The sequence below is a fragment of the Sphingomonas faeni genome, from assembly GCF_003053745.1.
Classification (GTDB): domain Bacteria; phylum Pseudomonadota; class Alphaproteobacteria; order Sphingomonadales; family Sphingomonadaceae; genus Sphingomonas; species Sphingomonas faeni.
The window spans coordinates 229,753-287,423 of sequence record NZ_QAYE01000002.1; the positions used below are offsets into that span (position 1 = coordinate 229,753).

The 57,671-nt window shown below is 65.9% G+C and carries 38 protein-coding genes; 14 read left to right on the forward strand and 24 right to left on the reverse strand.

All coding sequences use genetic code 11. From position 1 onward, the window contains the following. Window positions 1–147: 147 nt before the first annotated feature. The 11 genes from C8J25_RS05780 to C8J25_RS05835 all read right to left on the reverse strand — a co-directional run bounded on the left by C8J25_RS05780 (window position 148) and on the right by C8J25_RS05835 (window position 20,873). Window positions 148–1,653, reverse strand: coding sequence for a tryptophan halogenase family protein (locus C8J25_RS05780; RefSeq protein ID WP_107953082.1), 1,506 nt, complete (start codon window positions 1,651–1,653; stop codon window positions 148–150). A gap of 9 nt (window positions 1,654–1,662) precedes the next feature. Then, complete coding sequence (locus C8J25_RS05785) at window positions 1,663–2,700, reverse strand: cupin-like domain-containing protein (protein ID WP_425275454.1); 1,038 nt, start codon at window positions 2,698–2,700, stop codon at window positions 1,663–1,665. After that, window positions 2,700–3,419 carry a SapC family protein gene (locus tag C8J25_RS05790; protein WP_107953085.1) on the reverse strand — a complete coding sequence of 240 codons (720 nt, stop codon included), beginning with the start codon at window positions 3,417–3,419 and terminating at the stop codon, window positions 2,700–2,702. The genes C8J25_RS05785 and C8J25_RS05790 overlap by 1 nt, the downstream gene beginning before the upstream one ends. Before the next feature lie 131 nt (window positions 3,420–3,550). Next, window positions 3,551–6,736 (reverse strand): TonB-dependent receptor, encoded by a 3,186-nt coding sequence (locus tag C8J25_RS05795; protein WP_107953401.1) that lies wholly within the window; start codon window positions 6,734–6,736, stop codon window positions 3,551–3,553. Window positions 6,737–7,450: 714 nt separating this feature from the next. Beyond that, the gene (locus tag C8J25_RS05800; protein ID WP_107953087.1) at window positions 7,451–10,243 is read right to left on the reverse strand and encodes a TonB-dependent receptor; all 2,793 of its coding nucleotides are present in this window, start codon (window positions 10,241–10,243) and stop codon (window positions 7,451–7,453) included. Window positions 10,244–10,979: 736 nt separating this feature from the next. Next, on the reverse strand, window positions 10,980–14,345 hold the full coding sequence (locus C8J25_RS20900; RefSeq protein WP_208622522.1) for an autotransporter family protein: 3,366 nt from the start codon (window positions 14,343–14,345) through the stop codon (window positions 10,980–10,982). A gap of 390 nt (window positions 14,346–14,735) precedes the next feature. After that, entirely contained in the window at window positions 14,736–16,019 is a 1,284-nt protein-coding gene (locus tag C8J25_RS05810; RefSeq protein WP_107953091.1) for a DEAD/DEAH box helicase, read from the reverse strand. Window positions 16,020–16,172: 153 nt separating this feature from the next. Next, complete coding sequence (locus tag C8J25_RS05815; RefSeq protein ID WP_244186816.1) at window positions 16,173–17,123, reverse strand: alpha/beta hydrolase; 951 nt, start codon at window positions 17,121–17,123, stop codon at window positions 16,173–16,175. Window positions 17,124–17,515: 392 nt separating this feature from the next. Next, on the reverse strand, window positions 17,516–18,475 hold the full coding sequence (locus C8J25_RS05825) for a glycoside hydrolase family 43 protein (protein ID WP_107953095.1): 960 nt from the start codon (window positions 18,473–18,475) through the stop codon (window positions 17,516–17,518). A gap of 120 nt (window positions 18,476–18,595) precedes the next feature. Continuing rightward, window positions 18,596–19,789 (reverse strand): DUF2252 family protein, encoded by a 1,194-nt coding sequence (locus C8J25_RS05830; RefSeq protein ID WP_107953097.1) that lies wholly within the window; start codon window positions 19,787–19,789, stop codon window positions 18,596–18,598. 103 nt (window positions 19,790–19,892) lie between these two features. Further along, entirely contained in the window at window positions 19,893–20,873 is a 981-nt protein-coding gene (locus tag C8J25_RS05835; RefSeq protein ID WP_107953099.1) for an aldo/keto reductase, read from the reverse strand. 185 nt (window positions 20,874–21,058) lie between these two features. Here C8J25_RS05835 and C8J25_RS05840 point away from each other — a divergent pair, with 185 nt between their 5' ends. Together C8J25_RS05840 and C8J25_RS05845 are read left to right on the forward strand one after the other, a co-directional pair. After that, window positions 21,059–22,174, forward strand: coding sequence for a Gfo/Idh/MocA family protein (locus C8J25_RS05840; protein ID WP_107953101.1), 1,116 nt, complete (start codon window positions 21,059–21,061; stop codon window positions 22,172–22,174). Window positions 22,175–22,289: 115 nt separating this feature from the next. Further along, on the forward strand, window positions 22,290–23,027 hold the full coding sequence (locus C8J25_RS05845; protein WP_244186818.1) for a DUF72 domain-containing protein: 738 nt from the start codon (window positions 22,290–22,292) through the stop codon (window positions 23,025–23,027). Here the strand turns inward: C8J25_RS05845 and C8J25_RS05850 are convergent. The 3 genes from C8J25_RS05850 to C8J25_RS05860 form a co-directional block, all read right to left on the reverse strand. Beyond that, entirely contained in the window at window positions 23,024–23,281 is a 258-nt protein-coding gene (locus tag C8J25_RS05850) for a hypothetical protein (RefSeq protein WP_056059124.1), read from the reverse strand. The genes C8J25_RS05845 and C8J25_RS05850 overlap by 4 nt on opposite strands. A gap of 92 nt (window positions 23,282–23,373) precedes the next feature. Then, window positions 23,374–26,184, reverse strand: coding sequence for a DUF3857 domain-containing protein (locus C8J25_RS05855; protein WP_341871521.1), 2,811 nt, complete (start codon window positions 26,182–26,184; stop codon window positions 23,374–23,376). A 127-nt stretch (window positions 26,185–26,311) separates the two neighbouring features. Beyond that, window positions 26,312–28,087, reverse strand: a complete 1,776-nt coding sequence (locus C8J25_RS05860) for a putative bifunctional diguanylate cyclase/phosphodiesterase (RefSeq protein ID WP_107953107.1) — start codon at window positions 28,085–28,087, stop codon at window positions 26,312–26,314. 163 nt (window positions 28,088–28,250) lie between these two features. Here C8J25_RS05860 and C8J25_RS05865 point away from each other — a divergent pair, with 163 nt between their 5' ends. Further along, window positions 28,251–34,019 (forward strand): alpha-2-macroglobulin family protein, encoded by a 5,769-nt coding sequence (locus C8J25_RS05865; RefSeq protein WP_107953108.1) that lies wholly within the window; start codon window positions 28,251–28,253, stop codon window positions 34,017–34,019. Then, on the forward strand, window positions 34,016–36,121 hold the full coding sequence (pbpC, locus tag C8J25_RS05870; RefSeq protein ID WP_107953110.1) for a penicillin-binding protein 1C: 2,106 nt from the start codon (window positions 34,016–34,018) through the stop codon (window positions 36,119–36,121). The genes C8J25_RS05865 and pbpC overlap by 4 nt, the downstream gene beginning before the upstream one ends. Here the strand turns inward: pbpC and C8J25_RS05875 are convergent. From C8J25_RS05875 to C8J25_RS05895, 5 genes are all read right to left on the reverse strand, one after another. Continuing rightward, entirely contained in the window at window positions 36,108–36,431 is a 324-nt protein-coding gene (locus C8J25_RS05875) for a GCN5-related N-acetyltransferase (RefSeq protein ID WP_107953112.1), read from the reverse strand. The genes pbpC and C8J25_RS05875 overlap by 14 nt on opposite strands. Window positions 36,432–36,488: 57 nt before the next feature. Beyond that, on the reverse strand, window positions 36,489–38,471 hold the full coding sequence (locus tag C8J25_RS05880; RefSeq protein WP_107953406.1) for a glycoside hydrolase family 84 protein: 1,983 nt from the start codon (window positions 38,469–38,471) through the stop codon (window positions 36,489–36,491). Window positions 38,472–38,552: 81 nt separating this feature from the next. After that, a complete protein-coding gene (locus tag C8J25_RS05885) occupies window positions 38,553–39,581 on the reverse strand; it encodes an endonuclease/exonuclease/phosphatase family protein (protein WP_167397668.1) in 1,029 nt (342 codons plus the stop codon). A gap of 82 nt (window positions 39,582–39,663) precedes the next feature. After that, a complete protein-coding gene (locus C8J25_RS05890) occupies window positions 39,664–40,170 on the reverse strand; it encodes a DUF2141 domain-containing protein (RefSeq protein WP_107953116.1) in 507 nt (168 codons plus the stop codon). Further along, complete coding sequence (locus tag C8J25_RS05895) at window positions 40,167–41,090, reverse strand: hypothetical protein (RefSeq protein ID WP_107953118.1); 924 nt, start codon at window positions 41,088–41,090, stop codon at window positions 40,167–40,169. Before C8J25_RS05895 ends, C8J25_RS05890 begins: the two co-directional genes overlap by 4 nt. Window positions 41,091–41,316: 226 nt before the next feature. Here C8J25_RS05895 and C8J25_RS05900 point away from each other — a divergent pair, with 226 nt between their 5' ends. The 7 genes from C8J25_RS05900 (at window position 41,317) to C8J25_RS05930 (ending at window position 48,661) form a co-directional block, all read left to right on the forward strand. Further along, window positions 41,317–42,132: a DUF2334 domain-containing protein gene (locus tag C8J25_RS05900; RefSeq protein ID WP_244186820.1), complete on the forward strand. Its 816-nt coding sequence runs from the start codon at window positions 41,317–41,319 to the stop codon at window positions 42,130–42,132. Beyond that, complete coding sequence (locus C8J25_RS05905) at window positions 42,119–43,294, forward strand: glycosyltransferase (protein WP_107953122.1); 1,176 nt, start codon at window positions 42,119–42,121, stop codon at window positions 43,292–43,294. Before C8J25_RS05900 ends, C8J25_RS05905 begins: the two co-directional genes overlap by 14 nt. Further along, complete coding sequence (locus tag C8J25_RS05910; RefSeq protein WP_146173302.1) at window positions 43,291–43,557, forward strand: hypothetical protein; 267 nt, start codon at window positions 43,291–43,293, stop codon at window positions 43,555–43,557. The genes C8J25_RS05905 and C8J25_RS05910 overlap by 4 nt, the downstream gene beginning before the upstream one ends. A 153-nt stretch (window positions 43,558–43,710) precedes the next feature. After that, window positions 43,711–44,220 carry an RNA polymerase sigma factor gene (locus C8J25_RS05915; protein ID WP_107953127.1) on the forward strand — a complete coding sequence of 170 codons (510 nt, stop codon included), beginning with the start codon at window positions 43,711–43,713 and terminating at the stop codon, window positions 44,218–44,220. Window positions 44,221–44,360: 140 nt separating this feature from the next. Continuing rightward, the gene (locus tag C8J25_RS05920; protein ID WP_146173303.1) at window positions 44,361–45,359 is read left to right on the forward strand and encodes a FecR family protein; all 999 of its coding nucleotides are present in this window, start codon (window positions 44,361–44,363) and stop codon (window positions 45,357–45,359) included. Beyond that, the gene (locus C8J25_RS05925) at window positions 45,259–47,622 is read left to right on the forward strand and encodes a TonB-dependent receptor (RefSeq protein ID WP_146173304.1); all 2,364 of its coding nucleotides are present in this window, start codon (window positions 45,259–45,261) and stop codon (window positions 47,620–47,622) included. Before C8J25_RS05920 ends, C8J25_RS05925 begins: the two co-directional genes overlap by 101 nt. 115 nt (window positions 47,623–47,737) lie before the next feature. Then, window positions 47,738–48,661, forward strand: coding sequence for a crotonase/enoyl-CoA hydratase family protein (locus tag C8J25_RS05930; protein WP_107953134.1), 924 nt, complete (start codon window positions 47,738–47,740; stop codon window positions 48,659–48,661). Window positions 48,662–48,669: 8 nt separating this feature from the next. Here C8J25_RS05930 and C8J25_RS05935 read toward each other — a convergent pair whose 3' ends face one another. The 3 genes from C8J25_RS05935 to C8J25_RS05945 form a co-directional block, all read right to left on the reverse strand. Continuing rightward, window positions 48,670–50,634: a putative bifunctional diguanylate cyclase/phosphodiesterase gene (locus C8J25_RS05935; RefSeq protein ID WP_167397669.1), complete on the reverse strand. Its 1,965-nt coding sequence runs from the start codon at window positions 50,632–50,634 to the stop codon at window positions 48,670–48,672. A gap of 165 nt (window positions 50,635–50,799) precedes the next feature. Further along, window positions 50,800–51,630, reverse strand: a complete 831-nt coding sequence (locus C8J25_RS05940; RefSeq protein WP_107953139.1) for an aldo/keto reductase — start codon at window positions 51,628–51,630, stop codon at window positions 50,800–50,802. Further along, window positions 51,627–52,250, reverse strand: coding sequence for a glutathione S-transferase family protein (locus C8J25_RS05945; RefSeq protein WP_107953141.1), 624 nt, complete (start codon window positions 52,248–52,250; stop codon window positions 51,627–51,629). The genes C8J25_RS05940 and C8J25_RS05945 overlap by 4 nt, the downstream gene beginning before the upstream one ends. Before the next feature lie 106 nt (window positions 52,251–52,356). Here C8J25_RS05945 and C8J25_RS05950 point away from each other — a divergent pair, with 106 nt between their 5' ends. The 3 genes from C8J25_RS05950 to C8J25_RS05960 all read left to right on the forward strand — a co-directional run bounded on the left by C8J25_RS05950 (window position 52,357) and on the right by C8J25_RS05960 (window position 55,403). After that, window positions 52,357–53,160 carry a SirB1 family protein gene (locus C8J25_RS05950; RefSeq protein WP_107953143.1) on the forward strand — a complete coding sequence of 268 codons (804 nt, stop codon included), beginning with the start codon at window positions 52,357–52,359 and terminating at the stop codon, window positions 53,158–53,160. 81 nt (window positions 53,161–53,241) lie between these two features. Then, complete coding sequence (locus C8J25_RS05955; protein WP_107953145.1) at window positions 53,242–54,324, forward strand: glycosyltransferase; 1,083 nt, start codon at window positions 53,242–53,244, stop codon at window positions 54,322–54,324. Then, window positions 54,321–55,403, forward strand: coding sequence for a glycosyltransferase family 4 protein (locus C8J25_RS05960; RefSeq protein WP_244186821.1), 1,083 nt, complete (start codon window positions 54,321–54,323; stop codon window positions 55,401–55,403). Before C8J25_RS05955 ends, C8J25_RS05960 begins: the two co-directional genes overlap by 4 nt. Here C8J25_RS05960 and C8J25_RS05965 read toward each other — a convergent pair. Together C8J25_RS05965 and C8J25_RS05970 are read right to left on the reverse strand one after the other, a co-directional pair. Continuing rightward, a complete protein-coding gene (locus tag C8J25_RS05965) occupies window positions 55,375–56,295 on the reverse strand; it encodes a glucosamine inositolphosphorylceramide transferase family protein (RefSeq protein ID WP_107953147.1) in 921 nt (306 codons plus the stop codon). The genes C8J25_RS05960 and C8J25_RS05965 overlap by 29 nt on opposite strands. A 64-nt stretch (window positions 56,296–56,359) precedes the next feature. After that, window positions 56,360–57,583 carry a hypothetical protein gene (locus C8J25_RS05970; RefSeq protein WP_107953150.1) on the reverse strand — a complete coding sequence of 408 codons (1,224 nt, stop codon included), beginning with the start codon at window positions 57,581–57,583 and terminating at the stop codon, window positions 56,360–56,362. Between the last annotated feature and the right edge of the window lie 88 nt (window positions 57,584–57,671).

A 57,671-nucleotide genomic window follows, 5' to 3' on the forward strand; every position in this document is an offset into this window, starting at 1 on the left:
TCGGGCGAATTACCGACGGATTTGTACGATCCGGTCATCGAGAGAGTGCCAACGACTATATGGCAATAGGATCGCCATGCGATCGCGAACACTGCCGTAGCGTCATCGTCCGCTTGCCGAATGCATCATCGTGGCGTTCGACGCGAACTAACGCATCCCATGCGAGGCGGTGACCGGGGCTGCAAGGTAGCGATCCAGGAACTGCTGGTGCGTCGGCATGCCTGCGACTGCGTCCGCGATCGTGCGGCGAATATTGGTCAAGACGCCAGCCAGTTGCGGGCCACCCATGATGCTGCCTAGGCGGTGGTGGTCGCGCGGGGTCAGGCGCTGGCCGAGCATCACCTGCACCCAGCTGGCGACGCGAAACAGATCATCGCCACCCTGATACGCCTGCGCACCTTCGGTGAAGAGCGCGATGCGCTCCACGAGCGTGTCGGGGATCGGCATGTCCCGGCGCGCTGCCCAGAAAGGTTCGGGACGTTCGTTGAGGTGGTAATGGAGGATGATGAAATCGCGGACGCGCTCGAGCTCGGCCTGCGCCTGATCATTGTACCGCTTGACCAGCGCGGGTGCGATTCCGCCGAACGGGAAGGTCTGCATCAGCCGCGTAATGCCCGTCATGATCAGATGGATGCTGGTCGACTCGAGCGGCTCGACGAACCCGCTGGCAAGGCTGAGCGCAACGCAGTTCCCCATCCATACCTGCCGACGGCGACCGGTACGGAACCGGATCAGCCGCGGCTCGGTAAGTGGTGCGCCGTCGATCGTGGCGAGCAACCGGCCATTAGCCTCGTCGTCCGACAGATGATCGCTGGCATAGACCAGCCCGTTACCGACGCGGTGCTGCAACGGGATACGCCAGCGCCAGCCCGCGTCATGCGCGATCGCGCGCGTGTACGGATGCGCCGGGCCCGTCGCGGCGGTCTGCACAGCTAGCGCGCTGTTGGTGGGCAGCCAGTGCGACCAATCCTCGTAACCGGCGGCGTAGGTGCCTTCGATCAGCAGCCCGCGAAAGCCGGTGCAGTCGATGAACAGGTCGCCCTCGACGCGCTCGCCGGACTTCAGGACGAGCGCGCGGATGAAGCCGGTCTCACTGTCGCGATCGACGCTGGCGATCCGCCCCTCGATCCGTTTCAGCCCGTTCGCCTCGCTGCGCGCGCGCAGAAAGCGGGCATAAAGGCCTGCGTCGAGGTGATAGGCGTAGTTGATCTGGCCCTCGGAGGGGAGCGCGAACCGCTCCGCCTTGGCCGCCTGGAGTTCCAGGCAATAGTCGCCGATCTCGCTCGAATCCCCGTCGGCTTTCGCGGCAAGCCAGAAATGGTGGAAGTCGCCCATCCAGGTCGATTTGCCGATGTCGCCAAACGAATGGATGTAGCGATCGCCGTCGCGTGCCCAGTTCTCGAACGAAATGCCGAGCTTGAACGTTGCCTGCGTCGCGCGCATGAACTCGCGTTCGTCGAGGCCCAGGATCGAATGGAACGCTCGCATCGTCGGGATCGTCGCCTCACCGACCCCGATGGTGCCGATTTCTTCGGATTCTACGAGGGTGATGTCGAGCAGCTGCCCCAATTGCCGCGACAGGGCGGCGGCGGTGAGCCAGCCCGCGGTACCACCGCCGGCGATGACCACTTTCCTGATGCGCTGCTCGGCCATGTTCGGCTCCTATCGGTTGATGCGCTGGAGGATCTTGGCGCGCAACCGGCGTGCTGACATCGCATCCAGCGGCGCGAGTTCGCCCTGCGCGTGCTCGGGCAGGTGCTCCCTGGCCTGATCCGCAGGACCGAAGACATAATGGTCGAACATCGCGCGCCACGCCTGCTTCTCGTGATCGGGCCGATCGCGCAGCGACAACAGGCCGTGGAGCAGGGTGTTCATCGGCGTATCCATGAACCGTGGCACCGCGTTCCACCAATAGTTGATCATCACGTTGAACGGGTCCAGCGCCTCGACATTATGCCACCACAGCGCCGGGTAGAGCAGCACGTCGCCCGGCTCGAGTTCGGCAATTTCGGCATGTGCCAGCGCCTCGGCAAAGCGTGGGTGCCGGTCGAGATCGGGTGCGCGGAGGTCGACCATGCTGACCACCTGTCCGGCCGGCGTCGGCTCCAACGGTCCGGGGTAGAGGTTGGCGACCTGTTCCGGCGGGAACAGCGTGAAGCGTCGTCGGCCGACGATGCAGCACGCCAGATTGTTCGACATGTCGTAATGCGTCGAGGCGGTGGTACGATTGCCGATCCAGATGCTGACCAGCGGCGGGTTCTCGACAAGCTGCGGGTCTTCGAACGGCAGCGCGGCCTGCGCGCGAAGGCCAGGCAGGTACAGATCGATGTCGGTCGAGCCGATATAGATGGCGGGGGCTTCCGGATCGTCGAGGCCGGCAAGGAGCTGGTCGAGATAGCCGGACAGCGAGCCACTCTCTCGCTTGAAATTCAGCGCGGTACAGTCGTCGGAATACCCGAAGCGGCCACCGATCGCCGGATCGCCTACGTACGCCGTGACGGGACGGCCACCGTCGAACTGCTTGAGCCACGTCATTGCCGGCTCCGCACCTTCCCGCCCGACAGCCACCAGCGGCAAGTGGCTGGCGATCCCGCGCAGGATCACCGGAACGCCATCGGCGATCAGGTCGGCGATCGGCACGCTGATCGCGCTCGTGCCCTCGATGACACGCGTACGGCGCGTGATACCTGCCACCGGGATCAACCGTTCTGGGTGAGCAGAGATTGCTTGCGCGCAATCAACTGCTGGATGTTGCCGAGCGACGCCGCGGCCAGGATGGCAAGACGCAGCACGCCTGATCCATGGAGCCGCTCGAGCGGTTCGCCTTTCAGACCGGCTAGATGCTCGAGGTCGACGACCAGCACGTCGGCTATGGTATAGCGGCGCTCTTCGCTGACATCGACGGTGAGCGTTACCGGCGTGAGCAGGCCAGCCTCGTCAAGCGCGGTATAGGCAGTCGGCGCGGTCTCCAGTCCCTCGTACAGCAGGCGGAGCACGCCGGTGATATGTTCCAGGTACGGTGTGTTGCCGCCATGTTCCAGGAACAGCGGCAGGCCGGCGCTATCGCCGACGCGCCCGTCGTCGAGATCGACGTGCAGCATCGGCTCGCCGACATCGTCCCCGGGGTCCCGGACCATCCCGATCGAGAAGGGGCCTCGCTGGTGACTGGCGGGCACGTAGCGGCTTGTCCAATAATCGCCGGACAGGAACAGGTTCTCGTCGCGGTCCAGCCCCAATAGGGCATAGGCCTGCAATCCCTCGTCACGGCGGCGGAATATGATAGCGAATTCGCGCTGCACCTCCTCGAACTCCGCGGGGAATATCAGCGTCTGGTTGGCCGCGTCGCCGAACGCGGCGCCCGCCCGCGGGCTTACGCGTAAATCGGCATGGTCGATGTTGTTGATCTGTACGGGATTCATCCGCTCCGGTCCTGTTGTTGCCTCACGCTTATCAGCGCGATCGCGACCGACAAAGGAAAAGGCCGCTGCACGGCACGGCGGCGGCCTTCTTAGTGGGGGCGGGAGTGGACCAAGATCCACTCCCGCCGGCATCAGAAACGATAGCGCGCGCCGAGATAATAGCGTGGCTTGAGTTCCTGCACATACACCAGGTTCGTCTCGGTGCGGGCATATTGGCGGAACGGCTCGCTGGTCAGGTTGACCGCTTCGAGCGAGACCGAGAACGCTTTCGTGACATCGTAGCTTATGCTGCCGTCCAACGTACCGAACGCGGCCGTGAACAGCGGGTTGCGATTGCCGCCCTGGTTCGTAGCCGCGAGATACTTGTCGCGCCAGTTGTACGAGACCCGAGCCGAGATACCGCCCTTATCATAGATTGCCGTCAAGTTGGCGCTGTCGCCCAAACCGCTCAGCGCGAAGATGTTGACGTTCGGATCGGCATAGGGATCCACGTTCACGTCGCCACTGACCTTCGTGTACGAAACCGCGAAACCGAAGCCGGTCTGACCGAAGAAGTTGGTCCAGGCGACTTCGAAGCCGTGAATGTTGCCTTCCTTGTTGTTGACCGGCCCGCTGATCGCGAAGTTCACGAGTGGATCATTGGCGTCCCCGACGAGATCGACCGCAAGGGCAAGGGGATTGTAGACCGCATCGCTGATTTCACCCGTGGCGGGATTGAGCGCGCCGCGGAAGGCCGCCGTCGTCGCCGCCTGGTTTCCGCCATTCTGTTGCAGAAGCGCCGCGTAGGCGAACAGGTTCCTATCCGTTTGGGTAATGCCGTTGTTTCTGAGAAACGCCTGCGCAATACCCGAACGCGACCCTGGTGCGCCTGAACCCGGGTCGCGCAGCCCGAACAGGTTACCGTTGGTTATCTGGTTGCCGACGAAGTTGCGCACGTTCTTGTTGAAGAAGCCGACCGAAACGAAACTCGTAGGCTTGTAATACCACTCCAGCGATACGTCGAAATTGTCCGAGATCAGCGGCAACAGCGCTGGATCCTGCCGCGTGGCGGGGGCCGGGGCCGCACCGAGTGCTGTCGGACGGTTTGGAGCGTTTGCCGTCACGGACGCGAACAAATTGCCATAGTCCGCCCGGGCCAGCGTACGGCTGAACGAGGTGCGCGCCATGACGTTGTCGAGCACTTCGATATTGAAGTCGAGCGACGGCAGCAGGTTGTCGTACTTCGACTTCGCGATGACCGCGGCGCCTGGAGGTCCGCCGATCACGGTGAAGTCATTGTCCGACTGCCAGGCTAAAGCCGTTGGTATCGACTGAAGACTGACCGACTTGACGCGGGTCCGCTCGTAGCGAACGCCGATCAGCGCGTTTGCACGGCGTCCGCCAATGTCACCGCCCCAGGCCATCTGGCCGTAGACCGCTAAGTTCTTCTCGCCAACGGTGTCGTCCGACGAACCCTGCAAAGCGTCGGGGCGGCCCAGCTTCGCATAATAGGGTGAGAAGATGTCCAACAGTTCGACCGCATCCCCACGAAATGCGACCAGCGCCGACCCGGTCGAGTTCGGGTTATACTTGTCGAACTTGCAGGTCATGCAATAGGTTTTCACAAGATCGCCGGCGAGTTCCTGGACGCGGCCAGTGTCCGTTATGCTCCAATCGCCAAGAATCTGCTGGTTATTGGAACTCGCCGAGCGAGTCGTTGCATCCACATAGTTGCTGCCGACCACGAAACGGCTATCGTTGCCGAGATCCCAGCCCAGCTCACCACTGAACTGGTTGACTCGCGACTCCTGCTTGGAGAAGATCCGACGCGCAACCTGCGTGCCCAAGTCTCCGATGTCGAGGATGTTGTTGCAATTGCCGCCGCGGCCGCCGTTGGTCGCGTTGCAATCGTTGAGCGTTTCCGACTGCTGTGGGAAGCCGCTGCTGAAGTCGACTTTGTGCGTAGCGCGAACCGGAGCGCCGATCGAGATCGTCGTCGCCGACGTGCCGTTCGCATTGTCCGGATTCGTGGTCGACTTCGAATGGTTTGCATCAAGCTTTAGCGACAGCACGTCGGTGAAGTTCCACTTGACGTTGCCGCCAACCGAGTACAGCTCGGTCTTCGTGGCGAACCGTTGCTGCTCGTACCCCTTATCCGCCTGCTTAGCCTCGGCCAAGATGATCGCAGTCTGCATCTTCTTGTTGTCGTCGAAGGTAACGTCGCTGAACGGCCGCTGGAACCAGTTGGTTTGCTCGCTACGCTCGTCGCTCAACTTGTTGCGCGCATACAGGCCATCGATCGTGATCTCCAGCCGATCCGTAGGCTTGAACTGGATGTTGGCCTGACCGTTGATGCGCTCGCGGCGGTTCTCGGAGAACTGATAGCGGCTGTCGTTGGGGATCTGCACGTACTGCGTCGTAGGACGGTTCGTGATATTCGTCGTCGGCGTGATGTACGCGCCCGCCGTATTCAAGAAGTCGGCCAGCGGAACGATGTTCCAATAGTTCGGGTTCGACTGGATCGATGTCGACTCGCGTAACTGATAGCTGCCGAAGACGTTGACGCCAAAGGTTTCGCTGGGATTTTTCCAGTTGATCAAGCCAGACAGTTCGGGCGTCACCTTCTTCAGATTCGCCTCCGCGTTCTCGACCGAGCTGTCGTACAGTGCCTTGGCGCCAATCGAGCCCGACAGGCCGTCTTCGCGCGCGTCGAGCGGCCGGCGGGTGATGACGTTGATCGCAGCGCCGATGCCGCCCGTCGGAATGTTCGCCCGGCCGGTCTTGTAGACTTCGAGCGTGGCGACGCCTTCGGACGCGAGATTCTGGAAGTCGAACGAGCGGCCGGTGCCGACTGCGAAGGCGTTGCCGGTGCTGGTGTCGATGCTGGTCGACGCCAGCTGGCGGCCGTTCAGCGTGACGAGGTTGAAGCCGCCGCTAAAGCCGCGGACCGCGACCTGGGAGCCTTCGCCGTTGGCGCGGGTGATCGACACGCCGGTGATCCGCTGCAGCGATTCCGCTAGGTTGGTGTCTGGAAACTTGCCGATATCCTCGGCCGAGATGGCGTCGACGACACCTGCGGAATTACGCTTGATGTCGATCGCGCGATTCAGACTGGCTCGGATGCCGGTGACGACGATTTCGTTGGCCGGACCGGCCGTCCCTTCGTCGAGCGTGCTAGCCGCGGGCGCCGCGTCGGGTACCGTCTGCTGCACGGTCGTCGTCTGAGTGCTCTGGCCGGTCGCAGTGGTCGTCTGCGCGATCGCAGTGCTGGAAGCTGCCAGCCCGGTCACGACCGCGATGGTCGATACCGAATGCGCGAGCGTGCGCGAAAATTTCATCATAAATCCTCCCCCATTCCCGGCCGCCCTGATCAGGCCGGATTGCACACGGTCGTTGCCGTGTATGATAGGGCTACCATCAGCGGAGCGGGTGTCAACTGCGGGAGGGAAGTAGACCCGTACGATTGTCAGAACTTGATCGACCGACATCGCGAACAGTCCTCGCGGAATACCATCATTTACAGGGGTTTACCTGATCAGGTTATCGTAGCCGGATATGATCTCCCGATTCCATCAGTATTGAACGTAATGGAATCTGTCTCAGCTGTGATAAAATAAGCACTATTATGATAGTATGAAGACGGTGTGCGGACGGCGCAGTCTGGGAATCACGACTATGCCGGAGTGTTAGCTTTAAGGTCAGTAATTGTTACCCAATAAACCGGCATCGCCACGGGATACCTTGGGTATGTGCGTAGACTTCATGCGGGCAGATGGACTTGAAGCAGTTTCGTGGCTGGATTGCGGTCACATGATCCCCACCGTTAGCGATACGGATCGTTGCGGCACCCGCAATCCTTAGGGACTGCCACCGCGCGATTGGACCGATTTGGGAAGGGCGGTCCGGCGCCGGTTCGCCAGGCGCGCTCAAACCTCACGAAGTTCGGTTCCTGCAACTTCCGCTAGCGATGCGGCGCTGTTGGGTTGTCACACGTTGGTCGCAGCCACCGGTCGGTTCGGCGAGGCGCGCCATCGTAGCGCGCCTCCCGTGGTTTACATCCGGAACGATACCGATGCGACGAACGTCCGGCCGTTCTTATAGAACGCGGTCGGCCGATCGCGCGAGCCGCTATACTGCGTGTAGGTCGAGTCTAGCAGGTTCTGCGCGTTGACCGTCAGCGTGATCGCCTTGGTCAGGTTGAAGCCTGCCGAGAAGTCGAGCTGGCTGTACGGCGCGACCATGTCGATCGAGTTCAGGCGACCGATCGCGCGGAAATACGACGACCTGTAGTTGTAGCTCAGTCTCGCCTGGAACGGTCCATTCTCGTAATACGGGATCACGTTGACGGTGTGCTTCGACAGATAGGGCAGGTTCAGCCCTTCGTCGGTCGAGCTCTCGGCGTAGGAGTAGTTCGCCTGCAGCCCGAAGCCATGCCAGATCTCACCCTGTGCCGAAACCAGCGCACCGTTGACGTTCGCCTTGCCGCCGTTGAGGGGCTGCGACACGAGATAGGACGCGTTGGTCTGCGTCAGTTCGTTGAAGAACGTCTGGCGGCTCAGGCCGTTGAGGATGTAGTCCTTCACCTCGCGGCGGAACAGCTCGAGCGACAACAGCGTCCCTTCGCGCGGATAATATTCCGCCGACAGTTCGTAGTTGGTCGACTGGTACGGCTTGAGGTTAGGGTTGCCGCCGCTCGCATCCAGCGTGATGTCGTTGCGACCGACCGAACCACCGAGCTGCTCGTAGCGCGGGCGCGCGATCACCTTGGCAACGCTGCCGCGGAAGATCAGGTGCGTGCCCGCTTCATAGGCAACGTTCAGGCTCGGCAGGAACTTCAGATAGTCGTTCTCGACCCGCTGCGGCACGATCGTCGGCAGGCTGCCGTCGGTGCCGGAGACTTGGTCGGCATAGTTCGAGACGTTCTTGGTATAGACAAGACGACCACCGATGTTGCCGCGAAAACCGCTCTGGTCGAAGTTCAGCTGGACGTAGTTCGCCGCGACCGTCTCGTCGACGATGTACGATGCGGTGGGCTTTGCGACGGGGATGTTGATCGAGTTCGCGAGGATGTCGATCACGGTCTGCTGCGACAGGTTGATGTACTTGGTCGCGTTGCCGGTGCCGCCGGTGCCGTCGAACGTACCGTTTGGCGTCGTCATCGTGTCGACGCCGAGGCTCGCCAGCGTGTAGTTCGAGGTCGAGTAGTTGTTGAAGCCGCTCGCGTTCAGGCGGTTGCGGTGGTCGGTGAACTTGCCGCCGATGCGGATTTCCTTGAACGGCCCCGCCTCGAACGGAATGACCGCGTCATAGCCCGCGTAATAATCGCGATCGATCGTCTTGGAGAAATCGATCCCGCCCGCGCGCGCCGCATTCAGCTGCGTGCCGTTGACAATGACGGGGGCGCCGTCGATCGTCTGGAGCTGAGGGCTGTTGCTGCGACGATAGTTGGCAGGATTGGTCAGGTCGCCAACGTAATCGACGTTCGCGCTGTCCGAGGTAAAGCCATAGCTGTACGGAAGGTCGGTCCGCACATCGAGCAGATACTCCGGATTGCGCCCGCCGATCGCCTTGCTCCAGCCGCCGGTCGCCGACACGGTCGAACCGCCCGGGCCCTCCCATTCGGCAACGAAGTTGAGGTTGTCGGTGGTCAGCTTGGTCTTGCGGATCAGCAGGTCAAGCTGCGCGCTCTGGCTGTTCGCCGAGGCCGCACCGAAGCTCGCATTGGTGACGACGCCGTTCGCGACCGTTGCCGACTGGAGAACGTCGCCGCTCCACGCGCCGGGGATCACGTACATCGACTGGCTGCTGTTGTTGTAGTTGCCGTCGATGTGCAGGCCGTTGAGCGTCAGCGTGATGTCGTCGGTCGGCTTGGCCTGGACCGTACCGACATAGCTGATGCGCTTACGCTCCTGCGTGAAATACGCGTAGTTGATGCCGAACGGCGATACCGCGTTGGCGAGATCCTGGCGCGTGCCGCCGCTCACGGTCGCGCCCGGGTTCTTCAACACGGGCTGGCCGCTCGCATCGCGGATCAATGCGTTGTTGGCATCCTTCTGGAAAAAGCGGTCGCCGGCATTCTCGAACCCGAAGAACTCGACGCCCGAGCGCGTCAGGCTTTGCTTGTCGTAGGTGACGGCGCCGAGCACGCCGAACGTGCCGCCTTCGTTGTGCCAGCTGTACAGACCCGAGGCGCGGACGTTACCCTTGTCGGCGCGGTCGTTGTACGAATAGCCGCCCGATGCGAAGATCGAGTTGGCGGGCGTGTCGAGCGGACGGCGCGTACGGACGATGACCGTACCGCCGATGCTGCCTTCCTCGATGCGCGGCTCGGGCGACTTGTAGACTTCGAGGCGCTCGACGAGTTCGGGCGCGAGCAGCGAATAGTTGAAGGTGCGGCTGGTCGGATCGTTGTCGTTGCCACCCCAGTCGGCCGAGGCGACCGCATGGCCATCGAGCAGCATGCGGTTGAGCGCGGGGTCGGTGCCGTGGATCGCGACCTTCTCGCCTTCGCCGAAGCGACGGTCGATGCTGACGCCGGGAACGTGCGAGAGGGATTCGGCGACGTTGCGGTCGGGGAACTTGCCGATCGCCTCGGCGCTGATGACGTCGACGATCGCGTTGGCGTTGCGCTTCACCGCGATCGCGCTGCGCAGGCTGCCGCGGATACCGGTGACGACGATGTCCGTATCAGCGCCGTCCGGGGCGGGATCACCCTGGGGCGCGGTGGCGACGGGGGCGGACGATGGCGCGGGCGCCGACTGCGCGAGAACGGGTTGCGCGAAAACTGGTACCAGACCGAATATCGCCGCACCGGATGCGAGCAAAACCTGCTTACGAAAAACCATCGTCAAAAGCCCCTTCCCATCGACGCCGCAGCGTCACCCTTCGACACGGTCCTGCCCGTATCGCTCGACTCACCTCACTGGCCGGACCTCTAAAGGGTACTGTCATCGCAGCGTGGTATTGGTAATATATAACCAATCTAATTCCTGACGCTATCGGAAAATTACAGTTTCGTGTCGGCCGAATGCGTTTTGCAAAGCCCCCAGGAATCTCATGATCGTTTTGGAGATGGTCCGTCCACAAAATGCCAAGCTGGCCGAGACGACGCTGCGATCTCAAGACGTCAGTGATCTGGGATGCTACCAATCTATAGCATAGTGCAAGCGGTACCCATCGTCCGCATAGTCACAACCGACCGTCGAACTTAGAACCTGCCCGGCTAGTCATCCGGCACGTATAGGCAGCTTATGGAATCGCGCCTGTTCGGCTAGATCGATTGGTCCGAAATGCGACCATCCGTGATCTGCGTATGACGATGCGCTGCGGATCGCGCGCGATCTGATGCCGAAAATCCGAGATGTGTCCTGGTTTGGGGTGGAAGGCAGGCGAGATCCAGCGTCGCTGACCGGCAATCTATGCCGAACGATCGCGCCCGCCGATCGTTTTCGACTCGTTCGCAGGCCCGCCGACCATGTGGAGGGCCAGCAGCAGCCAACTGGCGAGGCGTTTCATCGAAACACCTCGCCAGTTGGCGACCATCCGCGCGCGTGCGCTCGGTCAATCGATCGTTCTAACGTCTTAGAAGTTGATCCTCACGCCGACATTGCCGGCATAGGATCGCTGTTGCGAGGACAACACGCCGGTTCCCGTGGCGTAGAGGACCAGCGCCGAGGCGAGCGGCAGTTGGAGTCCGGCCTTGCCGACGAACGCGCTTTGCGAAGGTCGAGCGCCTGCGATCGTGAACGACGGATCGGCCAGCGCGACAAAATCGACACCGATATCACGGTCGCGGCGGAACTCGTGCAGGTAGCTCGCTTCGATCATCGGCCGCAGCGCTAGGCCGTTTCCTAACGGCACGCTGCCATCCATCCGCAACCCGACATTCACCGGGAGCGACGTCGTAGCCTGTTTGCCCGCCTGTAACGCCAGCACGCTGCCGCGCTCCGCGAACGCATCGGTGTAGAGACGCGCATATTCCACCGCGACGAACGGCGTCAGGTCGAACGACTGGACTGCGATGCGCTGACCGATTTCGCCGCGCAGGCGCAACTCCGCGGCGTCGTACCGTGCGATTTCGGTTTCGCTGGCGAGGCTGCCGATCCCGCCCGCGGTCCGCGTCGTACGGATCGCGTAGTGGCCATAGCCGAGCGATCCGCGGACATACGTGCCCGTCGGCAACGCGTACGAGGTGTAGGCCGAGACGTGATAGCTCGACGCCTTGCCCTTGGTCGCGCGTGCCACGGTGTTGAAGCGGGTGTCGAGCCCGCCCGCGACGAAACCGGCACGCCACCCGGTCGAGACCTCGCCGTCGAGCCCGATCACGCCGCCCCAGCTATTGCTGCGGCGATCGACCGTACCGTCGCCGTCCCGGCCGTCAGTCCATTCCCGACCACCCAGCGGCCCGCCCCAGAGGTGCATCTGGGTATCGGTCAGGACTGCACGCTGCTGATCGGTCACGGCATCGCCGAATACCCGCCCGGCAAACAACGCTGCGCTGTTCGCGTCGGCAAGGCCTTCACCCGAGAGGGTGTCGAGCGCTGCAGTACCCGCCGCTGCCGAGCCCTGGCTCGTGGCGTAGACCGTGTTGAGCAACGTTGCCGCACCGGCGCCGCTCGCCAACGGCACCGCGCTCGTCAGCGCCGCCGCGACGCGTTGCTGGTTCGCGGTGACCCCGAGTGGACGATAGTCGATATCGGTCCGGTTGAGGTTCAGGCTTGCCGCCGTCGTCGAATAGTCGAGCATAGCGCGCAGGTTGGTGGGAACACCCGTGACGTTGGCGAAGCTGCCCGAAACCCCACCGGCTGCCGTGACCAAGGCGATGCGCGTGACCGGTAGCGTGCCGACCGAGCCCTGGACGCGCACCATGCCGTCGAGCTTTGCCGCGCCGGAAACGACCGTGCGGCTTCCAAGCGTAGGCAATACCGTCTCCACCAGCGTCGCCCCGCTGGCGAGCGTGAGCGGACCGTTGATCGTCAGCGTGCCCGGCGTGGTTCCTATGCCGGGCACCAACGTACCACCGCTATTGACCGTGACTGCGCCAGTGCTGCCCGTGCCGCCGAAGACGGCGCCGGTGTTGACGGTTGTCGCCGAGACGATCGAGCCGGTGACGGCCAGCGTGCCGCCATTGACAATCGTCGGGCCGGCATAGCTGTTCTTCCCGGTCAGGGTCAGGCTGCCCGTGCCGTTCTTGGTCAGCCCGCCGGTTCCGCCGATATCGTTGCCCCAGCTGTCGGCGGCCGCATAGCCCCCTTGCGCGGCGTCCATCGTCACTGCGACCTGACCGTTGAACGCGCCATAGCCGTCGTTCGCGGCATAGAGATTCAGCTGGCCCCATCCGTCCAGCGTGTTGCCGGTGAGCACGGGATAGCCCGAGGGGAGGGCGGTAGTCGCGAGGATCTCGGTCCGCTGCGCATCGGTCAGATACCCGAACCGCGTCAGCAGCAGTACTTGCGCCTGCACCGGCACGTCCGCGGCCGTCATCGCCTTGACCGGACCGACCGGTGCGAAGCCGTAGGTCATCTCGGCAAGGTACGTCGCCTTGTTCTGTGCGATGTTGGCATACGGATCGGCGGCGGTTGCGCCAGACGCGTTGGCGGCGGCGATGCATGCCGTGACGGTCGCGGTGCCGCAGGCCGACTCCAGATAGGACTGGGTCTCGGTATAGGCCTGGTAGACCGCATACGCGCCGGCATTGGCGGGGTTGGTCCAGTCGAGGCGATTGCCCTTGGCGTCATACAAGGCCGCGTAGATGTTGGTCGCCGACAGCGCCGTCGCCTCGATCCGGGCGCCCATGATGTCGAGCGGCGAATGCATGCCCGCCAGGATACGGTTGGTGCCGAGATCCGCCGCGCGCGCGAGCAGTTCCTGCCCTTGCTGCGGGATCAGGAACGCCGTGCCCAGCGCCTGCAGCATGCCCGAATTGGTATGCCCGCTCGGATAGGCGCCGTCGGCATAGGGGTTGGACGAATTGATGATCTGAAGCATCGGAGTCGGTACGTTGACGTCGGTCGTCACGCGGTACGGTCGCGGCGAGGCACCGATGCCGGGAACATATTCGCCGACCTTGAACGTCGCCGCGGTGAACTTGCCCGCGGAATCGAACGTGCCGAAATTGGGCGCGGTGATCGGCTTGCCGCCATTTGCCGCAACCATGTCCGCCGTCACGACGAACCCGCGTACCCACTGCGTCGTGGAGGCGTAGGGTGCCGGCGTGGTGAAGCTCGACAAATACGACGGCACGATGATCGCCGCGGTGTCCGCCAACGTCAGCGCGCCGCGGTTGGTGTTGACGTTGTAGTTGGCGAACCGCGGATCGAGCGGATCGATCGGCGGGTTCTCGCCCTGATACCGCGCGAACGTCCGCTTGGCGGGCTCGGTCGACGAGCTGGCGCGGACGGTGTTGTTGATGAAGGCGACCGCGGCGGCCAGTGGCGTGGCGGTACCGTTGCCGAACTTCTCGGCGCCCGGGCTGAAGCTGTTGCCGAGATTGATGTTGGCGACATAGTCCGCGAGCGTCGCGGTCGCATAGCTGGTCGGGGTAAGCGTGTTCGGTGCCGACCCGCTGGTCGAGGCACCGGCGCCCGCCATGTAAAGATTGGTCAGCGCGCCCAGGCCATTCAGGATGCTGTAGGCCTGGTTGGTGCGATCGTCGTGGATCGCCGCGAGGGTCTGGCTCGGCGTGCGCGCGTTGGTCATCGTGACGACGGTCTTGTAGTTCTGCACCATCACTTCGGGATGGTCGCGGATCAGCTTCACATAGCTGTCGAGCAGCTTCGGAACGAAGCTGCCGATCGCCGGATTGCTCTCGTTGACGTAGTTGACCGGTGGCGATGTCGGGATCGTCTGCGTCGGGATCGTCTGCGTCGGGATCGTCTGCGCCGCGATCGACAGCGGCGTCAGCATCGTTGCCGATGCCGCACAGACCATGAATTTACTTAAAGACACACCATTCCCCTTACGCGTTTCGAAGCGGGGCATGGCATCCGGCGGCGACGGTTTTATGCGACTTATGTTGCAGGTGCGTCATAAAGACGGGGGTCGCGGAATGATCGCTTGGGCGGTCGGGTTGCTGAACGATAAGCCCCAGATCACGCAAACTGTGTCAGAGCAAGGGCCGCCAGAGTGGGTGCTTGCGGCGCTTAGTTTATCTTCCGCAGTGCGGCGAAAACTGCCCGATGGGCATTGGACGCTCGCATCAGACTCTCAAGTCATGGCGGGGTTGGACACGCTAGGATGCCGCGTCGGACAGGTCGTGAATGCGTGGCCCCTGTCTTGCCGCGACCGTTGCATCGTTCGACGAGGGCCATCGCACCCTCGTCGAACGGCGCAGCGCTGTCAGGCGGCCTTCGCGGCCATCCGGGCGGCCAGCTTTTCTTCCTCGGTCCAGACCTTCCGCTCGCGCGGTGCCTTCGCCGGCTTGACCTGCTTGACCGGGCCGCCACCCAGCACGGGCGCGCGCTTGGTCGAATGGCGCGCCACTTCGCAGTGCCATTCGTGATCGTCCTGGACGGTCAGGGTCCGACCGATCTCGCGCTCGACGTCGTGCAGCCATGCGCGCTGTTCGGCATCGCACAGCGTGATCGCGAACCCGCTGCGACCGGCGCGACCGGTGCGGCCGATCCGGTGGACATAGCTTTCCGGGAGGCTGGGCAGGTCGTGGTTGAACACGTGCGTCACGGTGTCGACGTCGATCCCGCGCGCGGCGATATCGGTCGCGACGAGCACCTGGACCGTACCGGCGCGGAAGGCGTCGAGCGCACGCTCGCGCTGGCCCTGCGACTTGTTGCCGTGGAGCGCCTCGGCGGTGATGCCGGCCTCGCCGATGAACGCGCAGACGTCGTTGGCGATGTTCTTCTGCAACGTGAAGACGACCGCCTGGCCCATGTCGGGAGTCTTGAGCAACGCCAGCAGCGCCGCTTTCTTGTCGGTCGCATCGAGGAACATCACCGACTGGTCGATCCGGTCGACGGTTGTCGACGGCGGGGCGATCTCGACCTTCGCCGGATCGCGCAGCAGGCTCTCGGCCAGCGCGGCGATCGACTTCGGCATGGTCGCCGAGAACAGCAACGTGTGGCGATCTGTCGGCAGCGTCGCGACGAGCCGCTCGATCGGCTTGGCAAAGCCCATGTCGAGCATCTGGTCGGCTTCGTCGAGCACCAGCGCCTCGAGCTGCGACAGGTCGCAGAGCCCCTGATCGACCAGATCCAGCAAGCGCCCCGGTGCAGCGACGATGATGTCGACCCCGGCTTCGAGTGCCTTGACCTGATGGAACTGGCTGACGCCGCCGAAGATCGTCATCACGCTCGGCTTTAGATGGCGACCGAAGCTCTCGAACCCTGCGGCGATCTGCGACACGAGTTCACGCGTCGGCGCGAGTACCAGAATGCGCGCGCCGCCCTTGGGCGCAGGGCGGGGGTCGGCAGCGAGGCGATGCAGCAACGGTAGCGCGAAGGCGGCGGTCTTGCCCGTGCCGGTCTGCGCCATGCCGAGCATGTCGCGCCCCTGCAGCAGCATCGGGATCGACTGCGCCTGGATCGGGGTGGGGTGGGCATAGCCTTCCTCAGCTAGCGCCTGCAGCAAAAACGGCGCCAGGGAAAGATCGGCAAAGGTCATGGTCATGGTCACGCGGCGCCTCCAGCGCTGAGCTAAACTGCGCCTTGTAGGCAAGCATCTTGTGAGCGCGGGCTGGTAGGTGCGATGCTGCACTGCGTCAATGTCGAAAGCGAGGCGCGGGTGGTTGCGGTGAAGCACTGCCTTAACCAGACCGGAGCGTTACCGGCCGGGTTGCTGATCCCGCCAGATCCAGCGCAGCACGTCAGGCAGGATCGATCCGCCATCGGCATCCGAGTGCGTGCCCGCGGTCCAGGCATGATTGGTGTCGTACCGCGGCCCCGCGTGCTTTTCCGCGTCCGCATGCGCATTGGCCCATTCGAGCGCTTTCAGCATCTGCTGGTTCGCGAGAAACCAGTTGCCGTGTTCGTTATCCAGGTCGTTGCGTCCGTCCTGAAGAAAGACGCGCAAGGGGCGGATCGCGCTCTTCCGGATCAGGCCGGGATAGGTATCCCCGCCATAAGCCTGCGGCGTACCGTCCGGACCGAGTTTTAGGCCGATCGAAGTATAGCTGCCGATGAAGCTTATCACGTTGCCGAACGCGTCCGGATGGCGCCATGCGACGGTCCATGCTGCGATCGCACCACTCGACGTGCCGCCGATCGCGCGCCGCTTCGGATCCGTCGAAAATCGCCATCGCCGCGCCACGGCGGGCAGCAACTCGTCCAGCGTCATCCGGGCATAGGCGTCGGAAACCGCGTCATACTCCTCGGGCCGATGGTCCGGGTTCTGCATGCCGAGCGTATCGGGATACCGGACGGAGACATTGCCCGGCGTGACGAACACGCCCAGCGTCTGCGGAATGGCCTTCTGCTCGATCAACGTATCGAGAACCGCGGGAAGCTTCAGCGACCCTTCCGGATTGACCGCGCGCTGGCCGTCCTGGAACAGTAGCAGATTGGGTGGCCTCGACGCATCGTAGCCTGCCGGCACATACACCCAATAGCGCCTGACCGTGCCCGGATAGACCCGGGAATGGAGTTCGAACGGGCCCTCGACCCTGCCGTGCGTCAACGAGGTTCGCACCACGGCGTCGGCCATCCGGACAGCAGCGACCGACGTCGTACCCGACCCCAGCGCCAGCAACATCGTCGCCATGATGATCGTCCGCATCGCCGTTCCCCAATCGTCGCAAGAGTCCTACCACAGGAGGATCGGCAAGATCGACGCGGTAGTCGATAGTGTACTCCGACCACCGGCAGGCTCCTCGCGGTAGCGTAGTGTTGGCAGCCGCGTTGCTGGGACTGGCGAAGGCGGTCTTCCCGACCGACGCGGCGCCGAGGAACGCCAGTCCAAGCACCGCATCATACCATCAATTTACGTCGCCGCTACGTGGGGATCGGTGCGCGTACGCCAATGACAGTCGCGCGAGTTTCGTGGACCTGCTCGACGCGATCGTAGCGAACGGGATCACGACGGTCATCGATTGAGCCCTCGCCTTCGACGACGCGCCGGGCATCTCGGCAAGGCGATGATCGCGTTCCGACCGCGATTAGCCGCTTAAATTACGCGATCCTGTCGGCAAAGGCGCGAGGCACGCGAACGACCGTGCCGTGGCGTGCGTTCTCGGGAAACCGGACGCGCGCGCTCTCGTCGGTCCAGTGGACGAAGTCCGTGGTCGAGGCGCCACCGAAGCGATGCTGCTCGTATACGTCGTAATAGACCATGTAGCGGTCGCCGAGCCGTATCGCCGTCGGTCCCTCCGTCATCGGTTTGGTGAACGGCGCGCTGACCGGCCCGAACGGACCGGTCGGCGAGGCCGCGGACCGGCTCACCAGCCACCGCCGCGTTTCGGTGTCGTGCGTTTCGTCCTTGTAGATCAGCCGCAACCCGCCGTCGGCCAGCCTCAGCCAGGTGAAGTCGATCGAGTCGGTACCGGGATCGAACAACAACTTGGTCGGCGTGAACGTACGAAAATCCTTGGTGCGCGTATAATAGGGGCGCAGCTTGATCCCCGCGAACTTTTCGCCGGCAGTCGCCCCGAAACGGCCGTCGATGCTGCTCGACCACATGATGACGAAGTCGCCTCGCGCGCGATCGTAGATCGCCTCGGGCGCCCAGCTGTTACGGACGCCGACAAAGCCTTTGATCACCGGAATGGCCTGTTGCGGCGACCAGTGCATCAGGTCGCGCGATGTGGCGTGACCGATGACAGGGCCGAACCAATCGCTCGTCCAGACGAGATGCCAGAGCCCATCCGGTCCCTGCACCAGGTTGGGATCGCGCATCAGCCTGTTCTCGCCGACCATCGGCGTCAGGAAGCCGCGACCATTGCCCAGCGCGCGAAAGACATACCCATCGTCGCTGCAGGCGAGCTTGAGCCCCTCGCGACCCTCATCCTTGTCGGTGAAATAGCTGAGCAGGAACACGTCGTCCGGCGCGGGACGCGCGGAGACGGGCAGGGCGGCACATCCGATTGCAGCACCGATACCGGCAAGGGCCGTACGCCGGTCGATGAAGTCCATGGTCGAATGCTCCGATACGGCGCGTGCGCCCGAGTTCAACGATCAGTGTGACAGCTGGATCGGTCATGTAAAGCACGCAACAATCGGAGTACTTCCCGGCGGGCACATCTCCTACTCCGCTCACGCCCGCATTGCGTACTGGCGGCAATGTTCCAGGTACCCCGCCTCATGGCTTCCCGCCAACGACACGACGCTCTCCCACAGCCAGTTCGGCGCATCGATCGCGCCGCGACGGTCCGCATTGAGCACGCTCGCCCATTCGTGGCGCGTGTCCGTGTCCATCTGGCGCGCGTGCGCCTTGCCGACAACGAAGGCGAGATACCGCGCCGCCTTTACGGCCTGTCCCGCGCTGAACTGTTCCACCTCGAGCTTGAGGTCCTGCGGCAACAATTCGCGAACGAACAGCGACCGATCGAGCGCACGCGCCGCGACCATCCGGCTACCGAGGTGAGGAGACAGCGCGCGTGCAGCCTCGACGACGCGCGCAGCCTGGTCGGATGGCATCTTCGCACCCTTTGCGGCAGGCGCGATCGGTGTCGTCGCTTCCTTCAGGTCGATCAGCGCATAGTCCGATCGCCCCTTCGCGTTCTTCAGCCCGACCAGTGCCGCAAACCGCAGCAGCCCGAGCGAACTGCATCCCTTCATCCAGTAGGCGGCGTCGACCAGCCGGACGGTCCGGTCCCGGTCCTTCGCGTCAAGCGAGAGAACCAGCGCTGCGACGTCCGGCTCGGTGACCAGTTCGGCGAGCGCGTCTCGTTCGGATTGCTCCAGCGGCCAGAACTTGTCGCCGAGCGGGATCATCGGCTCCTGCGTCGCGAACCGCTCCTTGGCGAGGTGCCGCCAGCGCCGCCCCAGCGCGCGGCGCTTGACGCTGCGAACCGCCTCGGGTTCTGGGCCTGCATCGTTACTCGCGGGATCGGCCATCGCGCTGGCATAGCCGGTGACCATCTCCTCGATCATGTGCGCGGTAGTCACGCCGGGCAGGTCGGAGCCTCGCGCCGCAGTCGCGAGCGACAGGCCGAGCCGGATCAGATCGTGCGCCGGGTTGCCGATCACCGCCTGATCGAGGTCGCGGATCTGGATCGCGATCCGCCCGCCACCATCGTTGATCGGGCCGAGGTTACCAAGATGGCAGTCGCCGCAGATCCAGATCGCCGGCCCCTGCGGAACGCGTCGCGACGCGGCTGACTCGTCGAGCCATTCGTAGAACTTGGTCGTGTTGCCCCTGACATAGGCATGGGTCGAGCGCGCCATCTTCAGCTGGCGCTTGGCGGCCAGGATAGCCGGTCGCTCGGCCAGTGTCGGTTTCGTCATATCGGTCCTTCGTGCCGCGACGGACGGTCCGTCGGGCAGTATATGCGCGTTGGGTTCGGTGGACTTGATGCGGCCAGCTCAACGGTAGCCGGCCGCAGATCGCTTACGAAAAGCCGACGACCGCATGCGGGACATAGGGTTCCTCCAGCCGCGCGATCTCGCGGTCGGTAAGGCCCAGTTCGAGCGCCGCGAGCGCATCGTCGAGATGCGCGGTCTTCGACGCCCCGATGATCGGCGCGGATACCTCCGGTTTCGCCAGCACCCAGGCGAGCGCCACCTGTGCCCTCGGCACGTCGCGCTCCTTGGCGATCGTCGCGACCGTCTCCACCACCTTGCGGTCCGCCTCGACGGTATGCGCGTACAGCGTCTTGCCGAACTCGTCGGTCTGCGACCGGCCGGTGGTCTGGTCCCAGTCGCGCGTCAGGCGCCCGCGAGCGAGCGGGCTCCAAGGGATCACGCCGACCCCCTCGGCATCGCACAGCGGCAGCATCTCGCGCTCTTCCTCGCGGTACAGCAGGTTCAGATAATCCTGCATGGTCGCGAACCGCGTCCAGCCATTCGCCTCGCTGACGTGCAGCATCGTCGCGAACTGCCACGCGAACATCGACGACGCACCGATATACCGCGCCTTGCCTGCCTTCACGACGTCATGCAGCGCCTCCAGCGTTTCCTCGATCGGCACGTCATAATCGAACCGGTGGATCTGGTAGAGGTCGACATAGTCGGTGCCTAGCCGCGTGAGACTGGCATCGATCTCGGCCATGATCGCCTTCCGACTGAGACCGGCGCCGTTCGGGCCCGGGCGCATCCGCCCGTGCACCTTGGTGGCGATCACCACTTCGTCGCGACGCGTGAAGTCCTTGAGCGCGCGACCGACGATCTCCTCCGACGTGCCATCCGAATAGACGTTGGCGGTGTCGAAGAAGTTGATCCCCGCCTCGACCGCGGCGCGCAGGATCGGGCGACTGGTTTCCTCGTCCAGCGTCCAGGCGTGATTGCCGCGAGCGGGGATGCCGTAGGTCATGCAGCCCAGGCAAAGCCGCGAAACGTCCAGGCCGGTGCTGCCAAGTTTGGTGTAGTCCATGATTCGTCTACCTCAGAGGTTCACGTGCCGAACGAACGGCACCGCGATGCGGTCCGGTATGATCGGCGCGATTGCGGAAACGCAGCGTCGCGGATCCCGACGTACGCGGCGAACGCGTGAAGAATGCAACGATCATGGTCGTCCGTCGTTCGCCCTGCATCCCCAAACTACACCGAAGGACCGATATGTTCGGACACATAAAGAAGGTGCGCTATGCCGTCGTCGGCGGTGGCCAGATATCGCAGCAGGCGTTCATGCCGGGCATCGGTCGCACCGACAATTCCGAACTCGCGGCGCTGGTCACGGGCGATCCGGTCAAGGCGGACAAGCTCGCCAAGCTCTACGGTATCAGGGCATGGTCGTACGAGCAGTATGACGAACTGCTCAAGTCGGGCGAGATCGACGCAGTCTATGTCGCGACGCCGAACTTCCTTCATCTGCAATACGCGGTTCCGGCGCTCGAAGCCGGCATCCACGTCCTGCTCGAAAAGCCGATGGCGTCCAGTGTCGCCGAAGCCGAACAGATCATCGCCGCGCAGAAGAAGGGCGGCGCCAAGCTGATGATCGCCTATCGCCTCCACAACGAACCGGGCACGGTCGAGATGATCACCCGCGCTCGCGACGGCGAGTTCGGCGAGTTGCGCAGCTTCGTCTCGGTGTTCGCGCAGAATGTCGCTGAGGCCAATTCGCGCGGTCACAACGGTTACTGGGGCGGTCCGGTGCCGGACATGGGGACGTACCCGCTCAACGCAGTCCGCAATCTGTTCGGGCAAGAACCCATCGCCGTGCATGCGATCGGTACAAAGACCCCCGGGCGCGGCTTCAACTTCCACGACACCGTGGCGGTCACGCTGCGTTTCCCAGACGAACGCGTCGCGCAGTTCAGCGTCAGCTACGCCACCGCATCGGCCGAGTTCTTCGAGCTCGTCGGCACGAAGACGAGCATCCACGCGTCGCCCGCCTTCATGTTCGGGCCGAAGATCGGCATCACCTATGTCGAGAAGACCAGCGCCGGCAGCAAAACGCACAGCTTCGATCCGGTCGAACAGTTCGGCAACGAGACTCAGTATTTCTCGAACTGCATCCTCGGGGATCTTCATCCCGAAGCCGACGGCGAGGAAGGCCTGTTCGACATGCGTGTCCTGGCCGCGATCGAGCGGTCGCTCGACACCGGCGAGACCGTGACGCTCGAACCCGCTTCACGAAGCCGCCATGTCGAACCGGACCAAGCGCTCAAGCTCAAGCCGGCGAAGGAACCCAGCGAGGACGAGATGATCAGCATCATCCCCCAATCGGCATGATCGACGCCGGCGTCCGTCTCCTTCGCCGCGATGACCAGCGGTGCAGGGGACGGATGCCGGGCGATTGCCGTGGTGCTTCCACGAAGGTCGTTTCCCGGTGACCGAGCGGGTTTGCGTGATCGGTACCGCTGGCTGGAGCATACCGGCCGCGGATCGGCCGAACTTCCCGGAAACGGGCACCGCGCTACAGCGTTACGCGACCGTGATGCACGGGGTCGAAGTGAACTCGTCCTTCCACCGGCCACACCGGCAATCGACTTGGGCTCGATGGGCCACCAGCGTTCCCGACGATTTCCGGTTCGCGGCAAAGATACCAAAGTCGATCAGCCACGATCTTCGCCTGCACGCCGCCGCCGCGCCGCTCGATCGCTTTCTCGACGAGGTGTCCGGCCTGGGTGGCAAGCTTGCGCTCCTCCTCCTGCAACTACCGCCAAGCCTCGCCTTCGATCATGCGACGGTCACCCGCTTTCTTGCGGACGTCGGCGAACGAACCGACACCAGCATCGTGTGTGAACCGCGCCACGCCAGCTGGTTCGAGCCCGATGTCGACAGCCTGTTAGCGACCCAGAAAGTGGCGCGGATCGCTGCCGATCCCGCGCGCATCCCGGCGGCGGCACGTCCGGGTGGCTGGCGCGGGCTCACTTATTACCGGCTGCACGGATCGCCCGACATGTACCGAACCGCGTACGGACTCGACCGCCTACGCGACTATGCGCGCCTGATTGCCGAGGACCGCGCAGCAGGACGCCTGGCATGGTGCATGTTCGACAACACGGCCGCCTCCGCGGCGCTGGGTGATGCGCTTCAGTTGACCGAACTAGTCGACGCATCGTCGGACGACAGGGCGGGCTAAAGCCCGATCTTCGCCAGCGCGGCGGACAATTCCGCATTCGATGCGGTGTCGTCCTTCGGAGAAAGCCGGTTCAGCACGGTCTGGACGCGCGTTTGTGCGACTTGGAGCGTCTTGTGCCGCACCTCACGCGTGGCGTTGGTCCGCCAGGACGCACTCTCGCCCAGCAACGCCGCCCATTTGGCCTCTTCTGCGGCCAAGATCGCCAGCGCCAGCCGCAACCCGTCTCGCCGGCCATGCGCATACTCGTCCGACATCAAACGGTTTTCTCCCTGCGACCTGACACCATTCACCGTCGTCGCCAATCACTATGCCGAGCGCCCCGTGAAGGGTTACCCGATACCAATGATCAGTCCGCCTTGATGCCGTAGCGCGCATACCGCCTGTCGACGCTGGGTAAAAGCCGCCGTGCAATTGCGAATTCCTTCGTCGCTTCGGGTCGCCGGTCCGATTTCGCCAACACGATTCCGCGCATGAAATGGCTTTCCGCCTGGTTGGGCGTCGACGCCAGCACCGCGTCGAGATCGGCCAGCGCCTGCTCGTACTTTTCGAGCCGATACCAGACCATTGCCCGGCTATCGAGCGGACCACTCGTGTCGGTGCTCAACTCGATCGCCCCGGTACAGTCTTTCAACGCGCTGTCGATCATGACCATGCGCGTTCCCTTGGCCCAGCATCGTCCGTTCATCAGTGACGGCGAACCCGGCTTGTCCGCGATCAGGCTGTCGAACAGCACGAGTGCTGCGGTGACGTCGCCATATTCTCCGAGCAGGCCGGCCTTGGCTTCGCGAAACGCGTTGCGCATGCTGCCGCCCAGCGCGATGCGCTGATCGAGCAGCGCCAGCGCTCCGGGCATGTCGCCACCTTCGGCCTTCAGGTCGCTGAGTTGGCCGATCGCCTGTTGCGACGAAGGATCGAGGGCACGCGCTGCTTCCGCGTCCTTGAGCGCCGCTGCCATGTCGCCCAGCTCGTGCGACTCCGTCGAGCGTTGGAGATAGAGGTCGATCGTCGGGGTGATCGCGATCGCGTGCGTCAGGTCGGCGACGGCACCGCGGCGATCCCCCACGCCGCTTCTGAGTGATGCGCGGCTGGTATAGCCGCTGGCTTCGTCGGGATCGTCGGCGATCGACTTCGCAAAGATCGCCTCGATCGCCCTCAGTTGCGTGGCACCGGGCGGGTCGCTGGCGTTGATATCCCAGCGACGCCGCGTGTCGGACGAGGCGACGATACGCGGTGCGCGCGCCTTCGCGGTCGTCAGGGCATCGCGCTCCGCCGGAATGCGGGCAACCGCGATCTCGCCGCCGACAGTGTCGATCCGCTCGTCGAGCGTGAACATACCGTTCGCCAGGCTGGCGCTGCGAACGATGTCGTACCCGGCGATGTTCGCCTTGAGATCGGGTTCCCCCTCCAGCGCGAAGGCACGGCCACCGTCGGGAAGGCGCAACCGCAAGCGATAGCGCATGCCGTCGGGCTGGTTGACCAGAACGGGGACGGACGCCCAGGTCGCCTTGCTGCGGTCGGGATCGAAGTTGACCTGATCGATCAGCCTGTCGACCGCGCGCTTGCGGCGACGGTCGTCGGTCGTCCAGATCGTGCTCGTCGCGCCGCGTGCCTTCAACGTGACCGCACCGGTGATCGGATCGGACGTGATCGACGTATCGACGAATTGTCCCTCGCCCAGGAAGCCTTGCAGGAACTGCCCGACGGCCTGGCGCTGCTCCTTCTCGCCCAACTGGGTCTTGGCCATCGTCAGCATCGCCGCCGGTCGCCCGTGGACGATTGCCGTCGCCTCGAACGCGCTGGGCAGGTCGACGCTGGCGGTTTCGTCCACCTCGACGATCAGGTCGATCACCGGACGCGCATTCGCGTGCGTAGCGATCCTGAGCAGCGCGGCACCGTCGGCGCGGATCGGCAGGACATAGCCGACGTCGGGCGTGTCGTGGATATCCGCAAGCCTCGAACCGGCGCCCGTCCCATCGAGCCACAGGGTCTGGCCGCCGATCGTCGCCTTCACGAAGACGTGGTTGAAAGCCGCCGCGCTCGGCAGCCTCTCGGCTACGAAGTCCCCCGATCCGACGGCGGCAAGGACCGGCTCGGCATCGATGCCCATCGCCCGCAGCATCGACAGCAACAGCACGGTCTTCGCCTTGCAGTCGCCGTAGCGAACCTCCCACGTGCGCGCGGGTTTCTGCGGAACATAGTTCCCGCCGTCCATCCCGACGGCAAGGTAGCGGATCTTGTCCTGGACGAGTTCCAGCGCGCGTTCGGCCCTGCCGATCGGCGTCGCATCCGCCTTCATGATCGCGTCGACCTCGGTCCTCAGCGGGGAGCCGGGCGCAATGGCGTTGGCTTCCGCGCCATATAGCGGTGCGAAGGTCTTCGAGACGTCCGCCCAGTCGGCGAACGTGGCGAATTCGATCATCGGCGGATGCCGGAACCGACTTGGCGCATCCTGCGGCATCTCGACCGGCTTTGGCGCGGGCAGGGCCAGGTCGAGCACGGTGTACTGCCCGTCGCGGATCGGCACGGCCTTGACGCCGTCGGCCTCCAGCTTCCAGCGCGGTGGCGTCGCGGTCGGCCACGATATGCGCGCGCGGGCAAAGGCAACCCGCGCGGGCAGGGCGATCATCGGAACGACGTTCTGCACGCGCCCGCCCAACGCAGCGTCTTTCGATGTCGTCGACGCCCGCAGCCGCAGGATGTCACCGACCTGAAGACCTTCGACCGCCAGCGTCGCCGTCAGGATACCCGTCAATTCGCGCTGTTCTAGCGCCTGTTCGCGCCGCAGGACCGTGAACTTCTGTCCGTTTGCCAGCAGGTCGATACGCTGGCTCCCGCGCCAGATCGAAAGTTCGTGAACGATGATGTCGCCCTTGTCCGGCGCCCAGGGCAGCGCGAGCGACGTCGCCTGCGCCAGCATCTCCGGCGACGTGATGTGCGACGCGACATCCATATAGGACCACAGCCGCCCGTCCTCGATCCGTTGCTGCGTATCGAAGATCACCAGCGCCGGCGTATCTGCGCCCGTCTTCGCCGCGTCCGGCAGCACGGCCGGAATGACCCAGCTAGGCGCGGCCTGATACAAGGGAAGGTCGCTGGCCTCCGCCGCAGACGTCGCCATGCACCCCAGCGACACCGCTGCAACCACTATACTTCGCACAATTCGGCCCCCCGATAGTCCCCGCGATAACGATATCGGCAAATTCGTCCGCAAGCCCAGAGAAATCGGAGAATGCGTGGATTCCTCGCGCGGAGGGCCCGGAACGATACCGGGTGCGGCAGCAAGGTCAGTCGCGTTCGGGCCCGGCCGCCGTCTCGCGCTCTGCAAGCCAGGTGGCGAACGGTGCGGCTTCCATCGGGCGCGCGAACCAGAAGCCCTGCGCCTCCTCGCAACCGAGCTGCGTCAGGATGGCGGCGGCCTCGCCGGTCTCGATCCCCTCGGCCACCACGCGGTAGCCGAGCTTGTGCGCCAGCCCGATCATCGTCTCGACGAGGACGAAATCGGGCCCGGCCGCTTCGGTGAGGTTGCGCATGAAGGCCTGGTCGATCTTCACGATCCGCGCGGGCAGGCGCTGGAGATAGGCGAGGCTGCTGTGTCCCGTCCCGAAATCGTCGATGGCAAGGCAAATGCCCGCTTCCGCCAGTTCGCGCAGCATCGCCAGCGCCTGGTCGGGCTGGTCCATGATCGCGCTTTCGGTCAGCTCGATCTCCAGCCGCTCTGGCCGCAGATCGAGCTTGAACAAGGCTAGCTGGATCCGGTCGATCAGGTCGGCCTCGCCGAGATTGGCGGCGGAGATGTTGACCGACAGGACCGGCGCGATCCCGGCCAGATTCCATGCCGCCATCTGGTCCATGGCCGCATCGATCACCCACTGCGTCGTCGCGCGCGCCAGCGAAGTCTCCTCGATGATCGGGATGAACTCGGCGGGCGATACCTCGCCCAGTCGAGGGTGCCGCCAGCGCAGCAACGCTTCCGCGCCCAGGCACCGTCCCGTCGCGAGCTCGATCCGTGGTTGGTACACCAATCGCAGCTGGTCGCCGGCTTCGAGTGCGGCGCCGAAATCCTGCAACAGGCCGTATTGGCGGCGGTGGGCGATGTCGTTGGCGGGCGAATGCAGCGCGATCGCGCCATCGGCGTTGCGCGCGTCTTGTGCAGCGCTGGCCGCCCCCCTCAGCACGTCGTCGGCCGAAACGCTGCCGATGACGAACGACCGGACGCCGATCGCGACGTTCGTGACGAAGCGTACCGACGACGTGGCATGCATCGTCTCGAAGCTCGACCGGAGCAGCGAAACATAGGCCAGCTCCTCGACACCCGGCGGCGAGATGAACGCGAACTGCGCGCTACCAACCTGATATGCGACCCGACCGGGCCCCAGCGCCACGCGCAGCGCCTGCGACGCTTCCCGGATGAAATCGTCGACGCGAGCGACGCCCAACGCACGCACGATCCGGCTAATCTGATCGTCGCGCGCCATGTCGACCACCACCGCGAACCGGTGCTCGCCCGGATGGTCCCGCTCCAGATCCATCAGGTCGTCGCGGAACTGGTTCCGGGTCGGCATGCCGGTGACCGGATCGATTCGTCCGAAGGCGTGCTGCAGCTCGATCTGCGCCATCACCATCGCCGCCAGATCGACCAGCGCGGCAAGTTCGGCGTCGGTGGCCTTGCGCGGTTCGGTCCCCAATACGCAAAGCGATCCGAGGCCGTAGCCATCGCTGGTGACCAACGGCGCGCCGGCATAGAAGCGCGTTCCGGCACGACCGAGCACGCTGTCGGCGTAACAAGCGTCGGCCTGGAAATCCTCGATGACGAGCGGCTGGGTCGACTCGGCGACCTGCGCGCATGGGGCCTTGTCGCGCGGGATGCTGCGATGCTCGACGCCGACGCGCGACTTGAACCATTGCCGGTCGCGATCCGTCAATGACACCGCAGCCACCGGCAATCCGAAGATCTGGCTGGCCATCCGGGTTATCCGATCGAAGCCCTCGCTGGCCGGGGTATCGAGCAACTTCAGCTGGTACAGGGCGTCCAGCCGAGCCTCTTCGTGATGGTCGCGCACACGATTCCTTTCACGTTCCCCTCTATGATCAAAACCTTAATGGTTTAATCCATGTCAGACTATATAAATGAAATCTAGGTTTATCTAACGCTAGTCGTCCGCGGCCCGGTTAAGTCTGGACTAGCGCCGTCCGGCCCCTATTCTGTTGGCGGGGAGAGCGGGCATGCGATTTGCGAGACTGTGGGCGGCTCTAGCGATCGTCGTTGCGCCGGTTGCCGCGTTCGGGGGCGATACGCCGCACGTCACGCTTGCCACGCCCAACATCTCGGATGGCGCGATCACGCGCTTTACGGTGCGGTTCAGCGACGCGATCGTCCCGCTCGGCGATCCGCGCGCCGCCTCGCCGCTGAAGGTCGACTGCGCGGTGTCAGGTGAGGGGCGCTGGGTAGATCAGCAGACCTATGTCTGGGACTTCGCGCAAGGTCTGCCCGGCGGAACGCGCTGCACGCTCGCGACGCGAGAGGGGCTCAAGAGCGCGGCGGGCTACGGCGTCGACGCCGAGAGCTTCACCGTCGATGCCGGCGGTCCGATCGCCCGCGCGGTGTTGCCCGGCGAGGGCGATATCGAGGAGGACCAGGTGTTCCTGGTCGCCGCGAACATGCTTGCGACCCGTGAATCAATCGCCGCCAACGCCTATTGCGCGGTCGACGGGATCGGCGAGAAGATCGCGGTCGACGTGCTCGCGCCCGATTTGCCTGGGCAGCTGCTCGCCGGGTTGGGCAACAACTACTCGGTCACCAATTTCCTCGAAAGCGCCGGGCTGCCCAAGACGGTCCCCGCCGATACCGCATCGCGCCAGCGCGCGCTGGCCGGCATTACCGCGCTGAAATGCCGCCGTCCTCTGCCGCCCGGCCGCGACATGGCGCTGGTCTGGGGGAGCAACATCGCCAGTGCCGGGGGCAAGCTCGCCGGTGCCGACCAGCGGTTCGACTTCACCGTTCGGAAACCCTTCACCGCGCGGTTCGAATGCTCGCGCGTCAACACTGCGGCGGGATGCAGCCCGGTCGAGAAGGCGTATCTGCGGTTCTCCGCGCCCGTCCCGATGAGCGCGGCGACGCAGGTCCGCCTGATGCTTGCCGACGGCAAGTCGATCGCGCCCGTGTTCAGCGACGAGGAGAAGACCCGCGCGACGATCGAACAGGTCACTTTCGCCGCACCCTTGCCGTTCGCGACGCGTGGCAACGTGTCGATCCCCGCCGAGCTCAAGGACGAAAGCGGCCGCATCCTCGCCAACCGCGAACGTTTCCCGCTCGAGGTGAAGTTCGACGAAGCCCCGCCGCTCGTGAAGTTCGCGGCCGATTTCGGTATCCTAGAAGCGAAACAGGGCGGCGTGCTGCCCGTCACCGTCCGCAACGTCGAGCCGTCGCTGCAAGGCCAGACCGCGGGTATCGGCGGCCAGCGGCTGCGCGTGGGCGGCACCGATGGCGAGATCGCCGCGTGGCTGCGCCGCGTCGAGGATGCGGGCAAGACCGACTACCAGACGATCGAGCGCAAGGGTGCCGAGCCGCTCCAGATCAACCATACCGGCGAGAAGCCACTGCTGTTCAGGAGCGGTGTCGGCGGGGCAGGCGGAGGTGCGGGCGATCCGTTCAAGCTCGACCTGCCGGGCAAAGGCAAGGATTTCGAGGTCGTCGGACTGCCGCTCGGCAAGCCCGGCTTCTACGTCGTCGAACTCGCCAGCCCGACGCTCGGCCGTGCGCTGCTCGGTCGCGACGTGCCGCGCTATGTGGCGAGCGCCGCGCTGGTCACCGATCTCGCCGTCCATTTCGAATGGGGGCGCGACCGTTCGCTCGCCTGGGTCACGCGGCTGTCGACCGGCAAGCCGGTGGCGAACGCGGTGGTGCAGGTCAGCGACAGCTGCACGGGGAAGCCGCTCGCACGCGGCGCGACCGACAAGAGCGGCGGGCTGATGGTCGCGCGCGGGCTGCCCGAACCCGAGACCTATGGTAGCTGCAAGGGCGAAGGTTCGCCGCATCCGCTGATGATCTCGGCGCGTACTGGCGACGATTTCAGCTTCACGCTGACCGACTGGGGCGAGGGCATCCGGCCGTTCGATTTCGACCTGTCCTATGGCTATTCGGCGGCGACCGACATCATCCACACCGTGTTCGATCGCGCCTTGGTCCGCCAGGGCGAAACGATCCACATGAAGCACATCCTGCGCCGCCCCGACGCGCGGGGCTTCTCGTTGGCGCCGGGCTTTACCGGCACGCTCCGGCTGTCGCATCGCGGCTCGGACACGCAGTTCGAGATGCCTGTGACCATCGGTGCGAACGGGACCGGCGAGACCGTCTGGACCGCCCCCAAGGGCGCGCCGATGGGGGATTACGACCTCGTCTTTGTCGTCGGCGACACCACCACCGAATCCGCGCAGTCGTTCAAGGTCGACGAATACCGCCTGCCGACGATGCGCGCGAGCGTGACCGGGCCGAAGACCGCGCTCGTCAAGCCGCGCACCGCGCAACTCGATCTGTTCGCAGGCTACCTCTCGGGCGGCGGCGCGCCGGGCCTGCCGGTCGACGTCCGCATCGGCTGGTTCGCGCACAGTGCGACGCCGGTCGGCTACGACAAGTTCAGCTTCGGCGGCGAACCGATCAGCGAGGGCGTCAAGCCGCTCGACGGCGAGGGCGAGGACGCGAAGACGCCGTTGCCGCCGACCCAGATGCTGCCGGCGACGCTCGGCAGCGACGGCACGCGGCGGATGACGGTCGACATGCCGCAAACGCTGCCCGGCACGACCGATATGCAAGTCGAGATGGACTACCGCGACGCCAATGGCGAGACGCTGACCGCCTCGAAATCGATCCCGATCTACGCCTCGGGCGTGCAGCTCGGCGTCGCGACCGATGGCTGGATGATGCGCGCGGACGATCTCCGCCTGCGCGTCGTCGCGCTCGATACCGACGGCAAGCCGATCAAGGGACAGAAACTCTCTGTCGCATTCTACAATCGCCAGATCCTGACCGCTCGGCGGCGGTTGATCGGTGGGTTCTATGCCTATGACAACCGGATGCGGACGATTAAGCTGTCGGCGTCGTGCAGCGCCACCACCGATGCGCAGGGGCTCGCGCAGTGCAAGGCGGATCCGGGCGTCTCGGGCGAAATCTACGCTGTCGTCACCACCACCGACGCCGACGGCAACGTTGCGCACGCGGTGAAGTCGGTATGGCTCGCCGGGAACGACGACTGGTGGTTCGGCGGCGACAATGGCGACCGGATGGACGTCGTGCCAGAAAAGCTCACCTATGCGTCGGGCGAGACCGCGCGGTTCCAGGTACGGATGCCGTTCCGCTCGGCGACCGCTTTGGTCAGCGTCGAGCGCGAGGGCGTGTTGTCGAGCTTCGTCACCGAATTGTCGGGCAAGGACCCGGTGATCGAGGTGCCGATGGACGCGGCCTATGCGCCCGACGTCTATGTCTCGGTGCTGGTCGTACGCGGCCGCGTCGAGAGCGGGTTCTGGAGCTGGGTCCACCGCATCGCGCGGACGCTCGGGCTGTCGGATACGCCGGAGGATGCCGCCGAGCCGACCGCGCTGGTCGATCTCGCCAAGCCCGCGTACCGACTCGGCATCGCCAAGGTGAAGGTCGGCTGGGAAGGCCATACGCTCGCCGTCGCGGTCAAGGCGGACCGCGAGCGTTACGCGCCGCGGGGCACGGCCAACGTCGCGATCCAGGTCCGGAAGCCCGACGGCAGCCCCGCGCGCGAGGCCGACGTCGCGTTCGCCGCGGTCGACCAGGCGTTGCTGCAACTCGCACCCAACGACAGCTGGAACATCCTCGACGCGATGATGGGCGATCGTCCGCTGTCGGTGCTGACCGCGACCGCGCAGATGCAGGTCGTCGGCAAACGGCATTATGGCCGCAAGGCGCTCGAAGCGGGTGGCGGCGGTGGCGGCGGCGACCTGTCGGGGCTCAACCGCGAGAATTTCCAACCCGTGCTGCTGTGGAAGGGCCATGTCCCGCTCGACGCGCAAGGACGTGCGCGCGTGTCCGTGCCGCTGTCGGATGCGCTGTCGTCGTTCAAGCTCGTCGCGATCGCTACCGATGGCGCGCAGGCGTTCGGTACCGGCAGCACCGACATCCGTACCGCGCAGGATCTGTCGCTCTATGCCGGGATGCCGCCGCTGGTCCGCTCGGGCGATTTCTACGGTGCGCGGTTCACGCTGCGCAACGGATCGGACCGCGCGATGACGGTCACCGCGAACGTCGACGTCTTCCCGCGGATCGCGCGGGGCAAGCCGCTCACCGTCACCATTCCCGCGGGTGGTGCGGCACCGGTGGCGTGGAACCTCACCGCGCCTGCGGGCGTCGATACGCTGCGCTGGACGGTGCGTGCCAGCAGCAACGACGGCCGTGCGACCGATCAGGTTACGGTGACGCAGGACGTCATCCCGGCGGTGCCGACCGAGATCTGGGCGGCGACGCTCGCGCAGGTCGGCGAGAATACGCTGATCCCGATCGCGCCGCCGATGGGCGCGCTGCCGGCTCGTGGCAGCGTTGACATCCACCTTGCCGATACGCTGGCGCCGTCGCTCGCCGGTGTGCGCGACTATATGACGCGCTATCCGTTCAACTGTTTCGAGCAGCGTTTGTCGCGGATCGTCGTGCTCGGCGACATGGCGGGCTGGGCGACGCTGGCGGGCGAAATCCCGACCTATCAGGCGCCCGACGGCCTGCTCCGGTATTTCCCCGGCGACAGCCTGCAGGGGTCGGAGGCGCTGACCGCCTATGTCCTGTCGATGACGGGCGCGGCGAACCTGTCGCTGCCGCCGGTCCAGCGCGCGCGGATGATCGAGGCGATGAAGGCGGTGCTCGACGGGCGCTTGCGACACGAGGATTACGGCGATGTCCGCCTGACCAAGGTCGCGGCGCTGGCGGCGCTCGCGCGGCAGGGCGAGGCCACCCCGGCGATGCTCGGCCAGATCGGGATGACGCCTGCCGAGATGCCGACCGCGAGCCTCGCCGACTATATCACCGCTCTTACCGCGATCCCCGGCGCGTCGACCGAAGCCAAGGCGCAGGCCGAGGCGGTGTTGCGCACGCGCCTCGTGTTCGAGGGCACGCGGCTCGATCTGTCGGACTCGGCCAACGCGTCGTGGTGGCTGATGTCGTCGGCGGACGAGGCGGCAAACAAGGCGACCGCGGCGGTGCTCGGGCGACCGGGTTGGCAGGACGATGCGCCGCGGCTGATGGTCGGCACGGCGCTGCGCCAGTCGCGTGGGCATTGGGATACGACCACCGCCAACGCCTGGGGTGCGATCGCCGCGCGGCGGTTCGCGCAAGTGTATCCGGCGCAGGCGGTCACGGGCACGACGATGCTGTCCTATGCGGGGCGTAGCGTTGCGCGCGGCTGGCCGCTGGCGGAACCGGCGCGGACGGTATCGTTCCCGCTCGCTGCCGCCGGACCGCTGCGGTTGGCGCAAGGCGGCGGAGCGGGGCCGTGGGCGACCGTGTCGATCTCCGCCGCGGTGCCGCTGCGGCAGCCGCTGTTTGCCGGCTATCGCCTGACGCGGAAGGTGGACGTCGTGCAGGCGCGTAGGGCAGGGCGGCTGACGACGGGCGACGTGCTCCGCGTGACGCTGTCGGTCGAGGCGACCGCTGAGCGCAACTGGGTCGCGATCAGCGATCCGGTGCCGGCAGGGGCCACGGTGATCGGCGATCTCGGCGGCCAGTCGCAATTGCTCCAGCAAGGCGGCGGTAGCGAGGGTGATGGGGGCGGTGAGGGCGGGGGGCCGAGCTACGTCGAACGCGGACGCGATACGTGGCGCGCCTATTTCGCCTGGCTGCCCAAGGGGACCACCACCGTGACGTACACGGTGCGGCTGAACGGCGCCGGCCGGTTTCAGATGCCGCCTAGCCGGGTCGAGGCGATGTATTCGCCTGCAATTCGTGCCGCGGTGCCGAACCAGACGATGGTCGTCGCGGATCGATGAAGCAGCGCGCGGCGCTTGCCGGACTGCTGGTGCTGATCCTGGCCGCGGTCGGGTTCGACTGGGCGACTTTCCCGCCGCCGCTGCCGGGCTATGCGCAGGTGCGCGCTGCGTGGAAGCCGTCGGAGGCGTGGCTGTACGATCGCCACGGCGTGCTGATCGACAGCGCGCGCGTCAATTTCGCCGCGCGTCGGCTGGCGTGGGTACCGCTCGACCAGATCGCGCCGATCGTGCCCGCCACCGTCGTCGCGGCGGAGGATGCCCGTTTCCGCAGCCACGGCGGTGTCGACTGGCTCGCGATCCTCGGGTCGGTTGGGGCGCGCGCGAAGGGCGAGCGGGGCAGGGGTGCCAGTACGCTCTCGATGCAGGTCGCCGCGTTTCTGACGCCGACGCTCGCCATGCCCGGCGCGCGCGGCTGGCGCGACAAGCTCCGTCAGATGCGCGCGGCCCGATCGCTGGAGATGACGTGGAGCAAGGACCAGATTCTCGAGGCGTACCTCAACCTCGCACCGTTCCGCGGCGAGGCGCAGGGGATCGGTGCGGCGGCGCTGTCGCTGTTCGGCAAGACCCCCGCTGCGATGGCGCGCGACGACGCGCTGCTGCTGACCGCACTGCTGCCCGATCCCCAGGCGCCCGCCCCTCGCATCGCCGCGCGCGCGTGTCGCCTGGGGGGCGTGGGCGATTGCGCGCGGTTCGCCAGCGAGGCCGCGTCGATGCTCGGCCCGGTGCGAGCGCTGGCGCTCGATCCGGGGCTCGCGCCGCATCTCGCCGATCGCCTGCTGACCAAGCCCGGCCTGCGGATCACCACCACGCTCGATGCCGCGCTCCAGCGCACGGTTGCCGCCGCGCTGCGTCGCCAGTTGCTCGGGCTTGGCGGATCGCGTGCGCGCGACGGCTCCGCGGTGGTGATCGACAATGCGAGCGGTGACGTCCTTGCCTATGTCGGCGGGATCGGCGGCGCCTCCACCGCGCCGGCGGTCGATGCCGCCAACGCCTATCGCCAGGCCGGGTCGACGCTGAAGCCGTTCCTCTACGCGCAGGCGATCGAGCGCGGATACCTGACCCCGGCGTCTGTGCTCGACGATTCTCCGGTGCAGCTCGACACGGCGTCGGGGCTTTACGTGCCGCAGAATTATGATCGCGGGTTCAAGGGGCGCGTGTCGGTGCGCAGCGCGCTGGCGGGGTCGCTCAACGTGCCCGCGGTGCGGACGCTGCTGCTGGTCGGGGTCGAGCCGTTCCGCGACCGGCTATGGGATACGGGGTATCGTGGTCTCGTCGAGGACGGCGATTACTACGGGTTCAGCCTCGCGCTCGGATCGGCCGAGGTGACGCTGCTCGAACAGGCCGACGCGTACCGGTCGCTGGCGAATGGCGGGCGCTGGTCCCCGCTGCGGCTCACCGCCGATGCTCCCCGCGTTGCCGCTCGTCCGGTCACGACGCCCGCGGCCGCGTGGATCGTCGCCGACATGATGGCCGACCCCAACGCCCGCGCCGCCACCTTCGGCCTGGACTCGGCTCTACGCCTGCCGTTCTGGACCGCGGTGAAGACGGGTACTTCGAAGGGCATGCGCGACAATTGGTGCGTAGGGTTCTCGCGCCGCTATACGGTCGCGGTCTGGGTCGGGAACGTCGAGGGTGACCCGATGCGCGCGGTCTCGGGCACCAGCGGCGCGGCGCCGGTGTGGCGCGACGTCATGCTGGCGCTCGGACGCGACGACGAACGCGGCCCCCCCATGCCCGCCGGCGTCGAGCGCCGCCGCATCGCGTTTGCCGACGCGATCGAGCAGCCACGGATCGAGTATTTCCTCCGCGGCACAGGCCAGTCGCTGATCGCCGCGGCGCCGGCCACCGCCCGGCGCGCGCGGATCGTCAACCCCGCCTCGGGCAGCGTCTACGCGATCGACCCCGACATCCCCGCCGACCGCCAGCGCCTCGCGATCGAGACCACCGGCGACGTCCGCGCGCATCACGTCTTCCTCGACAACCGCGACCTCGGCCCCGCCGCCCAGCAATTGCTGTTCTTCGCGCCTCCGGGCCGCCACCGGTTGCGGCTCGTCGACCCAGCCGGGCGCGCCGCCGACCAGGTGATCGTCACGATCCGGTAAGCGGGACCGTTCGTTTTCTCCGCCAGGTCAGCGAACGGCGGTTCAGGGCGGCAAGGTCCACTTCATCGGCAAGCGCAGCCTCGGCCAGCGCGATGGCCCGGTCCAACAGCGCGCGGTCGGCGTGCGCATAGGCGGGGCGGCCCGGTATGCGGTCATACCACACGCCGTCGCACGCAGTGTCGAGGAAGATGCGCTGGAAGCAATGATCAGCCTCGACCGGCCAGCGGCGCGCGCGCGCCACCGCCGGCAAGCTCTTGCGGGTGAGTTTCAGCCATCGGGCTTCGGCGGCAGGACGGTCTCCGGACTCCATCCGGTGGCAACGATAGAAACCCGGTAAGGTCGCGCCGTCCGCTACCGGATCGATCGGTCACCGCTCGATGGCGGGGGAAGCGTTGCCAGCGCGGTCGAACGCGATCAGCGTCGGCGCGTCAGCAACGAACGTGTCGAGCACGCCGTCGGCGATCTTGATCGGCCCGTCGAACCGCGTTGCGCCCGGAATGCTCTGGATCGCCGCTGCTTCGGCGGCCAGCCGCTTGGCATCGGCGAAATACCGTCCCGCGGCGCTGCTGCCGTGATCGGCCGCGTCGAGGCCGGCGGCGGTCAGCTGGAGCGCACGCCCCCAGCGCTGCATCGCGTCCAGCCACGGCCGCGACTGTGCCGCGAAACCGGGGTCGATGGTCCCGGACCGGATGATGTCGGGCGCATTCGTGATCTCGTCGGCGCGCGCGGTCAGGTCCGCGATCGCCTCACGCCGCGCCGCCGCGTCGCCGCCGGCCAGCGCCTCCCGCACGCCGTCCAGCACCCCCTTCAATCGCGGCGCCTGCTCCTGCCAGGGCTGGCTGCCGAAGGTCGGTGCCATGTGCTGCGTATCGAAGAACGTCAGCAGCGCGGCGGTAGCGCGCTCGTCACCGCCCGCCAGTTCCCGCGCGGAAAAATGCCACGTCCGTTGCGCATCATACGCCTTGTCGTTCCAGCCGAACGCGGCGACGCCGGTCACTGCCGGGCGGCTGGGGGCCTCCTGGTTCATCGGGTTCGACAGGATGCCGGTCAGCTCACCCGACAGCCCCGCCTCGCGCCGCGTATAGGGCGCCATCAACAGCCGACCCGTGGTCTGCGCATAATCGTTGACCGGATAATTGTCCCACAACAGCGTTTTGCGACCGAACGCCTTGGTCGCCGCTTTGGCGTCGGGGATCGAGATCGCCGGCGGCACGACGTCGGTACCGGTCCACTGCACGACGATCCGCGGATCGAGATGTTTCCGGAGCGCCGCCTTGTACGGCGTTTCCTTGGCATCGTAATACTCCGTCGGCACCATGATCAGCGCACGCGCCGAAGGATCCTTGGCCGCTAGGTTCGCCTGCACCGCGTTCAGCAATCGCGACTGCGCGATGCCCGCCGCCTCTGCGCCCGACGGACCGAACGCCGTCTTGTCCTTCTCGCAGTTCCACTTGGTGTATTCGATGTCGTCCAGCGCGACGTAGAAGCTGCCGACGCCTATCGACCGCATCGCGTCGAACTTGCGTTCCAGCGCCTGGACGTCCGCCGGATCGGAGAAGCAAACCGACGGCCCCGGCGAGACCGCGTAGACGAAGTCGACATGGTTCCGCCGCGCGGTCGTCGCGAGCGTCCCAAGCGCCGTCAACGTCGTGGCAGGATAGGCCTCCCGCCAACGATCGCGCGCGTACGGATCGTCCTTCGGGCTGTAGACATAGGTGTTCGCCTTGACCGTGGCGAGGAAGTCGAGGTGCTTGGTGCGGTCCGCCATCGACCACGGCGCGCCGTAGAATCCCTCGATCGTGCCACGGATCGGCATCGCCGGATGGTCCTGGATCACCAGCGCCGGGATCGCCGACCGCCGGGCAAGCTGGCGAAACGTCTGCGCGGCGTGGAACAGGCCGTCCGCATCGTGACCGGCCAGCGTGACGACCCCGCCCGACGCAGAGGCCAGGCTCGCGATCGTATAGCCCTCCGCATGGCTGTCGGCCATCGCGCGGCTGCGGGCGAGCGCATCGCGGACGATCGGTGCGACGGCGGTTCCGAGCACGACATACGTCCCGTCGATGACCGAAGGCAGGCGCCGGGCGGTCGTGATCGTCTCCACACCCGACGCCGTCAGGATGCTGCGGATCAGCGCGATCGTGTCGGGATCGACGCCGGGCGCCGCGATCAGCGATACCGAACGCCCGAGCGCGATCGTCCCCGATCCGAGTTCGATCGAGGTCGGCGTCGGGAACAGCGCGGGCATCGTCACCGGACTGGCCGAGGCGGATCCCGCCGCGAGGCTCGCCAGGCTCGCGGCAACCATTAGCGAGGGCACGAGGCCGAACGTGCCAATCTGTCGCGTCATGCTCGTCTCCGGTATCATAATGGTATTATGACCTGGGGGATACGGTAGCTGCGAGACGACCGCAACCCGTACGGAAACCCCTCAGCGGCTGGCGAGCATCGCCGCCATCTTTGGCCGGACGGCGACCCCGTCGAGCGTGTAGCTGACCATCACGCCAATGTGATCCGACAGCATCGTCTTGTCGCCAGCCCGGCCGAACGGCGCACTGAAGGCGACCGGTTTCACCGAGAGCGCATCCGACGCCCGGTACATCAGCCAGTCCTTCGCGCGACCGGTCGAGGTCGCGACGTCGGCGGCTTGCGTCACCAGGCATGTCGGGGTCGACCGGCACCGCTGCTCGCCGCCCGTCAGCGGCATCGAGCCGCCGAACATGTGCTGCGCGAAATACGCACGGCGCGCGATATCCTGCCCTACGTTGAAGTCGCCCGCCACCAGCAGCGTCTCGTGTGGTCGTTCCATCGAGCCGATGAACGCACTCAACAGGTCGATCTGGCGCTTGTACGCGTAGAGCGCGCGGGGCTCGGATACGCCGGTGGCGCCGTTCGAATTCAGGTGCGTGTCGATCACCGTGACCGGCCCGGCCAATCCGGGAACCGCGATCATCGCCGCCATCGCGCCCTTGTTGGCGAGGCAGTCATAGCCGGCGCAGACCGGATAGCTGATCCGCCGCACCGCGAGGATCGGATAGTCGGAGAAGATCGCGAGCCCGCTGTCGACATGCTTGCCGACCTGTTCGCCGCGGAACATGCTGCCGGCCGATACGAAGCTGCGGTCGTTCGGGGTCTCGGCGGAGGCGGAAGCGTCGGCGGATGCCCCGAACGCGATGTAGCGATAGCCCGCGGCGGCACCGATCGCCTTCGCGTCGGGCACGAACGCCTCCTGCAACGCGACGATCCTAGGCTGATGCCCGTCGGCTCTCATCGCCCTGAGTTGTGCGGCGATCGCCGACAGCGATGCCGTCCGATCCTCCGCGATCGGCCAGGGCAGGCCGTGCACATTGTAGGTCATGACCGATACCGTCGACTCCGCCCCGCTCGCGGTTGCGGGCGACGCGGTCGCTGCGAGCAGGGCGAGGGAAGCGGCAAACCGACCGAGACGATGCGAAACCATTGGCGATCCAATTCCTGTATGTGCGGGGGTGACGCCACGGTCCGGTCGGAACCGCACCTGCCCGGGCTTATTCATGGTGGTGTCAGCGTTTCAGCGGCGCGAACGAGAACAGGCCGCTTCGGTAGTTCATCACCACCGTCGTTGGCGTGATCCCGGCATGCGCGACGACCCGCGCCGCCTCCGCGCTCGGTTTGGAATGGCCGAGCCGCGGGTTGCCGGCAAAACCGATCCCGTCGTGGAGCAGGCTGAACCCGTGCCCGCCGCTACGGGCATGGACGACGCTGAGCGCATACGCACCCTCGCCCGGAACGCGCAGGCACAGTCGCGCGGGACCTGATGCCGGAACCGTTATCACCGCGCGGCGGAACGTCTTTCCCTGCGCCACCAGCACATTGTCGTCGGCCAGGAACTCGCCCTCGACCGCGGGATAGACCTCGGCGCGCAGATTGCCCGCGCGGTCCTTCAGCCCCTCGACGATCACGACGATTGCGGGGCCCGTCTCGTGCGGCCTGCACTGCGCCGCCGCGGTCCCCAGCGCAGGGGTGGACGCGATCGGCGTTGCGGCGAGGGCCAAGAGCGCGACAATCATTGGTTATGCTCCGGATTGAGAAGTTCGACCGCGGTCAGCGCCGCGCCGAGCAGGAGGTGCGTGACCAGCCAGAGTGCCGCGATCATCGTCAGCATCGCGGCGACGTTGGACGCCTGCCCAACGGTAAATGCGACAAGGCCGGCGAAGACGATGTCCTTGTTCGGCAACAGCGGCAGGCGCGAGACGAGCAGGCGCAACGTCGCCAGCACCAGCCACCAGGCGAGCGGTGCCGCGGGCAGCGCCACCGCCCACAGCGCGGCGGCGAAGACCGTCGTCGTGACGATCCGCAACAGGTGGATGACCGCGATCCGGCCGAGCTCATCGCGCGGCAGCGTGAAGAGCCGCTTGCGCATCACGAGCGCGACGACCGACGGCAACGCGATGCTCGCGGCCGATACGATCATCACCTTGGCATCGGTGCCGAGGTTCAGCGCGATGAGCGACTGCCAGCTGACCGCCGCGAGAGCCAGCGTGCAGACATTGGCGACCACCGCGGACAGGATCGACACGTCCTTGATCGCACCGAACGGGGTGCCCACCAGCGAAGCATGCCGCCGCGCCCACGCGTAGAAGTACAGCTCGCCGGAATAGCCCGCGATGATCTCGTTGCTGATCCGCTTGCGCAACAGCGCGAGGAACCCGCGCGGCGGGAGGTTCCACAGGCGGCGATAGATCACCCACTCGCTCGCTGGCAGCGCGAGATAGCCGGCCGCGAACAGCAGCCAGAACAGCGGCGAGCGCGGCACCATCGCGATCACGCCGCGGACGTCGAGATAGCGCAGCTGCCACAACGCCGCGATCAGGATCGCCGCGGACAACAAAGGCGTCAGGCCGCGTGCGACGATCCCCTTGCGGACGTCGATCGTCTTCAGCGGAAGCTTGGGGGCGGGCAGGGCCGCGTGGTTGAGGGCGTTGCTCATGCCGCCCTGCGCCGTACGGCGACCGGGACGGCAATCTGATTTCCATGACGCAGCGATGCCGCGACGGCGGGGGAGCCGGGATGTGTCATGGGTTCTGGACGTCACCGCATCGCAGCATCCGCAGCCCGAAAAATTCCACGCGAAAAATAATCTGGCGGACTGCGGTTCGGACCGCGCGGTGCCGTCTCCCGGGCATGTGTGTGCCCAAGCTGCTCGACCTTCTGTCGTGAACGCCCTGCCAAAGGCCGTGCGCCCGCCGTCACCAGACCGGCGCCTCATCGTGTCGATCCACGATGTCTCGCCGGCATTCGCCGACCCCATCGAGCGACTGGCCGAGATGATCGGCGCGATCCTTGGGGGGCCGCGGTTCGCGATGCTGGTCGTCCCCGATCACTGGGGGGCGGCCCCGCTCGACCGGACGCCGGCGTTCGCGCGCCGGTTGCGCGAATGGGCCGATGCGGGGGTCGAGATGTTCCTCCACGGCTGGTTCCACCGCGACACCAGTGCGCACCGAGGGCCGACGGCGACGATGAAGGCGCGCTACATGACCGCGGGCGAGGGCGAGTTCCTCGGGCTCAGCGCGGACGAGGCCGAATACCGAATGCGCGCCGGACGCGATATGGTCGAACAGGCGATCGGCGGACCCGTCGCGGGCTTCATCGCGCCGGCGTGGCTCTACGGCCCGGGCGCGAGGTCGGCGCTGAAGGCGTGCGATTTCGCGCTCGCGGAGGACCATTTCCGGGTCTGGCGTCCGGCCAACGACGCGGTCGTCGCGCGCGGTCCGGTCGTCACCTGGGCAAGCCGATCCCCCGCGCGCACCGCCAGTTCGCTCGCGGTCGCCGCGGCGGCCCGTACCCTGCCGGACTGGCTGCCGACCTTGCGGGTGGCCGTTCACCCCGGCGACGTCACGAAGGAGTCGCTGATGACGAGTATCGATCGGACCATCCGGTGTCTGGCGGGCCGCCGCACGGTTGCCCGCTACGCCGATCTGTTGCCGGGCGCAGCTATGTCGGAAGGGGAGGGCCGTCATGAAGATCGTTGATGTCTGCGCCTTCTACACGCCCAGCGGCGGCGGGGTCCGCACCTATGTCGACCGCAAGCTCGTCGCCTTCGCCGAACGCGGGCATGAGATGGTGGTCGTCGCACCGGGCGAGCGCGCCGGCGAGGAACGTCGCGGCCCGAACGCGCGGATACGCTGGGTACGCTCGCCGCGGTTTCCGCTCGACCGATCCTACCGCTATTTCTCCGATCGCTCAGCGCTGCACCGCGTGCTCGACGAAGAAGATCCGGACCTCGTCGAAGTCTCGTCGCCGTGGCGCAGTGCGTCGATGGTCGCGGACTGGAAGAGCGAACGCGGCGCCCGGGCGCGGCTCGCGTTGATCGCGCATGCCGATCCGCTGGCGGCCTATGCCTATCGCTGGTTCGGCGGCGTCGCCACGACGCAGACGATCGACCGCGCGTTCGAATGGTATTGGCGCCACTTACGCCGCCTCGACCAACGCTTCGACATGATCGTCAGCGCAAGCGACAGCCTGAGCCAGCGGTTGCGGGAGGGCGGCCTGCAAAAGGTGCTGACCGACCCGATGGGCGTCGAACCCGGACAGTTCTCGCCGGCGCTTCGCGACATGACCGTGCGTCGCGAGATGCTGGCGCTATGCGGCCTCCCCGAAGACGCGATGCTGTTGATCGGGGTTGGACGCCACGCACCGGAAAAGCGCTGGCCGATGATTGCGCAGGCGGCGACCATGGCGGGGGCGCAGGCGCCGGTAGGCCTCGTCATCGTCGGCGGCGGATCGCGGCAGCGGCCAGTGATCGAGGCGATCGACGGCAATCCGCACGTCCGCCTGCTCGAACCGACCACCGATCGGGCGGCACTTGCCCGAATGATGGCGAGCGCGGATGCCTTGATCCACGGATGCGAGGCGGAAACCTTCTGCTTCGTCGCCGCCGAGGCGATCGCGTCGGGCCTGCCGCTGATCGCACCCGATCGCGGCGGCGCCGCCGACCTCGCGCGCAAATCCGGTGGCGTCTTGTATCGGTCCAGCGACGCGCCGGCGGCGTCCGAGGCGATCCTTTCGGTCGCCCGCACCAGTCGTATGCCACGCGCGGCGGCGCCGGTGCGCACGATGGACGATCACTTCGACGCGCTGCTGACACTGTACGCGAACGAGAATCTGGTGAGGAGAGAAGGATCATGTCGATGACCGCGACCCATTTCGTCCTGCAACCGATACACGTTCCGGATCACGACCCAGCCTGGGAAGTCGAGCCGCCCGAGGCTGCGGTGCCGCTCTGCGACTTTCGCGGCGACGGACGCCTGATCGATGCCTTCGTACACCAGCGCTCCGCCTGGAGTTGTCCGCTGTTCTACCTTGCCATTCCGGCCTATGCGGTCCTAACCCTTGCCGCCGCGGCGATCCGATTTTTCGGCCGTACCGGGATCCTGCCCAATCACTCGGCATCCTGATCCGCTGATCCGCTGATCCGACGCCGACGGTCTTATTTTTCAGGGCGACATCCCGAACGGGCAGGAGCAAGACGCTCTCTCAGCGACGATGAGCCTCGGAGGAATGCCGTAGCCGACCCAGATACAATACCTTCCGCGGGCCAGTCCGAAGGTCTGTCCGCCGTACTCGCTGCCAACCGTGGCCGGCTTGTCCGGTTCTTTACGGCGCGGACGGGCAGCGTCGCGGAGGCCGAGGACGTCGTGCAGGAAATCTGGCTCCACACGGCGCAGCCGTCGCTGGGACAGGCAACGGGACCGATCGCCAATCCGCTAGCGTATCTGCACCGCGTCGGCATGAACATCGTGCTCGACCGTGTCCGTGCGAATGGCCGTCGTCAGCGCCGAGACATTGGCTATGTCGACGCGACGACGTCGATCGTCGGTGTGGAAGCGGTCGACGATGCGCCCTCCGCATTCGACGCGGTCGCCAGCCGCGAGCGGTTCGATCGGCTGGCAGCCGCGCTGTCCGGCCCCCCCGAGGGAGCGATGCGCGTATTCCGCCGCCATCGTGTCGACGGCGTGTCCCACGCCGACATCGCCGCCGAACTCGGCATTTCGCGTAGTGCTGTCGAAAAACACATCGCCGTCGCTCTCCGACATTTGAGAAAGGCGTTGGATGAATGATTTAGGGGGAGGGCTGCGGTTCGATCCGCGCCGCGGCGTCTGTCAAGCGGTCCGATATTCATCGGGAGAGGTTTGCAGGATTGGCGCGGGTCGCGTCGATCCTGACACAGGCGGGGGGCATCCGCCGGAAAGGGGGACGCATGACTGACACGTACGCTGTGCCGGATAGCGCCGCCGAAGCGGCTGCGACGTGGCATTCGCGTCTCGACGCGCCGGATATGGACTGGGACTGCTTTGGCGAGTGGCTGGCGGCCGACCCGGTCCATCGCGCTGCCTATGATTCGATCGCGAGTATCGATGCGGAGTTCGTCGCTGCCGCACCGGCGATCGCCGCGCGCCTGCCGGCAAACGACGACCACACGGGCAATGCCGACCGAGACGTCGTACCCGTTGCAGCATCGCGCGGTCGCCGGTGGCAGTGGGCGGCGCTCGGTTCCGGTGGAGCGCTTGCCGCGGGGCTGGCGTTCATGTTGGTTGCGCCGTCGGGCGACGACGCGGCGCAGGCCTATGAGACGGGTCGCAGCGAAACCCGGTCGGTGACGCTTGCCGATGGCAGTCGCATGCATATCGATCGCGGCTCTCGCGTGTCCGTCAGTGGCGGCGGCAGTCCGGTGATCGAGATCGCACAAGGCGCGGCGAACTTTGCCGTCCGGCACGATCCTTCGCGCGTCCTGATGGTTCGCGCGGGCGGATACGAAGTACGCGATCTCGGCACGACGTTCGATGTCGTCAGCGCGCGGGGACGGGTCGCCGTCACCGTCGCCGAGGGTATGGTGAGCGTCACGCCCGTCGGTGGCACGCCGTCCGACGCAACGACGCTGCACGCGGGCCAGAGCCTGGATATCACGCCGAACAAACAGACTGCCGAACGGCGAAAGGTCGATCCTGCACGCGTGTCCGACTGGACCGACGGCCGCCTCGACTATGACGGGGCACCATTGCCACTGGTTGCGGCGGATATCGCGCGGTATGCGGACAGCCCGTTGACCGTTGACGCATCGGCGGCGAACCTGCGCTTTTCCGGGGTATTGACGATTGGTGACGGATCGCGGCTCGTCGATCAGCTACAGGCAGTGTTGCCGATACGCGTTCGTCGGGTTGCTGGCGTCGTTCATCTGGGTGCCGCCGGCGGACGCTGAACGGGCTCCACAGGCCAGGCGCTCGATCACGATCCCTGCGGGACCGTTACGGTCTGCGCTGGAGTCGCTTTCAAGCCAGACCGGCATCTCGATCGGGATGGCCGGCGGATTGCCGGATCTCGTCGTCAAGCGGGTCGACCATTCTACTGATGTAGCGCAGGCCGTACGCCGCATGTTGGCCGGAAGCCAGCTGCGCGCGGTGCAGGTCGATGCGACCATGTGGCGGATCGAGGCTATTCCGGCAAAACCACCGCACGCGCTAGCGCGGCGCGGTGACGCCGCGGGGACGCTGGTGACCGGTGATATCGTCGTCATCGCCAGCAAGCGCGACGAAAGACTGTCCGATCTTCCCGCTTCGATCAGCATAGTCGGTGCACCTACCTTGGGTCAGCTGGCGGGGCGACGCGGACTGACGGACGTCATGGCGACGACCGACGGGGCATTTTCTACGAACCTGGGCCCGGGCCGTGACCGGATTTTTCTTCGCGGTGTTGCCGACAGCGCGTTCAACGGCACCAGCCAGTCGCTCGTCAGCCTGTACCTGGACGATGCGCGGATCGGCTATTCTTCACCCGATCCCGACCTGCGGCTCGTCGATGTGGACCGGATCGAGATATTGCGCGGACCGCAGGGCACGCTCTACGGCACCGGCGCGCTCGGCGGGGTCGTTCGTGTCGTGACCGCCGCGCCGGACCTGGATCGGCTCGCGGGCGGCGTCGCGGTCGAGGGGACGGGGATCAACAATGGTGCGGTCGGTGGCGCGGTCGAGGGGATGTTCAACCTGCCGATCGTCACCGGTACGGTCGCGCTTCGGGCTTCGGGCTGGATCGAGACGATGCCCGGCTGGATCGACGATACCGGGCGCGACCGGCGCGACGTAAACCGCACGCGGCGGGTCGGTGGCCGTTCCGCGCTGCGCTGGTCGATCGGCGGGGGGTGGTCGGCGACCCTGAGCGGCGTCGCCCAACGCATCGACGCGCGCGACAGCCAATATGCGACCAGTGGCCTGTCGCGCGCCACGCGGATCGCCGAGCCGCAGGACAACGACTTCACATCCGGGGCGCTGACGGTGCGGGGGCCGATCGGCAAACTCGAGGCGCAGGCCACGACGGCCTATGTCGACCAGGAGTTCGGCAGCACCTATGATGCGAGCATTCTGGCATCGTCGCTCGGCGTGGCATCGCCGGTCGCCTATATCGAGGATCGCTCCGCGCGGTTGCTGTCGCAAGAAGTCCGGCTGAGCGACCCGACCGCGCGCCATCCCTGGATCATCGGTGCGACCATCCTGCATTCGACCAGCCTTCTGAAGGGGCGCTTCACGTCGATCGGCGACGACACCATCGACGCGCGACGCGACGAGGAGGACGTCACGGATCTCGCCGTGTTCACCGAGGGTACGCAGCGCCTCTCGAACGCGCTCGATTTCAAGCTCGGGCTGCGGGCGTTCTCGACGTCGAGCCATCTTGAACAACAGGCACCCGGCCGTGTTCGCGCCAACCGTATCGGTATTACCCCCAGCGGAACTCTCAGCTGGCATCGCGACGATCTCGGCCTGTTATGGCTGCGTTATGCCAGCGCCGTGAGGCCCGCGGGGATCAGCCGAACCGCCGATCCGACCAATCTCCGGATTCCTGGCGACGAACTCCAGAGCCTAGAACTCGGCTGGCGCATCCGCGTCGCACGTCACCGGCTTGCCTTCCACGGTGCCGTGTTCGGTTCGGCGTGGCAGCATTTGCGCAGCGATACGGTCGGCCCCGACGGACTTCTCGGTACGGTCGATGCGGGCAATGCAGTAAACTACGGCGTCGAACTCGGCGGCGTCCTGAACCTGTCCCCGATCACGATCGATTTCGGGACCACGCTGCAACGCGCCCGCCTGACGTCGCCGTCGTCAAACACCGGCCTCGATCGCGACGATCGGCGCCTGCCGGTCGTTCCCGACATATCGTCTCGACTGACGGCATCCCGAACCCTCGTCGCGTTCGGCTCGCCCGCCTCGGTTTACGGTGTCGCGCGCTATACCGGCCGTACGCGACTGAGCTTCGATCCCTTGCTGGATCGTCCGGCGGGGAACTACGCGACGATCGACGCCGGCGCGACGATCGACCGCGGGCCGTGGCACTGGTCGATCGCCGTCGACAACCTGCTCGACAGCCGCGGCAACAGTTTCGGTTTCGGCAATCCGTTCACGCTGGCAACGAGCACGCAGACCGTTCCCATCCGACCGAGGACTATAACCCTGCGCGCAGCGATCGGGCTGTAAAGTCCCGAACGCACGACCAACCACCGCAATTGCCGACCGAATCCCAGCTTGGATTTCGGATTCCGACGTAACCTTTTCGCGCAGCAGATCGCTGCTTGTAAAAAAGGACGTCGCAATGACCTTCGAATATTCCCCCTCCATACCCTCCGAAAGGCACCAAGAGCTTCACGAGGCCTCAATTCATTCCTTGAGCGCGGTGCCCAGCCGGCGCCCGTTCGAGTTCGTCGACCTGGAAACGCATTTCGACAGCGAACTCGAAACCCTCTGGACGTACATGCGCCAACGCAGCCGACCGAGCTTCAACCCTAGTTTGCTCGCCGAGTTCACTCAGTGGCAGAACGACATAGCAGCCGCACGGTCGTCGGCTACCATGCCGATCCGGTATGTCGTCCTCGGATCTCGTTTTCCCGGCGTATTTTCCCTGGGCGGTGACCTCGATCTCTTCTCGGCCCACATCCGCAACGGCGATCGGGAGGCGCTCGTCCGCTACGGCCGTGCATGTGTCCATATCCTGCATCGCAACATGCTGAGCCTCAATCAACCGATCATCACGATCGGGTTGGTGGAAGGCGATGCGCTGGGGGGTGGGTTCGAGGCGCTGTTGTCGTTCAACGTCGTGGTCGCCGAACGCGGCACGCATTTCGGCCTGCCCGAAACCAATTTCGGTCTCTTTCCCGGCATGGGGGCGCATTGTTTCCTGTCCCGGCGCCTGGGCGCGGCGCGGGCGGAACAGATGATCCTGAGCGGTCGGTCGTACACCGCCGAAGAACTGTACGAGCTCGGCATCGTCCACGCGCTCGCCGATCCCGGCATGGGCCGTGCCGAAGTCGAGCGCTACATTCGCCAAAACCGTCGTCGGCATAGCGGGCACTGCGCGATCTACGAGGCGTCGCGGTCGGTCAATCCGCTGCCGCTCGGCGAACTCGAGGCCGTTGTCGACCTATGGGCCGACGCCGCCTTGCGGCTCAGCGAGGCGGACCTGAAACTGATGCGCCGCCTCGTCGGTGCGCAGACACGGTTGCTGGACAAGGCCGCGTAGGCCAGCGGTCAGGAGCGCCCCAGTGCCTTGACGTCGTCGCCGGCAAGCATGGTCGCGACCATGCTTGCCGGCATCGGATGCGCCAGCAGGAACCCTTGTACCGCATCGCACCGCGTGCGCCGCAGTTGCTCGAGTTGCGCATGCGTTTCGACGCCCTCCGCTACCGTCCGCATGCCGAGCTTGGCCGCCAGCTCGATCACGGTCTGGACGATCGCCACCGAGGCCGGGCTTTGCTCGAGGTCGGCGATGAAGGACCGATCGATCTTCAGGGTCTGGAAGGGGAACTTGGTCAGGTAGCTGAGCGAGGAATAGCCCGTGCCGAAATCGTCGAGCGTCGTCCGCACATTCAGCCGATTGATTGCATCCAGTGCCGCCAACGACGCCTCGATATCCTCGAGCAGGACGGACTCCGTTACCTCGAGTTCGAGACGCTCCGCCGCGAAACCGCCCGCCGCAAGCGCACTCATGATCACCGTCGGCAAGTTCGCCGATCGCAGCTGGATCGGCGACAGGTTGACGGCGATGGTCACGTCGTTGGGCCAGCTGCTCGCGATCCGACACGCCTCGCGGATCACCCAGCTGCCGATCGCGACGATCAGGCCATTGTCCTCGGCGATTGGGATGAACTCGGCAGGGGAAATCGCGCCATGCCGCCGGTTGGTCCAGCGCAGCAATGTCTCGCAGGAGAGGATGCGGTCGCCGGTCAGGTCGAAGATCGGCTGGAAGACGAGATGGAACTCGCCACGTTCGAGCGCGCCCTGCATCTCCGCGCCGAGGTCGCGCGTCCGCTCGATCTTCTCGTCCATCAACGGTTCGTAAAAGCGCATCTGACCGCGGCCGCTGTCCTTCGCGCGGTAGAGGGCAAGGTCCGCGTTCTTCAGCAACGTGTCGGCATCGGTGCCATCGGGTGGCGCGATCGCGATGCCGAGCGATGCGCCGACGTGCAGCGTGCGCCCGTCGTGATGCACCGGCTGCTCGACCAAGTCGATGATACGCTGGCCGATCGCCGAGGCGTCCGACAGCTGGATCACTTCGCAGATCACCGCGAACTCGTCGCCGCCAAGCCGCGCGACGATCCCGGTCGTGCCGAAGGCGTCGTTCAGCCGCTGGGCCACGCCCGCGAGCAGCGCGTTGCCGGCCAGATGACCGAACGAGTCGTTGATCTCCTTGAACCGGTCGAGATCGAGCCAGTAGATCGCCAGCCGCGTTTCGCTGCGGCCGAGCGCCTGCAAGCGCGCCTCGAACTGTTCGCGGAACGCGGTCCGGTTGGCGACGCCGGTCAGGTCGTCGCGACGCGCGATGGCGGCATGATGCTCCGCCAATGCCGCCTTCTCGCGCGAAACGAGTGTCGCCTTCAGGATGACGCCATAGGTCTGCAACGTGATGTCCATCATCGCGACGACGAACAGGACGATCACCAGCGCCAATGCCATCTTGAGCGGCTGCAGCGAGACGATCAGTCCCACCGTCAGCGGCAGGGACGCGAAGCAAAGCTGTGACAGGGCGATCCACGGTCGGCCGGCGTTGCGCCCGGCGATGCCCGCCGCGTACCCGATCGTCGTGGTCACCGCGAGCAGTTGGAGTACGCCGTCATTCGTATGCACCAGCGTGAGCAGGCCGAACGTGCCCAGCAACGCCGAATAGCCCAGCGCGCCGGATCGATAGAGAAACTCCTGCCGCTTGGTCCAGCTTCCCTTCACGCGGTCCGGTGCCGGCCGCCGTTGCCGTTGCCGCCCCAGGGCATCGCCGACCCTGATACCGGCGACGAGCGCGATCGCCACGGCACACGCGATCATCGCCAGATTTCCGCTGACGTACGCGACGATCCCCATGATGCCGCTGCTGGTCAGTGCACCGATCACCAAGGATTGCGGCGACGCGTAAAGCGACTCTAGCAGCGTCGCACGTACCGAGGCTGCAATCGACTGGTCGGAATGCCGCAATTGCCTGAGGCGGGAAATCAAGCCACTCATCCGACTATCCTTGGACGGCAAGGGTGTAAAAGAAACGAACAAAATAGCCGGCGTGTCTGTGATCCGTCGCATTTAGTCGGGCGATGCGAACGCGTTAACCAGTTAAGACGACCGCTCAAGCCTTTGCCGTCAGCGTTTTCTCATGCAGTAACGCTCGACGTCGTCTTACAGCATTTCCAAAGGTCCCGCCGTCTTCGGTCGCGGAAATGCGGCATCGAGCGCTGCTACGTCTTCTCTGGACAGCACGAGGTCCGCGGCTGCACGGTTCTCCCGTACGTGCGCGACGTTCCCAGCTTTCGGGATCGCGATCATGTCGTCGTTTTGCAGGACCCAGGCCAACGCGACCTGCACGGGCGTCGCGCCGATGGTTTCCGCGATGCGAACGAGCGTTCGGTCCGCAACGAGCCGTCCCTGCTCGACCGGACTATACGCCATCGCCGGCATGTGCGCCTGGCGAAGCCACGGCAGAAGGTCGTGTTCCGGGCCACGCCGCGTCAGGTTGTACAGAATCTGGTCGGTCGCACACGCACTCCCGCCAGCCGCCAGCAACTCGTCCATGTCATCGGTATCGAGATTGCTGACGCCCCAGTGACGGATCTTTCCCGCCGCCTGGAGCGCCTCCATTGCCTCGACCGTCTCCGCGAATGGTACCGATCCGCGCCAGTGCAGGAGGTACAGATCGAGCCTGTCCGTTTTCAGCCGTTCGAGACTGGCCTCGCAGGCGCGTTCGAGGCGCTTGCGCGATGCGTTCTGGGGATAGGCTTTGCTGACCAGGAATATGTCGTTGCGAACGCCGTCAAGCGCTTCGGCGACAAGGATTTCGGAAGCACCGTCACCGTACATCTCGGCCGAGTCGATCAGCGTCATCCCGAGTTCGACCCCCGACCGTAAAGCCGCGATCTCCGCCTTACGCTCGCTCGCCCGCTCGCCCATCATCCAGGTACCTTGCCCGAGGGCGGGAACCGTTTCCCCGCCCGGAAGCGTCACGGTCTTCATGGTCTATCCCTCGTACCGGTCCGGTCTCCGAACACTAAAATCGGCCCCTCATGCGACATCGCTTTATGCACCGCCGGACGTGCCTTCATCCGCTCGCGGAACGCGACCAGCTTCGCGGGTGCCTCGATCTGGTTCTTCGCCGCCCACAACAGCATCACGAACAGATAGCAGTCCGCCACGCTGACGGCGTCCCCGAACAGATAGTCGCCCTCGATCGTGTCGGAGAGATAGCCCATCCGCTTGACGATCGTCTCGCTGGCTTTCGCCTTCTCCTCCTCGCTCCCGCCGGAGAAGAACGGCTTGAAGCTCTTGTGGATCTCGGTCGAGATGAAGGCGAGCGCCATGAGCAGGTGGGTATGCCCCATCGCCCCGCTCGGTTTTAGCGCACTGTCCTGATGCGCGATCCAGTCGAGGATGGCGATGTTCTCCGTCAGTGTCTCGCCGGAGTCGAGCGTCAGGGCAGGGACGTAACCCTTCGGGTTGATCTTTGTATAGTCGGCGCCGCTCTCGGTCCGCTTGGCCTTGAGATCGACCTTCTCGTGTTCGAACGAGAGCCCGGCTTCGTGCAGCGCGATGTGATCTGCGAGGCTGCAAGCGCCGGGAGAATAATAGAGCTTCATCGATGGTCTCCGCGTTGATCTTCCTGAACGCGCAAGCACACCGATAGCTGCGACCGTCACCCGATCCCGCTATTGCAGCATTGCCGCGCGCACCCATCTCCGGTCGATGAACGACAATTTGATCCGGCTCGGTCTCCTCGACGAGGACGACATCATTCTCGATGAGGCCGCGCTGTCGCTGGCGCTGCTCGATCATCCAGACACCGACCCGATACCTTATCGCGCTCTGATCGACGCCGTGGCGACACGTCTCGAGACGGTCGGCCGAGGCGCCGGTACCGCGGAAGAGCGTGCCGATGCCCTGTCGGAAGTGCTAGGCGAGGAGTTCGGCTTCGTCGGCGACCGCGAGACCTATGACGACCCCGCCAACGCCGACCTGATCCGTGTGATCGACCGGCGCTGCGGCTTGCCGGTAAGCCTGTCCATTCTCTACGTGGGTGCGGCACGCCGGATCGGATGGACGGCCGACGCGCTCGATGTTCCGGGGCACGTATTGGTGATGGTCGGGGCCGAAGCGGCACCCGTCATCGTCGATCCGTTTCGCGGCGGAATGCGCGTCGACCGCGAGGCGCTGGCCGCGCTGGTGCTCGCGTCCCACAACGGACCTGCCGAAGCCGTGTCCCACATCGCGACGATGCCGAACCGCACGATCCTCGTGCGGCTGCTGCTGAACCAAGCGACCCGTGCGGAGCAGGCGGGACAGGGCCGACGCGCGCTGGAACTGTACGCGCGGATGACTTTGATGGCGCCCGCCTACGGTCACGCATGGTGGGAGCGTGCGCGGCTGGAACTGGTCGACGGCGACGTGACGGCGGCGCGGGGCAGCTTGAGCGCGATGCTGGAGATCACCCGCGACCCCGAACTGCGACGGCGCGTGACGGATACGCTGGGGTCTCTGCCTCCAGCCTAGCTCTCCTCTTTCGTGTCGGGGCACGGGGCCCGACCCAACAAAGCTTGGCGTCGGCGCGGTGTCGGCGCTAACCGCGCGGTCATGGCCGCGCCGTCGATCCTCGTTGTCCTTCATGATTTCGCGCTGGGCGGCACCGAACGCGTTGCCGTGCGTCTGGCCGAGGCTTGGGCGAAGCGGGGTGTCCAAGTCACCATCTTTGCCGGTTCGGATGCCGGGCCGCTTCGGGCGTTGGCCGGCGAAGCGGTCGAGATCGTCGTTGCGGACCCTTCGATCCCACGCGGATCGGGCTCGCGCAGGCGATTGGCGCAGGCCGCGCGCGCGTTCGTCGGGCAACGTCGGTTCGACGGCGTCTTCATACCCGGTAATTTCCATTGGCCGGTCGCCGCCGCGCTGGCCGGATCGGGGATACCGGTGGTCGCGCAGGTCAGCGCGGCGCTCGACAAGCCGCAGCGCGGTCGGCTGCGGCAATGGGCGTTCGAGGTTCGGATGCGATACCTCCTTCGCGGGGTGCAGGCCGTGGTCGCGCTGTCGGACGTCGCGCGCGATCAGGCGGACCGCATCCTGCGCCGCCCCGTGACGACGACGATCGCGTTGCCGGCGCTGAGCGACGACGCTGCACCGCCATTGCCAGTCCCCGAAACCCAACCGCCGATTGTGCTCTCGGCGGGGCGACTGGTCCCCGAAAAGGGGTTCGCGCGGTTGATCGAGGCCTTCGCAAGACTGCCCGAAGGTATGGCGCGCCTGATCATCGTCGGGGACGGCCCGGAGGCGGATGCCTTGCGCCAGCAAAGCGTGACGCTGGGGCTTGCTGATCGGGTAGAGCTCGTCGGGTATGTCACGGACATCCGGCCCTGGCTCGATATGGCGCGGCTGTTCGTGCTGGCGTCCGATTTCGAAGGATATCCGGCGGTCCTGGTCGAGGCCCTGGCAGCGGGCCGCCCGGTGGTCGCGACCGACTGTACCCCGGCGACACGTCTGCTGGATGCGCCGGGCGCGGGGATGGTTGTTCCACTGGACGACAGCGAGGCGCTCGCCCGCTCGATCGCGACGATGCTCGCGCAGTCTGCGCCCGATCCGGAGGCACTGGCGGGGTTGGTCGCGCATCATCGGATCGGCGCGGTCGCGGCCGAGTATCTCGACCTGTTTGCGGGGTTGCGCGCGTGACCGATCGCCCGATGCGGATCGCTTACGTGATCAACTCGGTCGAGGGCGGCGGGGCCGCGTCGCCGGTGCCCGCCGTGCTTGGCGTGTTGCGCGACGGCGGTGCGGAGGTGGCGGTGTTCGCGCTGACCGCACGCGACCGTCGCGGCGAGACCGCGATGCGCGCCGCCGGGCTCGACGTGCACGTCCGCGATGGCGGCGAGACCGATCACGTGGCCGCGCTCCGCTGGCTCGACGCGACCCTCAAGGACTGGGCGCCGACGCATCTCTGGACCTCGCTCACACGTGCTACCCTGCTCGGCCAGATCGTGGGCGTGCGGCGGGGCTGGCCGGTCGTCAGCTGGCAGCACGCTGCTTTCCTCAAGCCAGCCAACCGCGTTCTACTACGCGCGATGCAGCGCCTGTCGCGGCTGTGGGTCGGCGACTCCACCGCGGTGACGCGACTGACCGCGGAACGACTGCACGTTCCCCCCGAGCGCCTAGTCCAATGGTCGATCTTCCGCGCGGATCCCGAAGCGCTGCAGGCGACGTCTTGGCAGCCGGGCCAGTCCGTTCGGATCGGTACCCTCGGCCGCCTCCACCGCGTGAAGGGCTACGACGTACTGGTCGAAGCGCTGGCGCTGCTCGATACCTCGACACCGTACGAAATGGTGATCGCGGGGGACGGCGCAGAGCGGGACGCTCTCGAAGCTCGCGCGAACGCTCTCGGCATAAAGTCGCTGCGGTTCGCAGGCTATGCGGCTGACCCCGCGGTATTCCTGGCAAGCTGCCATCTCTACGTCCAGCCATCGCGCTCCGAAGGCCTTTGCGTGGCGGCGCACGAGGCGATGCAGGCTGGGCTGCCTGTGATCGCTTCGGCGGTCGGCGAACTCCCCGGTAGCATCGTTGATGGCGAGACCGGCTTCACCGTCCCCCCGGGCGATCCGGTAGCGCTCGCCGCCGCGATGTCGCGCGCGCTCGCCAAGCCGGCGCAACTGGCAACGATGGGGCGGGCGGGTCGCGAGCGCGTTCTCACGACTTTCGGGCCGGACCGGTTCGCTGCGACCGGCCTCGCTATCCTCGAACGGATGCGCGCCTTCTAGGAGGCAATTTTTTGATCTCTCGGATCGCTTCGATCGAGAGCCCGTGCAACGACAATTCGGTGCGTTTCATATCGACCAACGTCACCGGCCCCGCCGCCGATAGCGTGTGAAACCCTTCGACGAACGGCGCGGAAGAGGCCGGCGGGACCATCGCGTCGCCCACCTCGGCCTCGAACCGTTCAGTGGTCAAAACGGTCATCGTCAGTGGGCGGATCGCGCCACCATAGGTCCGGCTGCAATCCTGCACCGGCAGTACGATCCGGCCATCGATCACCAGCGGCATCCCGCCTGGTCGCGCGCTCGCGACGTCGACCCGCACCGGGTTCATCGGGTGCGGCGTCCACGGTCCCGCCAGCCGGTCCGCATAGGCGACATGCAGCGCACTCATCTTGTCCGGCTCGCGGTCGGCCGAGGTATAGAACAGCCACCACCGCCCGTCGTGAAACACCGGCGTCGCATCGACCGCGACGTGATCGAGTTCGATGACATGCGCCGGCTCCCACCGGGCCGGGAAATCGACCGCGCGATACAGCGTCAGCCGGTTCGAGCGATGCGCCTCGGGCAGCATCCACGTCTCGCCCTCCGCCTCGAACACCAGCGGATAGGAAAGGTGCCAGGGCTCGTTGAGCACCGGCTGACGGTCGACCAGGCGGAAGTCGGCGTCATAGACGAGGACTTCGATCGCGCCGATCCGGACGCGGTAATCATAGGTCTCGACGAACACATACAGCCGCCCGTCGCGCCACAACCCGAACGGGTCGGCGAGAAACTGGAAGCTGCCCATCGGCGGCAGCCACATCAGGGGGAACCCCTCGATCGAGCCGCGTGCGACGATCGCCTCGGCAGTCGCCATCACGATCGCGGGGCGCCAGATATCCTTGCGTAGAGCCACGGTGGTCGATCGATCCCAAACGCGGCGCCCGACAGGGGCGCCGCGCGGGCCTTCTCGCGGCGGATCAGGCTACGCGCAACCCCTGCAGTCCGGTTGCCGTCTCCAGTTCGCGCTCGGGCAGGACTGCCGGGGCGGTATCGCCGAGCACGCTCATCACCGCGCGGGCGGCACGCACGGCGGAGCGCTCCGCGGTCAGTTCGAAGCTCCGCTGGAACAGCGCGCGCTGCACCGGACGATAGCGATCATGCTGTGCCACCGCGCGGTCGAGCGCGGCGCCAAGGTCCTGGGTACCGGTGACGACTTCGCCCGCCTGCCAGTGCGCATAGTTCGCATCGCCGTCCCACGGCGTCGCATGCGCGTCGAGGAACAGGCACGGGCGCGGCGTGTGGAGGAATTCGTACACCTGGCTGCTGACGTCGCCGAGATAGATGTCCGCCGCCGCCGTGTAGGTCATGTCGGTCGATGCGGCCGATCCGAGATCGACATGGATGTTCGGCGCGTCGAGAAAGCGCTGTTCGATCACGCCGGCGCGGTCGATCCGGAACTTGTCGATCGTCAGCACGAACTTACGGTGGAACAGCATGACGTGCGGGGCGAAGATCAGATTGTAGCGGTCGTCGTGCAGGAAATGCTCGAGCACCGCGCGGCCCTGCGCATACCAGGACGACAGATGCGGCGACGGATGTGGGTTGTAGAGCACCGTCGGCTTGCCGTTCGCCTGGAACGGCAGGCGCGGCGCGGGCTGTGGCATGAGGTCGAACTTGGGATAGCCGATCAGGCTCATCCGGTTGAACGGCACGCCCGCCTCGCGGCGCAGGCGCTGGCGGATCTTGCTGCCCGAGACGAGGACGTGATCGAACGTCGCGCTGTGCTTGTTGAAGCCAATCGCGCGGTCGCCCGCACCGTGGCGCGTGTGGATGATCTTGAGATCGTCGAGGCCGTAGCGCGTCTTCAGCAGCAGCGAGGTCTTCTCGGCGACGACCAGCGCATCGAGCGAGCGGAAGAAATCGAGATTGTCGCGGTAGATACCGATCTTGGTCACCGGCAGCGCCCATTCGAGCGTGTTCGCCAGCGCGCGCGTCGATGCACGACGCAGGCCCAGTTCGACCAGCGGTACGGTAACGCCGAGCCGCGCGCACAGGCGCCGCACTTCGTCGGTCAGCCGCGCGTTGGTGGTCGCGACGACGATCTCCGCGTCGGGGTAGCCCTCCGCCATCGCCAGCGCGGTCGGGAGGGCGTGCGCGACCTGATGAACCTGGTCGTGATTGAACAGAAAACCGATCTTCATGGCCGGTAGACGTTCCCGGCACCGGCCATCCTCACTAAATATTTTGTCATCTGGCCGATCGCGCGGAACTTTCCGTTCGTCGGCGCAA

Excerpts from the sequence above, each read along its gene's own strand:
- C8J25_RS05815 (WP_244186816.1), bottom strand. The coding sequence starts at position 17,123 with ATGCGGACGATCATCATGGCGACGATGTTGCTGGCGCTGGGGTCGGGT.
- C8J25_RS05935 (WP_167397669.1), bottom strand. The coding sequence starts at position 50,634 with ATGAGTGGCTTGATTTCCCGCCTCAGGCAATTGCGGCATTCCGACCAG.
- C8J25_RS05970 (WP_107953150.1), bottom strand. The coding sequence starts at position 57,583 with ATGAAGATCGGTTTTCTGTTCAATCACGACCAGGTTCATCAGGTCGCG.
- C8J25_RS05945 (WP_107953141.1), bottom strand. The coding sequence starts at position 52,250 with ATGAAGCTCTATTATTCTCCCGGCGCTTGCAGCCTCGCAGATCACATC.
- C8J25_RS05920 (WP_146173303.1), top strand. The coding sequence starts at position 44,361 with ATGACTGACACGTACGCTGTGCCGGATAGCGCCGCCGAAGCGGCTGCG.
- C8J25_RS05795 (WP_107953401.1), bottom strand. The coding sequence starts at position 6,736 with ATGAAATTTTCGCGCACGCTCGCGCATTCGGTATCGACCATCGCGGTC.
- C8J25_RS05895 (WP_107953118.1), bottom strand. The coding sequence starts at position 41,090 with ATGAGCAACGCCCTCAACCACGCGGCCCTGCCCGCCCCCAAGCTTCCG.
- C8J25_RS05810 (WP_107953091.1), bottom strand. The coding sequence starts at position 16,019 with ATGACCATGACCTTTGCCGATCTTTCCCTGGCGCCGTTTTTGCTGCAG.
- C8J25_RS05940 (WP_107953139.1), bottom strand. The coding sequence starts at position 51,630 with ATGAAGACCGTGACGCTTCCGGGCGGGGAAACGGTTCCCGCCCTCGGG.
- C8J25_RS05830 (WP_107953097.1), bottom strand. The coding sequence starts at position 19,789 with ATGACGAAACCGACACTGGCCGAGCGACCGGCTATCCTGGCCGCCAAG.
- C8J25_RS05780 (WP_107953082.1), bottom strand. The coding sequence starts at position 1,653 with ATGGCCGAGCAGCGCATCAGGAAAGTGGTCATCGCCGGCGGTGGTACC.
- C8J25_RS05865 (WP_107953108.1), top strand. The coding sequence starts at position 28,251 with ATGCGATTTGCGAGACTGTGGGCGGCTCTAGCGATCGTCGTTGCGCCG.
- pbpC (WP_107953110.1), top strand. The coding sequence starts at position 34,016 with ATGAAGCAGCGCGCGGCGCTTGCCGGACTGCTGGTGCTGATCCTGGCC.
- C8J25_RS05905 (WP_107953122.1), top strand. The coding sequence starts at position 42,119 with ATGAAGATCGTTGATGTCTGCGCCTTCTACACGCCCAGCGGCGGCGGG.
- C8J25_RS05885 (WP_167397668.1), bottom strand. The coding sequence starts at position 39,581 with ATGGTTTCGCATCGTCTCGGTCGGTTTGCCGCTTCCCTCGCCCTGCTC.
- C8J25_RS05880 (WP_107953406.1), bottom strand. The coding sequence starts at position 38,471 with ATGACGCGACAGATTGGCACGTTCGGCCTCGTGCCCTCGCTAATGGTT.
- C8J25_RS05950 (WP_107953143.1), top strand. The coding sequence starts at position 52,357 with ATGAACGACAATTTGATCCGGCTCGGTCTCCTCGACGAGGACGACATC.
- C8J25_RS05835 (WP_107953099.1), bottom strand. The coding sequence starts at position 20,873 with ATGGACTACACCAAACTTGGCAGCACCGGCCTGGACGTTTCGCGGCTT.
- C8J25_RS05955 (WP_107953145.1), top strand. The coding sequence starts at position 53,242 with ATGGCCGCGCCGTCGATCCTCGTTGTCCTTCATGATTTCGCGCTGGGC.
- C8J25_RS05910 (WP_146173302.1), top strand. The coding sequence starts at position 43,291 with ATGACCGCGACCCATTTCGTCCTGCAACCGATACACGTTCCGGATCAC.
- C8J25_RS05790 (WP_107953085.1), bottom strand. The coding sequence starts at position 3,419 with ATGAATCCCGTACAGATCAACAACATCGACCATGCCGATTTACGCGTA.
- C8J25_RS05800 (WP_107953087.1), bottom strand. The coding sequence starts at position 10,243 with ATGGTTTTTCGTAAGCAGGTTTTGCTCGCATCCGGTGCGGCGATATTC.
- C8J25_RS05930 (WP_107953134.1), top strand. The coding sequence starts at position 47,738 with ATGACCTTCGAATATTCCCCCTCCATACCCTCCGAAAGGCACCAAGAG.
- C8J25_RS05825 (WP_107953095.1), bottom strand. The coding sequence starts at position 18,475 with ATGGACTTCATCGACCGGCGTACGGCCCTTGCCGGTATCGGTGCTGCA.
- C8J25_RS05875 (WP_107953112.1), bottom strand. The coding sequence starts at position 36,431 with ATGGAGTCCGGAGACCGTCCTGCCGCCGAAGCCCGATGGCTGAAACTC.
- C8J25_RS05840 (WP_107953101.1), top strand. The coding sequence starts at position 21,059 with ATGTTCGGACACATAAAGAAGGTGCGCTATGCCGTCGTCGGCGGTGGC.
- C8J25_RS05850 (WP_056059124.1), bottom strand. The coding sequence starts at position 23,281 with ATGTCGGACGAGTATGCGCATGGCCGGCGAGACGGGTTGCGGCTGGCG.
- C8J25_RS05890 (WP_107953116.1), bottom strand. The coding sequence starts at position 40,170 with ATGATTGTCGCGCTCTTGGCCCTCGCCGCAACGCCGATCGCGTCCACC.